This is a genomic window from Actinomycetota bacterium (genome assembly GCA_019347675.1).
Lineage (GTDB): Bacteria > Actinomycetota > Nitriliruptoria > Nitriliruptorales > JAHWKO01 > JAHWKW01.
The window spans coordinates 1-57671 of record JAHWKW010000006.1 but is presented as its reverse complement, the minus strand read 5'-3'; the positions used below and the strand labels follow the sequence as shown (position 1 = coordinate 57671).

At 70.2% G+C, this 57671-nt stretch carries 57 protein-coding genes and 2 pseudogenes (1 of these 59 running past the window's edge); 33 read left to right on the top strand and 26 right to left on the bottom strand.

The features are described 5' to 3' along the window. The 3 genes in view from KY462_05260 to KY462_05250 are tightly spaced (each overlapping or abutting the next) and all read left to right on the top strand, a layout consistent with a single transcriptional unit that may run on beyond the window. Positions 1-615, top strand: partial view of a response regulator gene (locus KY462_05260; GenBank protein MBW3577138.1) — the 3' portion only. The gene continues 699 nt to the left of window position 1, outside the view; only the last 615 of its 1314 coding nucleotides appear in the window; the start codon falls outside the window, past its left edge; it ends in the stop codon at positions 613-615. Beyond that, on the top strand, positions 612-2849 hold the full coding sequence (locus KY462_05255) for a GAF domain-containing sensor histidine kinase (GenBank protein MBW3577137.1): 2238 nt from the start codon (positions 612-614) through the stop codon (positions 2847-2849). The genes KY462_05260 and KY462_05255 overlap by 4 nt, the downstream gene beginning before the upstream one ends. Continuing rightward, positions 2846-4174, top strand: a complete 1329-nt coding sequence (locus KY462_05250) for a sensor histidine kinase (protein MBW3577136.1) — start codon at positions 2846-2848, stop codon at positions 4172-4174. The genes KY462_05255 and KY462_05250 overlap by 4 nt, the downstream gene beginning before the upstream one ends. On the opposite strand, the gene KY462_05245 is transcribed toward KY462_05250, so the two are convergent. From KY462_05245 to KY462_05225, 5 genes are all read right to left on the bottom strand, one after another. Continuing rightward, positions 4140-4520, bottom strand: a complete 381-nt coding sequence (locus KY462_05245; protein ID MBW3577135.1) for a response regulator transcription factor — start codon at positions 4518-4520, stop codon at positions 4140-4142. The two genes, KY462_05250 and KY462_05245, sit on opposite strands and share 35 nt — an antisense overlap. 94 nt (positions 4521-4614) lie before the next feature. Then, complete coding sequence (locus tag KY462_05240) at positions 4615-5283, bottom strand: response regulator transcription factor (protein ID MBW3577134.1); 669 nt, start codon at positions 5281-5283, stop codon at positions 4615-4617. Positions 5284-5383: 100 nt separating this feature from the next. After that, positions 5384-7474 carry a cation:proton antiporter gene (locus KY462_05235; GenBank protein ID MBW3577133.1) on the bottom strand — a complete coding sequence of 697 codons (2091 nt, stop codon included), beginning with the start codon at positions 7472-7474 and terminating at the stop codon, positions 5384-5386. Positions 7475-7649: 175 nt separating this feature from the next. Beyond that, on the bottom strand, positions 7650-8687 hold the full coding sequence (locus KY462_05230) for an NAD(P)-dependent oxidoreductase (protein ID MBW3577132.1): 1038 nt from the start codon (positions 8685-8687) through the stop codon (positions 7650-7652). A 50-nt stretch (positions 8688-8737) separates the two neighbouring features. Continuing rightward, positions 8738-9505: an HAD-IA family hydrolase gene (locus KY462_05225; protein ID MBW3577131.1), complete on the bottom strand. Its 768-nt coding sequence runs from the start codon at positions 9503-9505 to the stop codon at positions 8738-8740. 152 nt (positions 9506-9657) lie between these two features. Between KY462_05225 and KY462_05220 the strand changes: the two genes are divergently transcribed. Further along, entirely contained in the window at positions 9658-11415 is a 1758-nt protein-coding gene (locus KY462_05220) for a Rieske 2Fe-2S domain-containing protein (GenBank protein MBW3577130.1), read from the top strand. 7 nt (positions 11416-11422) lie between these two features. Here KY462_05220 and KY462_05215 read toward each other — a convergent pair whose 3' ends face one another. Continuing rightward, positions 11423-11953, bottom strand: a complete 531-nt coding sequence (locus tag KY462_05215; GenBank protein MBW3577129.1) for a hypothetical protein — start codon at positions 11951-11953, stop codon at positions 11423-11425. A gap of 77 nt (positions 11954-12030) precedes the next feature. Here KY462_05215 and KY462_05210 point away from each other — a divergent pair, with 77 nt between their 5' ends. The 6 genes from KY462_05210 to KY462_05185 all read left to right on the top strand — a co-directional run bounded on the left by KY462_05210 (position 12031) and on the right by KY462_05185 (position 16860). Further along, entirely contained in the window at positions 12031-13005 is a 975-nt protein-coding gene (locus tag KY462_05210) for a 1,4-dihydroxy-2-naphthoyl-CoA synthase (GenBank protein ID MBW3577128.1), read from the top strand. Positions 13006-13092: 87 nt separating this feature from the next. Continuing rightward, positions 13093-14118 carry a nucleoside hydrolase gene (locus KY462_05205; protein ID MBW3577127.1) on the top strand — a complete coding sequence of 342 codons (1026 nt, stop codon included), beginning with the start codon at positions 13093-13095 and terminating at the stop codon, positions 14116-14118. Beyond that, the gene (locus KY462_05200) at positions 14111-15013 is read left to right on the top strand and encodes a ribokinase (GenBank protein ID MBW3577126.1); all 903 of its coding nucleotides are present in this window, start codon (positions 14111-14113) and stop codon (positions 15011-15013) included. Before KY462_05205 ends, KY462_05200 begins: the two co-directional genes overlap by 8 nt. A gap of 469 nt (positions 15014-15482) precedes the next feature. Beyond that, positions 15483-15803, top strand: coding sequence for a GYD domain-containing protein (locus KY462_05195; protein ID MBW3577125.1), 321 nt, complete (start codon positions 15483-15485; stop codon positions 15801-15803). A 208-nt stretch (positions 15804-16011) separates the two neighbouring features. Then, positions 16012-16578 carry a (2Fe-2S)-binding protein gene (locus tag KY462_05190; protein ID MBW3577124.1) on the top strand — a complete coding sequence of 189 codons (567 nt, stop codon included), beginning with the start codon at positions 16012-16014 and terminating at the stop codon, positions 16576-16578. A gap of 96 nt (positions 16579-16674) precedes the next feature. After that, entirely contained in the window at positions 16675-16860 is a 186-nt protein-coding gene (locus KY462_05185; GenBank protein ID MBW3577123.1) for a transposase family protein, read from the top strand. A 295-nt stretch (positions 16861-17155) separates the two neighbouring features. On the opposite strand, the gene KY462_05180 is transcribed toward KY462_05185, so the two are convergent. Further along, positions 17156-18145 (bottom strand): SDR family oxidoreductase, encoded by a 990-nt coding sequence (locus KY462_05180; GenBank protein ID MBW3577122.1) that lies wholly within the window; start codon positions 18143-18145, stop codon positions 17156-17158. 400 nt (positions 18146-18545) lie between these two features. Between KY462_05180 and KY462_05175 the strand changes: the two genes are divergently transcribed. Continuing rightward, entirely contained in the window at positions 18546-19487 is a 942-nt protein-coding gene (locus KY462_05175) for a hypothetical protein (protein ID MBW3577121.1), read from the top strand. Continuing rightward, the gene (locus KY462_05170) at positions 19417-20718 is read left to right on the top strand and encodes a hypothetical protein (protein MBW3577120.1); all 1302 of its coding nucleotides are present in this window, start codon (positions 19417-19419) and stop codon (positions 20716-20718) included. The genes KY462_05175 and KY462_05170 overlap by 71 nt, the downstream gene beginning before the upstream one ends. Before the next feature lie 6 nt (positions 20719-20724). On the opposite strand, the gene KY462_05165 is transcribed toward KY462_05170, so the two are convergent. Further along, complete coding sequence (locus KY462_05165) at positions 20725-20919, bottom strand: hypothetical protein (GenBank protein ID MBW3577119.1); 195 nt, start codon at positions 20917-20919, stop codon at positions 20725-20727. Positions 20920-21342: 423 nt separating this feature from the next. Further along, positions 21343-22089 carry a VOC family protein gene (locus KY462_05160; protein MBW3577118.1) on the bottom strand — a complete coding sequence of 249 codons (747 nt, stop codon included), beginning with the start codon at positions 22087-22089 and terminating at the stop codon, positions 21343-21345. A 198-nt stretch (positions 22090-22287) separates the two neighbouring features. On the opposite strand from KY462_05160, the gene KY462_05155 reads away from it, so the two are divergent. Further along, positions 22288-22722, top strand: a complete 435-nt coding sequence (locus KY462_05155; GenBank protein ID MBW3577117.1) for an STAS domain-containing protein — start codon at positions 22288-22290, stop codon at positions 22720-22722. On the opposite strand, the gene KY462_05150 is transcribed toward KY462_05155, so the two are convergent. Then, positions 22633-23703 carry a sigma-70 family RNA polymerase sigma factor gene (locus KY462_05150; GenBank protein MBW3577116.1) on the bottom strand — a complete coding sequence of 357 codons (1071 nt, stop codon included), beginning with the start codon at positions 23701-23703 and terminating at the stop codon, positions 22633-22635. The genes KY462_05155 and KY462_05150 overlap by 90 nt on opposite strands. A 714-nt stretch (positions 23704-24417) precedes the next feature. On the opposite strand from KY462_05150, the gene KY462_05145 reads away from it, so the two are divergent. Continuing rightward, a complete protein-coding gene (locus KY462_05145) occupies positions 24418-24819 on the top strand; it encodes an HIT domain-containing protein (GenBank protein ID MBW3577115.1) in 402 nt (133 codons plus the stop codon). A gap of 601 nt (positions 24820-25420) precedes the next feature. Here the strand turns inward: KY462_05145 and KY462_05140 are convergent. Both KY462_05140 and KY462_05135 read right to left on the bottom strand, forming a co-directional pair. Next, positions 25421-25534, bottom strand: a pseudogene (locus tag KY462_05140) (VOC family protein). 137 nt (positions 25535-25671) lie between these two features. Next, positions 25672-26343 (bottom strand): metalloregulator ArsR/SmtB family transcription factor, encoded by a 672-nt coding sequence (locus tag KY462_05135; GenBank protein MBW3577114.1) that lies wholly within the window; start codon positions 26341-26343, stop codon positions 25672-25674. A gap of 116 nt (positions 26344-26459) precedes the next feature. Between KY462_05135 and KY462_05130 the strand changes: the two genes are divergently transcribed. The 5 genes from KY462_05130 to KY462_05110 all read left to right on the top strand — a co-directional run bounded on the left by KY462_05130 (position 26460) and on the right by KY462_05110 (position 31354). Further along, entirely contained in the window at positions 26460-27287 is an 828-nt protein-coding gene (locus tag KY462_05130) for a methyltransferase domain-containing protein (protein MBW3577113.1), read from the top strand. Then, positions 27284-28687 carry an MBL fold metallo-hydrolase gene (locus KY462_05125; protein MBW3577112.1) on the top strand — a complete coding sequence of 468 codons (1404 nt, stop codon included), beginning with the start codon at positions 27284-27286 and terminating at the stop codon, positions 28685-28687. Before KY462_05130 ends, KY462_05125 begins: the two co-directional genes overlap by 4 nt. A 62-nt stretch (positions 28688-28749) precedes the next feature. Next, on the top strand, positions 28750-29967 hold the full coding sequence (locus KY462_05120; protein MBW3577111.1) for an MFS transporter: 1218 nt from the start codon (positions 28750-28752) through the stop codon (positions 29965-29967). 608 nt (positions 29968-30575) lie between these two features. Beyond that, entirely contained in the window at positions 30576-30851 is a 276-nt protein-coding gene (locus KY462_05115) for a helix-turn-helix domain-containing protein (GenBank protein MBW3577110.1), read from the top strand. Between the two features lie 317 nt (positions 30852-31168). Beyond that, positions 31169-31354, top strand: a complete 186-nt coding sequence (locus KY462_05110; GenBank protein MBW3577109.1) for an integrase core domain-containing protein — start codon at positions 31169-31171, stop codon at positions 31352-31354. A gap of 167 nt (positions 31355-31521) precedes the next feature. Here the strand turns inward: KY462_05110 and KY462_05105 are convergent, their stop codons facing one another. Next, positions 31522-31911, bottom strand: a complete 390-nt coding sequence (locus KY462_05105; GenBank protein ID MBW3577108.1) for an ACT domain-containing protein — start codon at positions 31909-31911, stop codon at positions 31522-31524. A gap of 1065 nt (positions 31912-32976) precedes the next feature. Here KY462_05105 and KY462_05100 point away from each other — a divergent pair. From KY462_05100 to KY462_05090, 3 genes are all read left to right on the top strand, one after another. Beyond that, on the top strand, positions 32977-33120 hold the full coding sequence (locus tag KY462_05100; GenBank protein ID MBW3577107.1) for a hypothetical protein: 144 nt from the start codon (positions 32977-32979) through the stop codon (positions 33118-33120). Continuing rightward, positions 33071-33298, top strand: a complete 228-nt coding sequence (locus KY462_05095; GenBank protein ID MBW3577106.1) for an antibiotic biosynthesis monooxygenase — start codon at positions 33071-33073, stop codon at positions 33296-33298. The genes KY462_05100 and KY462_05095 overlap by 50 nt, the downstream gene beginning before the upstream one ends. 1263 nt (positions 33299-34561) lie before the next feature. Next, entirely contained in the window at positions 34562-35377 is an 816-nt protein-coding gene (locus tag KY462_05090; protein MBW3577105.1) for a formate/nitrite transporter family protein, read from the top strand. Between the two features lie 22 nt (positions 35378-35399). Here KY462_05090 and KY462_05085 read toward each other — a convergent pair whose 3' ends face one another. Both KY462_05085 and KY462_05080 read right to left on the bottom strand, forming a co-directional pair. Continuing rightward, entirely contained in the window at positions 35400-35921 is a 522-nt protein-coding gene (locus KY462_05085) for a DUF421 domain-containing protein (GenBank protein ID MBW3577104.1), read from the bottom strand. A gap of 551 nt (positions 35922-36472) precedes the next feature. Beyond that, a complete protein-coding gene (locus KY462_05080) occupies positions 36473-37102 on the bottom strand; it encodes a hypothetical protein (protein MBW3577103.1) in 630 nt (209 codons plus the stop codon). 123 nt (positions 37103-37225) lie between these two features. On the opposite strand from KY462_05080, the gene KY462_05075 reads away from it, so the two are divergent. The 4 genes from KY462_05075 to KY462_05060 all read left to right on the top strand — a co-directional run bounded on the left by KY462_05075 (position 37226) and on the right by KY462_05060 (position 39693). Further along, positions 37226-37510 carry a type II toxin-antitoxin system Phd/YefM family antitoxin gene (locus KY462_05075; protein MBW3577102.1) on the top strand — a complete coding sequence of 95 codons (285 nt, stop codon included), beginning with the start codon at positions 37226-37228 and terminating at the stop codon, positions 37508-37510. A gap of 25 nt (positions 37511-37535) precedes the next feature. Continuing rightward, complete coding sequence (locus KY462_05070) at positions 37536-37814, top strand: putative toxin-antitoxin system toxin component, PIN family (GenBank protein ID MBW3577101.1); 279 nt, start codon at positions 37536-37538, stop codon at positions 37812-37814. Between the two features lie 282 nt (positions 37815-38096). Beyond that, positions 38097-38318 (top strand): hypothetical protein, encoded by a 222-nt coding sequence (locus KY462_05065; GenBank protein MBW3577100.1) that lies wholly within the window; start codon positions 38097-38099, stop codon positions 38316-38318. Between the two features lie 67 nt (positions 38319-38385). After that, on the top strand, positions 38386-39693 hold the full coding sequence (locus KY462_05060; GenBank protein MBW3577099.1) for a DUF3754 domain-containing protein: 1308 nt from the start codon (positions 38386-38388) through the stop codon (positions 39691-39693). Positions 39694-39927: 234 nt separating this feature from the next. Here KY462_05060 and KY462_05055 read toward each other — a convergent pair whose 3' ends face one another. From KY462_05055 to KY462_05045, 3 genes and pseudogenes are all read right to left on the bottom strand, one after another. Further along, on the bottom strand, positions 39928-40071 hold the full coding sequence (locus KY462_05055) for a DUF3096 domain-containing protein (GenBank protein ID MBW3577098.1): 144 nt from the start codon (positions 40069-40071) through the stop codon (positions 39928-39930). A 460-nt stretch (positions 40072-40531) separates the two neighbouring features. Beyond that, positions 40532-40725, bottom strand: a pseudogene (locus tag KY462_05050) (DUF433 domain-containing protein). 202 nt (positions 40726-40927) lie between these two features. Next, on the bottom strand, positions 40928-41107 hold the full coding sequence (locus KY462_05045; GenBank protein ID MBW3577097.1) for a hypothetical protein: 180 nt from the start codon (positions 41105-41107) through the stop codon (positions 40928-40930). A 216-nt stretch (positions 41108-41323) separates the two neighbouring features. On the opposite strand from KY462_05045, the gene KY462_05040 reads away from it, so the two are divergent. The 5 genes from KY462_05040 (at position 41324) to KY462_05020 (ending at position 43243) form a co-directional block, all read left to right on the top strand. After that, positions 41324-41578 (top strand): AbrB/MazE/SpoVT family DNA-binding domain-containing protein, encoded by a 255-nt coding sequence (locus KY462_05040; GenBank protein MBW3577096.1) that lies wholly within the window; start codon positions 41324-41326, stop codon positions 41576-41578. Continuing rightward, entirely contained in the window at positions 41575-41985 is a 411-nt protein-coding gene (locus KY462_05035; protein ID MBW3577095.1) for a PIN domain-containing protein, read from the top strand. Before KY462_05040 ends, KY462_05035 begins: the two co-directional genes overlap by 4 nt. A gap of 125 nt (positions 41986-42110) precedes the next feature. Beyond that, on the top strand, positions 42111-42251 hold the full coding sequence (locus KY462_05030; protein MBW3577094.1) for a hypothetical protein: 141 nt from the start codon (positions 42111-42113) through the stop codon (positions 42249-42251). An 18-nt stretch (positions 42252-42269) separates the two neighbouring features. Continuing rightward, complete coding sequence (locus KY462_05025) at positions 42270-42629, top strand: type II toxin-antitoxin system VapC family toxin (protein MBW3577093.1); 360 nt, start codon at positions 42270-42272, stop codon at positions 42627-42629. Further along, positions 42581-43243, top strand: coding sequence for an SDR family oxidoreductase (locus KY462_05020; protein ID MBW3577092.1), 663 nt, complete (start codon positions 42581-42583; stop codon positions 43241-43243). Before KY462_05025 ends, KY462_05020 begins: the two co-directional genes overlap by 49 nt. A 113-nt stretch (positions 43244-43356) precedes the next feature. Here the strand turns inward: KY462_05020 and KY462_05015 are convergent, their stop codons facing one another. The 4 genes from KY462_05015 to KY462_05000 are packed head-to-tail and all read right to left on the bottom strand — an operon-like array spanning position 43357 to position 50852. Next, positions 43357-44271, bottom strand: a complete 915-nt coding sequence (locus KY462_05015; protein ID MBW3577091.1) for a hypothetical protein — start codon at positions 44269-44271, stop codon at positions 43357-43359. Between the two features lie 8 nt (positions 44272-44279). Beyond that, a complete protein-coding gene (locus KY462_05010) occupies positions 44280-47723 on the bottom strand; it encodes a TM0106 family RecB-like putative nuclease (protein ID MBW3577090.1) in 3444 nt (1147 codons plus the stop codon). A gap of 1 nt (position 47724) precedes the next feature. Then, positions 47725-49752: an AAA family ATPase gene (locus tag KY462_05005; GenBank protein MBW3577089.1), complete on the bottom strand. Its 2028-nt coding sequence runs from the start codon at positions 49750-49752 to the stop codon at positions 47725-47727. Beyond that, complete coding sequence (locus KY462_05000) at positions 49752-50852, bottom strand: metallophosphoesterase (GenBank protein ID MBW3577088.1); 1101 nt, start codon at positions 50850-50852, stop codon at positions 49752-49754. The genes KY462_05005 and KY462_05000 overlap by 1 nt, the downstream gene beginning before the upstream one ends. 585 nt (positions 50853-51437) lie before the next feature. On the opposite strand from KY462_05000, the gene KY462_04995 reads away from it, so the two are divergent. Next, the gene (locus tag KY462_04995) at positions 51438-52214 is read left to right on the top strand and encodes a hypothetical protein (GenBank protein ID MBW3577087.1); all 777 of its coding nucleotides are present in this window, start codon (positions 51438-51440) and stop codon (positions 52212-52214) included. Between the two features lie 8 nt (positions 52215-52222). On the opposite strand, the gene KY462_04990 is transcribed toward KY462_04995, so the two are convergent. From KY462_04990 to KY462_04975, 4 genes are all read right to left on the bottom strand, one after another. Beyond that, entirely contained in the window at positions 52223-53581 is a 1359-nt protein-coding gene (locus KY462_04990) for an MBL fold metallo-hydrolase (GenBank protein MBW3577086.1), read from the bottom strand. Continuing rightward, positions 53490-54485, bottom strand: a complete 996-nt coding sequence (locus tag KY462_04985) for an ADP-ribosylglycohydrolase family protein (GenBank protein ID MBW3577085.1) — start codon at positions 54483-54485, stop codon at positions 53490-53492. The genes KY462_04990 and KY462_04985 overlap by 92 nt, the downstream gene beginning before the upstream one ends. Positions 54486-54666: 181 nt before the next feature. Continuing rightward, positions 54667-55758 (bottom strand): hypothetical protein, encoded by a 1092-nt coding sequence (locus tag KY462_04980; GenBank protein MBW3577084.1) that lies wholly within the window; start codon positions 55756-55758, stop codon positions 54667-54669. 315 nt (positions 55759-56073) lie between these two features. Further along, positions 56074-56772, bottom strand: coding sequence for an integrase core domain-containing protein (locus KY462_04975; protein MBW3577083.1), 699 nt, complete (start codon positions 56770-56772; stop codon positions 56074-56076). A gap of 203 nt (positions 56773-56975) precedes the next feature. Between KY462_04975 and KY462_04970 the strand changes: the two genes are divergently transcribed. Further along, positions 56976-57554 (top strand): helix-turn-helix domain-containing protein, encoded by a 579-nt coding sequence (locus KY462_04970; GenBank protein MBW3577082.1) that lies wholly within the window; start codon positions 56976-56978, stop codon positions 57552-57554. The last annotated feature ends 117 nt before the right edge of the window (positions 57555-57671 follow it).

Here is a 57671-nt window from a genome sequence, read left to right as displayed (position 1 = left end):
ACCGGGATCGCAGACAAGCTCCGCGAGGAGGGTCGCCGGATCGGCCACACCGAGAAGCTCGAGGTCACGGTCCTGATGTCCGACATCCGCGGGTACTCGTCGATCGCCGAGCGCGCCGACCCCAGCGTGTTGGCCCGCCAGCTCAACGAGCACCGTGCCGAGATGAACCACGCGATCCTGGGCCACGGCGGCACCGTCATGCAGTTCGTCGGCGACGCGGTGATGGCGGTGTTCGGGGCGCCGGTGCCGCAGAGTGACCACGCCGACCGGGCGCTGTCCGCGGCCACCGCGATGCACCGGGCGCAGCAGACGGTGAACGACCGGTGGACCGGCCAAGGTCTGGAGCCGTTCGGACTGGGCATCGGGCTGTCGAGCGGCGAGGTCGCCGCGGCGCTGCTGGGCTCCGAGGAGCGGATGGAGTACTCGGTCGTCGGTGACACCGTCAACCTCACCCAGCGGATCCAGGAGTGGGCCAGCGCCGGTCAGACGGTCCTGACCGAGGCGTCCTACAGAGCGCTGTCGGATGGGGTCGACGCGGAGCCGCTGCCACCGGCCCTGGTCAAGGGTCGCACCAGCCCCGTGGTGGCGTTCCGGCTCGGTGGAAACGTCGCGTGACGCCGACCGTGCGGCGGCGGCTGGACCGTGCTTTCTACATCGCTTTCGCGGCGTTCGCGGGCAGCGCCGTGGTGTTCCTCGTGGCTGGCGCCACGCCGTTCGCCGCCCGCGTGTCGCCGTCGGTCGCCGCAGCGCTGTCTGGCTGGGCGGCGGGCGACGGGCCCTTGGCACGCACAGCCGGCCGGGCCGTCGAGGCCATCGGCTGGTCGCGTCGCGGCGTCGTGCCACCCAACGTGCTGGTCGCGCTCGAGTTCACGTTCAGTGCGCTGAACATCGGCTTGGCGATCCTCCTGGTGCGGCTCCGTCCGCGGCTGCTCACCGCACGGTTGCTCGCGTTGGGCATGGTGGGGACCGGTGCCGTCTTCAACGCGCAGGCGCACTCCGCCCGGGTCGTCCTTCCCGACTTCGGGACCTTCACCCACGACAGCTTCCACTACCTCGGTGGCCTGACCTACCTCTACGCGATCGCGTTGTTCCCCGACGGGCGACTCAAGCCGCCGTGGCGGGAACTTCCGCGGTGGCGCTGGCCACTGCGCGTGGCGTACCTGGGGGCGCTGCCCATCGCGGGCGTGTTCGTCGCCGACCAGATCCACGGCGGTGATCCCGCCGCGATGATCCTGCTGTTCGGGATCATGATCCCGGCGGTCGGCTTGTCGGCACAGGTCGGCCGCTACCGGCGCGCGGAGACCGCAGAGGAGCGCCGGCAGTCGCGGCTGCTGATCACCACGCTGACCAGCGCGGTCGGCGGGGCGACCACGTTCGGGATCCTCGCCGGGCTGCTGTCGGGTCAGGGCGACACGGCCGAGCTCGGGCAGTTGGTGTTCCGCGTGTTCCCGGCTCTGTTCGCCGCGATCCCGGTGAGCCTGTGCTTCATCCTGATCCGCTTCCGGCTCTGGGATTTCGACCGGCTGCTGAACCGGACGTTCGTGTTCGGGGCGCTGGCCAGCTTCATCGGCGTCGTGTACGTCGGCGTCGTCGTCAGCGGAAGCCACCTCCTGGCAGGGCGGGGCGGCGACCGCGCCCTGGCCCTGGCGGTCGTGGCAACGGCGATCATCGCGGTCGCCTTCGACCCGCTCCGGACCCGGCTGACCTCCCTCGCCAACCGGCTGGTCTACGGCCGGCGTGAGACTCCCTACCAGGTGCTGTCGGGCTTCTCGGACCGTGTCGGCGAGACGTACGCGGTCGACGACGTGCTGCCACGCATGGCACGGCTCCTGGCCGAGGGAACCGCCGCCCGCCGCGCCGACGTCTGGCTGGCGGTCCGTGGCGAGCTGGTCCGCGCGGCGTCGTGGCCACAGACGACAGAACGGGTCGACGTGCGCGTGCCACTCGACGGTCGTGACCGTTCGCCCCGGCGGGGCGGCCTGCCGCCGCTCCCGGACGTCGACCGGACGGTGGCGGTGACCCGCCACGGCGAGCTCCTCGGCGCTTTGACCGTCGCAGAGCGTGAGGGCGAGCCGCTGACCCCGACCGAGGAGCAGCTGCTGGGTGACCTCGCCGCCCAGGCCGGCCTCGTGCTCGGCAACGTGCAACTGACGGAAGAGCTCCGCGACCAGGTCGAGGTGCTGTCGCGGCAGACGGCGGATCTGCGCGCCTCGCGCCAGCGGATCGTCGCCGCGCAGGACGCCGAACGTCGACGCATGGAGCGCGACATCCACGACGGCTCCCAGCAGCACCTGGTGGCTCTGGCGGTGAAGTTGCGCCTGGCACGGTCGCTGATCGACCGCAGCCCCCAGCGCGTCGGTCCGCTGGTGGAGGAGCTGCGGCGCGAAGCCGCCGAGGCACTGGAACTGCTGCGCAACCTCGCCCGCGGCATCTACCCGGCCGTCCTGGCGGAGCAGGGTCTGGTCGAGGCGCTCCGCAGCCAGGCGGTGCGCGCCCCGGTCCCCACCCACATCGAAGCCGATCACGTCCGCCGCTACGCACAGGCGGTGGAAACGGCGGTGTACTTCTGCTGCCTGGAGGCCCTCCAGAACGCCGTCAAGCACGCCCACGCCTCGGCGGTCACGATCCACCTCGGCGAGGACCGCGGTGTCCTGTCGTTCACGGTCGCCGACGACGGGACCGGTTTCGACGGGCAGCGGGTCACCCCTGGCCACGGGCTGCAGAACCTGGCCGACCGCCTCGCGTCGCTCGGCGGGACGGTGGAGCTACGCAGCCGTCCCGGCACCGGGACGACGTTGACCGGGCACGTCCCGGTGACGCGCGCATCGGTCCCGGAGCCGGTCACGTGAGACGCCGGTCGAGCAGCCAGGGACGCACCGTCGAACGGGTCGTGCACCGCGGGTTGGTGTTCGCCCTGCTGGCGGCCTTCGTCACCGCCGTGTACCTGGGCATCGTGACGGGCGTCGGGGTCCTCGCGGGTGGCCAACCGCTGCAACCGAACGCCGCCCTGTCGATGGTCGCCACCGCGGTCGTCGCGGTGGGGTTCCGCCCCGCCCGTGAGCGTGCCCGCGGCGCAGCCGACCGGATCGTGTACGGCGACCGCGCGACACCCTACGAGGTGCTGCGCGACTTCACCGCGCGGGTGTCCGACGCGTTCTCGCTCGAGGAGGTCCTGCCACGCATGGCCGAGGCCACCGCGCAGGGCGTGGCTGCCCAGCGCGTCCAGGTCACGCTCACCCTCCCCGACGGCGGCCACCACACCGCGGTGTGGCCCCCTTCGGCCACGGCCACCGACGCTTGGGACCGCAGCGTCACGGTGACCCACCACGGTGAGGTCGTCGGCGAGATCGCGATCGCCCTGTCGGCCGGTGACCGCTTGCGAGGCGACCAGGCCCGGCTGCTCGACGACCTCGCGGCCCAGGCGGGGCTCGCGCTGCGCAACGTCCGGCTGACCGCGGAGCTGCGGACGAAGGTCGAGGCCGTGACGGGCCAGGCCGCGGAGCTGCAGGCCTCGCGGCAGCGGCTGGTGGCCGCCCAGGACGCCGAGCGCAGGCGCATGGAGCGTGAGATCCACGACGGGGCGCAGCAGCAACTGGTCAGCATCGCGCTCAAGCTCGGCGTCGTCGGCCAGCTGCTGGAGCGCGACCCGGCGGCAGCCGCCGAGGCGTTGGATCAGCTCGGCACCGACGCCGACACGGCCTTGAACGACCTGCGTGATCTGGCGCGGGGGATCTTCCCGCCGTTGCTGACCCAGGAGGGGGTGCTGGCTGCGCTCGACGCGCACATCCGCAAGCACGAGCTGCGTGCCACGATCGTGGCCGCTCCGGAGGTGATCACCGGCCGCTTCCCCGCCGAGGTGGAGGTCGCCGCCTACTTCTGCTGCCTTGAAGCGATCCAGAATGCCAGCAAGCATGCAGCCGGCGTGGCGGTAACGGTCCGCCTGGGGGCAGAGGCGGGTTGGTTGACGTTCTCGGTGACCGACGATGGGCCCGGCTTCGACCCGTCGACGTGCCCGCCGGGCACGGGGCTCCAGAACATGGTCGACCGCGTCGAGGCCCTCGGCGGCATCCTCACGATCTGGACGGAACCCGGCCGGGGATGTCACGTCACCGGGCAGCTGCCGGTCGCAGGCGGCCCGGTCACGCCGCGGTCGCAGCCTCCCATGCCTCGGTGAGCGTGTCCGGACCGAACGTGGATTTGGGGATGTAGGCGATCGCCCCGGCCTCCACGGCCCGTGGCGCGTACTCCTGGGGCTCGTACGTCGACAGCATCAGGACCCGTGTTCCGCCCTGCAGGGCGAGGATGCGTCGGGTGGCTTCCAACCCGTCGATCCCGGGGAGGTTGACGTCCATGAGGACGAGGTCCGGGGCGAGCTCACCGGCCAGGGCGACCGAATCCTCGCCGGTCTCGGCCTCGCCCACGACCTCGAACCCGTCGGTCAGCTCGACGACCATCCGTGCCGCCTGGCGGAACGGCTCCTGGTCATCGACGATCAGTACGCGCACGGTCGGCTCTCCCATCACACCCCATCTTGCCTGTACGGGCGGTGGGGCGACAGCCGGCTGGTACGTGAACGTGTGGTGTGGCCAGCACCCCCCCCCCCCCCCGAAAAGGTCAGCGCTGATGCTCGGCGAGGAACAGGAGCACCGCCCGGACGCGCCGGTGGGTGTTGGGCTCCTCGGTCAGGCCCAGCTTGGAGAAGATCGAGTTGATGTGCTTCTCGACCGCACGCTCGGTCAGGAACAGCGACGCGGCGATCGCGGCGTTGTTCTTGCCCTGCGCGATCTCGGCCAGGACCTCCTTCTCACGGGGGGTGAGCCGCTCCAGGAGCCTGCCGCCGCTGCGGGTGCGAGCCGCCACGAGCTCCTCGACGACCTTGGGGTCGATCACCGACCCGCCGGACGCCACCTCACGGACGGCGTGGAGGAGCTGCTCGACGTCCGAGACGCGCTCCTTGAGCAGGTAGGCGCGCCCCGCCGAACCGCGCTCGAACAGTGCCAGGGCGTAGCTGGGCTCGGCGTACTGGCTCAACACCACGACCCCCACGTCGGGGTGCGAGGTGCGCAGCTCCTCGGCGGCGCGGATGCCCTCGTCGGTCCCCGTCGGCGGCATGCGGATGTCGGTCAGGACGACGTCGGGCTGGTGTTCGGCGACGGCGGTCATGAGCGAGTCGAGGTCCTCGCAGGCCTCCACGAGCTCGAGGTCGGGTTGCTGCTCCATGAGCAGGCGGACGCCCTCACGGACCAAGTAGCTGTCCTCGGCGAGGACGACACTGATCGTCATGACCGCAAGGATACGGCGAGGACCTGCGCCGTGGCCCGCCACACCGTCACGGTGACGCGGCCGGCGGTGTCGCCCCGCTGTCGCCGGCGCGAGCAAGCCGCTACCACGTCTCGGGGAACACCACCACGATCAGGGTCTGATCGGCGTGCTCGAGCAGGTACTCGGTGCCGTGTCCGAGGAAAGCCTGGTCCTCCAGCGCCCGGGCGCTGGCCCCCAGGACGATCGTGTCGACGCCCCGCTCGGCCGCCGTGGTCAGGAGCGTCTCGGCGGTGGCTGCACCCAACCGTGTGAAGCCGGTCGCCGACCGCCCGAACGTGGCCGCCAGCTCCAGCGATCGGGCCAGCAACCCGTCCCGTTCGAGCTGGAAGGCTGGCTGCCCTTGCCACGCCGCCAGTGCCATCCGGTCGGCTCGGCTGATCACGTGCACGACGTCCACCTCGGCACCGGTGCGGGCGGCCAGGGTGTAGGCGACCTCCTCGGCCCCACGACCGATCCGGGTCCCGGTGGCGGGCACCAACAGGCGCCCCAACCGGGCGCCTCCGCGACCGGCCCGGACCAGCAAGACCGGGACCGGACTTCCGGCGAGGATCGCGTGGATCACCGGCGACAGACGGTGGGTGGTCCGCAGGTCTTCGGTGGCACCGACCGCGACCAGGCCGTAGGCGAACCCGGCCTCCTTCAGGATCGCAGCGCCCGCGTCGACCGCGGGCCGGCGGCGGCGTTCGATCGGCCGCCCCGCCAGTTGCCGGGCGATCCGAGCGGCCGCGTCCGAGGCCGGCCCCGCCGTGACCACGCCGGTGTCCACGGTCATGACTGTGACCGACGCATCCGGCTTCAAGACCAGGTCCAGGACCCGGGCGGCGAGCTCGGAGTTGCGGCCGCCGCGGGTGGGAAGCAGTGCGCTGTCGACGCCCGCCACGACGCTCTCGCTCAGCAACGCCTCGCGCTGCAGGCGTTGCGCTTCCTCAGGTCCGGTCGAGATCCGGTTGAGCATCCGCCGCAGCAGGGGCGGGACCATCATCGACGTGACCAGCGCCATCAGCACCGTGACGGTGTAGCTGCGCTGGTTGAACACCCCGATGCTGAGCGCCACCGTCGCCAGGATGATCCCCAGCGCCCCCCGGGCGTTGAGCGCGATCCCCATCGCCGCGCCAGCCATGGGGGCGGCGCCCCCGGCACGGGCGCCGAGGTAGGTGCCGACCAGCTTCGACCCGGTCGCGATGACGAAGACCACGGCGGTCCACACCGCGGTGACCGGTTCCCCCAACGTGCCGAGGTCGACGTACAGCCCGGCGGTGGCGAAGAACAGCGGGGCGAACACGGCGGTGCTCATCAGCTCCACCGCCTGGAGCACCTCCGCCTTGCGGTAGCGTGAGCGGCCCAGGACGATGCCGGCGAGGAACGCGCCGACCACCGCTTCGACGCCGGCCGCCTGCGTGATCGCCGCCGCGGCCAGCACCACCAGCACGGTCACGGTCAGGGCTCCGGCGATGCCGTCGGTGAGTCGCAGCGACAAGCGGAGCGCCGCGTCGGTGAGCCGCTGCCCGAGCGTGAACAGGAACGCCACGAAGACCAGCAGGACCACGACCGTCGTGGCCAGCGCGCCGGGAGCGAAGCCGCGTCCGACCACGGCCCCGGTCAGCACACCGAGTGCGAGCCATCCGACGATGTCGTCGGCCATGGCCGCGAAGATGGTCACCTGCCCCACGTCGCGACGGAGCAGTCCCATGTCCTTCAGGATCCGGGCGACGACCGGGAGCGCCGACATCGACAGCGCCAGTCCCATGAACGCTGCGAACACGGTCCGGTCGGCACGCTCCCCGAAGAACGCCACGGGCATGACCGCGCCGGCCGCGACCCCGACAGCCAGCGGCAGGACGAGGCTGCCGATCGGGACCAACGCGGCCGTGCGGGCCAGCCGGCGGACCAGTCCCAGGTCGGTCTCGAAGCCGGTGGTGACCAGCAGCAGGATCGCTCCGAACCAGGCCAGCGCCAGGATCAGCCCGCTCTGGAGTTCACTGGCCGGGAACAGCCACGCGGCGACATCCGGGGCGAGGCGCCCGAGGATGGACGGGCCCAACACCAGACCCGCCCCGAGCTCGCCGACCACGGCCGGCTGGTCCAGGAGCCGCATGAGGTAGCCGAGTCCCCGTGCGACGGTCAGCAGGACGACGAACTGAACCCACAGCACCAGGAGCTCATGGCCCCCGAGCGGCGTGAGACCAGGCACGGCCGACCCCCGGCTGGCTGGGAGCTCACCGGCTGGCTCCGGCCTGCCGGGCGCCGCAGCCTAGTCCTAGTCTCGCGGCTGGCCGCAGGACGCAGCGGCCCACCCGGCCGCGGTCGACGGTGAGCGTCGCGCCCTCTCAGATGATCCAGCGCACGTCGCGGTACCAGCGGACGGTGGAGGCGACCGACCCGGGGACGTCGGTCACGTGCGGCTCGAACCCGGTGGCCGCCAGCGCTTCCAGGCTCAACCGGTTGTTGGGGTTCGACTTCTTCAGGAAACGGACCCGCTTCTCCTTGAGCATGATCCCGTCGACCATGCCGCGCTCCAGCATGCGCTCGCGCACCGCGGCGCGCTTCTCGTAGGCCAGCCCCCGTTCGGGATCGTCGGTCCCGTCCAGCTTCATCCCCAGCTCCTCGGCGATCACCTCACCGACCTGGTGGTTGGTCGGGTAGCTGCCGGACAGGTTGTAGGCCCCGGTTGCTGCCGTCGGGTGCTCGGCGAGGTGCAGGCAGGCGCCGACCAGGTCGTCGACGTGGACCATGCGCAGCTCGATCTCGTCGCTGTCGACCGCGAACGTGTCCAGCCCGGCGAAACGTTCAACAGCCGCGTCGAGGATGGTGCTGGCCAGGAGCTTCACCGCACCGGGCCCGTACACGGTGGTGGGGCGCAACACCGCGACCGGCAGCCCCCGATCCTCGGCGATCGCGAACGCGATCTTCTCGGCCTCCCACTTGCTCTGGCCGTACCCGGGGCTGGGGTGCTTGTCGGCATCCTCGGGGACAGGCAGAGGCAGCTGAACACTGCTTCCGTACACCGACGAGGTACTCACGTGCACCACCCGCTCGACGTCCTCCCCCGCAGCGGCGTCCAGCAGCTGGCGCGTGCCGTCCACGTTGGTGCGGCGCATCTCCTCCTCGGTCGCAATCGAGCTGGACAGCCCGGCCAGGTGGAACACGTGCGTGACGTCGCGGACCACCCGGTCCAGCGGGGCGTCACTGCCGAGTTCCGCGCAGACGTACTCAGCCGCGCTCGGCACGCCCGGGGGCCTGGTTCGCCGACCGCAGGTCCGCACGCGCCATCCGCGCGCCAGCAGCTCGGCGACCAGGTGGCTACCGAGGAAGCCGGTACCACCCGTCACCAGCGCCCTCCGGTCGTCTCGGGGGGTCGTCGTCACGTCGTGTCCTTCCTCGTGCGTGGCTGCCATCAGGCCCCGCGTCGGCCGTCTCACCGGTTGCCGTGGCTCGCGGCCACCGCCCGCAGCGTGCGCAGCGTCACGGCTCCGTCTTCCAGGAGGTCCTGCGGTCCCGCCAGGACCTCGCACCGCCCCGGTGCGCCGAAGCGGTCGACGACGAGTGCGGCGCCCTCGAAGTCCTGCTCCCGGGTGTAGTCGTTGACGATCACCACGCAGGGCAAGCCAGCAGCGCGGGCCGCGACGACCCCGTTCTCGGAGTCCTCCACCGCCACGCTGCGCTCCGGCGGCACATCCAGCGCCGAGACCGTCTCGACGAAGACCTTCGGGTCCGGCTTGCGGTCCTCGACCTCCGTACCGGTCCGGATCACCGCGAAGCGTTCCAGACCGAACAGCTTGTCCAGCAACGGCTCCACCCACGCTCGTGTCCCGGTGGTGGCCACGGCGACCGGGATCCCCGCATCGGCGAGCTCGTCCAACAGGCGGGTCGCGCCCGGGCGCTCGGGGATCTCACCGCCGTCGGCCAGCTCGCGGAACCGGCGCGTCTTGATCTCGTGCAGCTGGCTGGCGAGCTCGGCGGCGTGGTCGTCCGCGTGGCCCTGTTCCTCCAGGTAGTGGCGTAGCCGCCGTTCGCCACCCGACACCTCCAGCAACCGCCCGTAGGTCTCCTCGTCCCACCGGTCGGGCATGTCGAGCTCGTCGAACGCACTGTTGAACGCCACGCGGTGGCCGTGACGCTCGCTCTCGACGAGCGTGCCGTCCACGTCGAAGACCACGGCAGCAAGGTCGTTGTCGGAACTCATGGGACCATGGTTTCAGACAACGACGGGGATGGCATCCCGTGCGACCCGGCCGGCCGGCGGCGAGGCGTCGGCCCCGTCGCGCGGTCTCCGCTCGGAGGATGCGTCACATCACCACGCGTGGTGGGATGATGCAGCGCCGGACGGGAGCCTCGATGGACGCTGCCAGGCCCGCCACCATGGACGCTGCCCGACCCGCCACCACGGTCGACGTCGGCGGCGTCGAGGAGCTGCACGCCAACGGCCACCTCGTGGCGACCGCCGGCCGCTACCGGGTCCTGGTCGTGGCCGACGCGGGACGGGTCGTCGCGCTCGACAACCGCTGCCCGCACATGGGATTCCCACTCGATCGAGGCACCGTCGCCGACGGGACCTTGACCTGCCACTGGCACCATGCACGCTTCGACCTGGCCAGCGGCTGCACGTTCGACCCGTGGGCCGACGATGCGCTGTCCTTCCCGGTTGAGGTCCGCGACGGGCGCGTCCTGGTGGGCACCGAACCACTGGATCGCGACTGGCGCGCGTACCGGCTGCGCAAGCTGCGCGAGGGACTCCAGCACAACATCCGCCTGGTGCTCGCCAAAAGCGTGATCGGTCTCGCCGAAGAGGGTGCGACCGACGAGGCCGTCCGCGACGCGGCCCTGTTCGGCGTCCGCAACCGCGACCGGGGGTGGAGTGCGGGCCTGTCGATCCTGACCTGCATGGCCAACGTGGTGCCGGCTCTGGACCCCGCGGATCGGGCCTGCGCCGCCTACCACGGTGTGCTGCGGGTCGCCCGCAGCACCGCTGCAGAGCCACCCAGCTTCGACCTGGAGGCGCTCGCGACCAGCGACGTGAGCCCGCAACGCCTCACCGACTGGTTCCGCCGGTTCATCGAGCTGCGCTCGGCCAGCGCCGCGGAGCGGACGCTGAAGACCGCGATCCGTGCCGGACTGCCTGCGGCCACGGTCGCGCACATGATCTTCGCTGCCTGCACCGATCACCGCTTCCTCGATGTCGGCCACACCCTCGACTTCGCCAACAAGGCTTTCGAGCTGCTGGACCACATCGGGTGGGAGCACGCCCACGAGATCCTGCCTGCGCTGGTCCCGGCCCTGGTCGGGGCGACCCGCATGGAGGAGACCGCCGCGTGGCGTCACCCGGTTGACGTCCCCGCACTTCTGGAGGGTGTGTACGAGGAGCTCGACGGGCTCGTCGAGGCGCCACCGCAGCAGCGTGAGCACTGGGACGGTCACCGTGAGCTGGCGGAGGTCATCCTCGATGATGCACCCGCCGAGATCCTCGACGCCATGCGGGACCTGCTGCGCGCTGACGTTCCGCTCCAGGAGCTGGCCGCCGCCGTGGCCTACTCGGCTGCACGCAGGCCGGTGCACTTCCCGACCTCCAACGAACACGGGGACTGGGACACCGTCCACCACACGTTCACCTACGCCAACGCCGTCGACGCGGCCATGGCCCGGGCACCGTCCCCGCTCCTGGCCCGGGGGATCTTCGACGCAGCGATGGCGGTGCACCTCGAACGGTTCCTCAACGTCCCCAAGCGGCCGATCCCCCAGCCGTCGGGCGTCCACCGCGACGCGGGCGACCTGCTCGAGCTGTTCGACACACACGGTGCGGTCAACGAGGCCGGGCAGGTGGTCGCGGACGTGGTGGCGGCCGGCCGTTCCCAGGAGCTGATCCGTGTGCTGGGGCGCGCGCTGCTCCGCGAAGACGCCGGCTTCCACGACTACCAGATGTTCGAGGCCGGCGTGCGCCAGCACCACCGGTTCGCGGGCCGCCCCGAGGCCGGACACGTCCTGATCGGCGTGGCCCGGTTCCTCGCGGCGCAGTGGCCGACGGTGCGCTCGACCAGGCAGACCTACGACATCGCGCTGCGGCTGCACCGCGGGGAGGCCGTCCACGAGGGGGTCTGAGCCCACCTCACCCGCGGTGTGCCGCACGCGCGACACGCGACCGATCAGCCGACCGCAGCAGGAAGTAGCCGAGCACGGGCCGGCGCCCGACCAGTTCAAGCGTCGCGCGGCCGATCAGTCGCCCGTCGCGGGTCGCGCGGAGCTCGTCGCGCAGCCGGCGCAGCGGCCAGCGGTTGAACGCCACGTCGTAGTCCAGCAGCCAGGCGTCACCGGCCCCCCGGGTCGTTGGTCCGCGGCGGATCTCGAACGGTGCCGCCTCGGTCTGCGCACCGCGGGTGCGGACATGGTCGGTGATCGCCCACAGCAGCGGACCCGCACGGGACGCGACGATGTTCGCCCCGCGGCCGTCGAGGAAGCGCTTGCCGCGCCACATGCCGGTGCCGCGGATTGCGGCGGACACCACCGCGTCCGCGGTCGGCGGCAGCGTCGTTGCCAGCCAGCGCCCCGCGTATGCGCCAAACGGTTGCTGTTCCGGCGTCTCGGCGGTGTCGAAGGTGCGCTCCAGGCGGCGCAGCAGGTGGTCATCCGGTGCGTTCAACTGCATCCTCGTCCGGTGGCGCCATCGAACCGAACGCCGCCGTCGAACGCGTCACGGCGTGCGGTGTCCGGTCCAGCATGGCCGGTGGTGGCTGGCGGAGCGCGCACCCCGCGCGGCTCCCTACGCTCGGGCGTCACCGGCGGGAGGAGCAGGTGGTGGTCTCCGAGATCTTCGACGCCCACGCTTGGGACGAGATCGACGGCTTCGCGTTCACCGACATCACCTACCACCGAGCGCGCGACGTCGGCGCGGTCCGCATCGCTGTCGACCGGCCGGAGGTCCGCAACGCCTTCCGCCCGCACACGGTCGATGAGCTGTACACGGCGCTTGACCACGCCCGGCAGTGGTCGGAGGTGGGCTGCGTGCTGTTGACCGGGAACGGACCATCGCCGCGCGACGGCGGGTGGGCGTTCTGCTCCGGTGGTGACCAGCGCATCCGCGGACGGGACGGCTACCGCTATGCAGCAGGTGAGACCGCCGACACGGTCGACACCGCTCGGACCGGCCGCCTGCACATCCTGGAGGTGCAGCGCCTGATCCGGTTCATGCCCAAGGTCGTGATCTGCCTCGTTGCCGGCTGGGCGGCCGGCGGAGGCCACAGCCTCCACGTCGTGTGTGACCTCACGATCGCGAGCCACGACGCCCGCTTCAAACAGACCGACCTCGACGTCGCGAGCGTCGACGGCGGCTTCGGGTCCGCCTACCTGGCCCGCCAGGTCGGGCAGAAGTTCGCCCGCGAGATCTTCTTCCTCGGTGACGAGTACTCCGCGCACGACGCCCACCGCATGGGGATGGTCAACACCGTCGTACCGCGCGGCGACCTCGAGCGCGTCGGCCTCACCTGGGCCCGTAAGGTCTGTGCGAAGTCGCCGACCGCCACGCGGATGCTGAAGTTCGCGCTCAACCTCGTCGACGACGGCTTCGTCGGCCAGCAGCTGTTCGCCGGGGAAGCGACGCGGCTGCTGTACATGACCGAGGAGGCGCAGGAGGGGCGCGACGCGTTCCTCGAGAAGCGCCCGCCCGACTGGAGCCCGTTCCCCTACCACTACTGACACGGCCAGGTCGCGGTCCGCGGTCGCGCCGCCGGCGACCCCCGTAAGCTTGCCACCCGGAGGTGGCGATCGGTCGGGAGCCAGGCGATGAGTCGACGGCCAGCCATCGTCCTCGACTGCGACCCTGGCCAGGACGACGCCATGGCGATCCTGCTGGCCGCCCGCCACCTCGATGTGGTCGGCATCACGACGGTGCACGGCAACCAGTCGTTGGAGAAGGTGACCCGCAACGCGCTGAAGATCCTCACGCTGGCGGGCCTGGAGCACATCCCGGTGCACCCGGGCGCGGCCCGTCCCTTCGTCGGCGAAGCCCGTCATGCACCCGAGGTCCATGGGGAGACGGGCCTGGACGGGGCCCAGTTACCTGAGCCGGTCATCGAACCTCAGCCGCGACACGCCGTCGACTTCCTCCGCGAGGCCGCCGTCGAGCATGAGCCGCTCACGCTCGTGGCGACCGGGCCGCTGACCAACGTCGCCGCCGCCCTGCAGCTCGAGCCGGCCCTCGCGGGGCGCCTGGAGCAGATCACCCTGATGGGCGGGGCGGTCACGGGCGGCAACGTGACCCCGGCCGCCGAGTTCAACATCTGGGCCGACCCGGAGGCGGCGCGGCTGGTTCTTCACAGCGGCGTCCCCATCCGGATGGCTGGGCTCGACCTCACCCACCAGGCCATCGTGGGGCCCGAACAACTCGACCGCCTGCGCGCCACGGGGACGCGGGTGGGCGAGGTCTGCGTCGACCTGCTGAGCTTCTACAGCGCCAGATCCAGCGCCCGGACGGGACTGGCAGGAGCACCCCTCCACGACCCGTGCGCGGTCGCCTGGGTGATCGACCCAGGCTTGCTCGAAGCCCGGCGGATGCACGTCGACGTGGAGCTGCGCGGTGAGCTGACGCGCGGCATGACCGTGTGCGACACGCGACCGGTTGCGGATGGGGCCGAGGGAACGCGTCGTCAGCCGGTTCAGGCCGCCGACACCGCCGAGGCGACCAGCAGGCTCCCCGATGCGGGGGTCGGGCCGGGGAGGTATCCGCCGCCGAACGCGGAGGTCGGCCTCCGACTCGACGTCGCCCGGTTCTTCGACCTGTTCGTCGAGACGGTGCGCAGCTATGGGTAGCGTCGTCGTCGTCGGCTCGATCAACGTCGACTTCGTCGTGGTCACCCAACACCTTCCGCGGCCCGGTGAGACCGTCGCGGGCGGCCGCTTCGCGCGCCACTGGGGTGGCAAGGGCGCCAACCAGGCCGTGGCCGCGGCGCGCTACGGGGCGGACGTGCACCTGTTGGGAGCCGTCGGTGACGACGACCTCGGTGAGGGTGCCGTCGCGGCACTCGCCGCCGACGGGGTCTCGACGCAGCGGGTGGCCCGGCTCCCGGACGCCACCACCGGCGTCGCGCTGGTGATGGTGGACCGCGAGGGCGACAACCAGATCGCGGTCGCATCCGGCGCGAACCTGCGGGTCGAGGCCAGCGACCTCGACGACCTGCTGGAAGCGCTGCCCGCGCCCGGCGTGATCCTCACGGTGTTCGAGGTCCCCGATGCCGCCGTCGTGCGGACGCTGCAAGCGGGCCGATCCGCGGGCTGGCAGGTCATGGTCAACCCCGCTCCCGGCCGACAACTGGCGGACGCCTTCCGCGGGTCCGGGGCCATCGTGACCCCGAACCGCGGTGAGCTCGGAGTGATCGCCGGTGAAGGCGAACCGCAGGCCGCGGCGCGGCGACTGGCGCAGGAGGTGACGGGCGCCCCGGTCGTCGTGACGTTGGGCGCGGACGGGGCGCTGGTCGTGGCCGAGGACGAGGTCACGACGATCAGCCCACCCGATGTGGTGGCGCGCGACACGACCGGGGCGGGTGACACCTTCAACGGGGTGTTCGCCGCCGCCCTGGCTGAGCAGCGGCCACTGCTCGAGGCTGTCCGGCTCGGCGTCGGGGCGGCCGCCTTGTCCGTGGAGGTCGAGGGCGCGCGGGACGGCATGCTCACCGGCGACCAGCTACGGCAGCGCCTGAGCGGCTGACGCGCTGGAGCCAGCGCACGTGCCCCTTCGGTCGTCGACGGGTTCGGTGGGCACGGTCCCATCGGATGCCAAGGGCCTCGGTCAGCGAGAACCCAGACGGTTGCCGGAAGTGTCCACACGAACGGCTTGCTCCGATCCTGTCGGAGATCGTCTTGCCGTCGGCGGCCTCGTCCGCCGTCCAGGGAGTTCGACACGTTTTACCGGGTGGGCCGCTGGGAGATCCCGCACGGACCTTCTCGTCGACCGCGGATGGGGCCTTCAGAAAATATTTTGCTGCCGTCGACGCGACATTCGCTGGAAGAACGATGCGATGTCCCTAAGCGTCGCTCGGCGACCATGGCTGTTCGACGGCGCCTGGTCGCGCGTGCCAGGTGTTCATCGCCGACGCGGGGCTGGACAGCATGTCCGACCGCGGCGTATCGTCCGGCGAGCCGGCACTTGCGCGAGGTGCCCGGCCGAAGGAATCGCGATGCCTCGGTACCTGTGGCGGGGTTCGTACACGACCGAAGGTCTGAAGGGACTCCTCGAGGAAGGTGGAACCGCGCGCAAAGCTGCGGTCGAACAGCTCGTGGAGGCGTTGAACGGGAAGCTCGAGGCCTTCTACTACGCCTTCGGTGAGGACGACCTCTACGTCGTCTTCGAGGCCCCCGACAACATCTCTGCTGCGGCGGGAGCCCTTCTGTCGGCGGCGTCCGGCGCCGTGCGGGGCGCGACCATCGTCCTGCTGACCCCGGAAGAGGTCGACGAGGCCGCCAAGAAGTCTCCGACCTACAGGCCTCCAGGCGCCTGACGTCGTCATCGGGGCCCGCGACGGGTGCGTTCGCCCGCGGTCCGGTCGCGGAACGGACCTGCCCTGCGACGTAGGGAGCCCGGTTGGGGTCGGACCAACACCAGCAGATGATGGGGGTTCTTCACCGCGGCAAGTGCTCGGGCGGCCGCCAGGCGCCGGATCGGGCAGACAAACTGTAAGGCTGGAGAAGCCCGAACAGGGGGCGCACTTGCGGTCGACTGAGAACCCGCTGCCAGCCCCGGTGCTGATCGGCCAGCGGATGCTCCGCCAGGCGGCCGACGCGCCAGGTCTGGACCCCCTCGCCGAAGCCACCACGGCCGCGGTCGCGCCCCTCACCCGCTCGCGACCGATCAGTGCGGGTCTGCGCGGAGGGTGGCTCGGCCACGCGCTGCACCCGCTCCTCACGGACTTCACGAACGGTCCGTGGATGGCCGCGTCGTTCCTCGACCTGTTGGGACCGCCTGGATCGTCGCCTGCAGCGCGCCGGCTCGTGGGCTTGGGCCTGCTCGCCGCGGCGCCAACGCTGCTGTCCGGGTTCGTCGAGTGGCAGGGCACCGACGGGGCGGCGCGCCGGGTGGGCGTCGTCCACGCCGCCACAAGCTCGCTGGCGACGATCCTCTACGGCGCCTCGTATGTCGCGCGGCGCAGGGGCAACCAGCGCCGCGGGGTCGTGTTTGCAGCGCTCGGCGGCGTGGTGGCGTTCCTCGACGGGTACGTGGGAGGGGAGCTGTCGCTGGTCGCCAAGGTCGGAACCGGGCGACGAACAAGCGTCTGAGGCCAGGCGAAGAACGAGGACGACCGTCGCGGGGGGATCGACCCAGATCCCTGGACCGCGAAGGACACGAAGGCGGGGGCGGCGGCACTGCGGGCGATGCCGTGGGCGCGTCACGGCGCCGGGCACACCCGCGAACTCGACGACACGGCGGAGTGGTTGGCGCTGCAGTGCCCCAAGACCGCGGTGACCGAGCTATTGCGTCGCGACATGGGATCGTGCCCGAGCCCGAGCAGCGGAAACCAGCTCGACGGGGTCGCGGGCAACGTTCGACGTCGTCCTTGACGGCGTGGTGGTCGCACCGGGCCAGCCCGGGCGCCGAGGTTGGGTGCCCACGAGGTCGTAGGCCTCCAGGACGTCCATTGCTCTCCGGCAGACTCGATGTCGATTCCTGCCGGACGTCAGCGAGGAGTTCCGATGCCCGCCTGAACACAACCATGGTCGCGCACATCAGATCCGTCTTCAAGCGGGGGTCTGGCCATCACGTCCGGTTGCTACCGCAACGGCCTGCGGCATGAAAGTATCCGCGGTCTCGCAGAGCCCTCAACGGAATCGACACCTGCGAGCCCGTGCAACCAGCTCATGTGTCGTGGTCGGCGCGGCCGGCGACGACGACTGCTGCGGCACCGAGGACAGCCACGGCTCCGGCGGCGATCTTCCCGCGGTTGCGCGAGACGATGTCGAACGCGCTGTGTTCGTGGGCCTTGTCGTCGAACGGCCCGTGAGATCCACGGTCGATGTCCTGGTCCTGCGGCTGGAACAGGTTGTCCTGTGGTCGGGCAGAGGCGGGCTGGTCCGTCTTCTGCTTTTTGATGCCGGACTTGGCGAGGTTGCGGGCGACGAGTCCGCGGAAGAAGCGGTTGCCCCAGATGGTCGCGGGCGTCGAAGCGCCCACCCAGGTCGTGCGGCGACCGTTGTCGGCAGCCCAGACGATCCCTCTCGCGGCGACCTCGGGCTGGTACATGGGAGGTACGGGCTGGGGGGCCTTGTCGGTCTTGTTGCGACCCCAGATGAACTGGGTCGTGTTGAGCCCCGGTAGGTGCACCTCGCAGAAGCGGACGTTGCTGCCTTCGTTCAGCAGTTCGGTGTACAGCGATTCGCCGAAGTTCTCGAGTGCCGCTTTGGACGCGCAGTACGGGGCTTGCAGGGGGATGCCACGGAAGGCGAGTGCGGAACCGACGTTGAGGATGGTGCCGCGGTCGCGGGGCCGCATCCGCTTCAGGGCGGCGAGGGTGCCGTGCACGGCGCCGAGGTAGTTCACCTCCGTCACGCGCCGGAACTCCTCCGGTGTCACGTCCCACGTCTTCGCGAGCACGGTGACCATGGCGACGTTGATCCACACGTCGATCCAGCCGAACTCCTCCTCGGTCCGTGCGGCTGCGCCCTCGACCTGGTCCGCGTCCGAGACGTCGGTGGGGATGGCGAGAGCCCGCCCGCCCCGCTCGGTCACCTCGTTGCTGGCGACCTCGAGACCGGCCTCGCCTCGGGCGAGGAGGGCCACGTTGGCCCCGCGATCGGCGTACAGGCGCGCCACGGCACGTCCCACGCCGCCGCTGGCTCCGGTGATCACCACGGTCTTTGCCATCACGGAACCTCCTGTCCTGGGCGCCGGTGCCGGCGCAGCGTGCCTCTGTCACCTCCCAACCTGGGCCACCACCGGGTCCGCAGGTCGGAAGGTGGCCGTCCGAAGGGACAGCAACGGGGGCACGAGTGGGTGCTGGTGCCGCTGCTGCGAATCGATGCGGTTGCGACCGGCGGGCACGGTCGAGCGGCGACTCGTGTTCCGCCGGCCCGCCGAGCTCGTGGGGTCGGTCGTTGCCACGACTGTCCGGACGTCCCCGTCGTCGGTGGGCGCGATCGGACGGGCGGGGACACGGTGATATCCGACGGGCCGGTCCCTCAGCAAGAGATTCCCATGGGCGTGACCATGGACGGGACACGTCGGTCGGCGGTTGGGTCGAGGAGGAAGCATGCAGTTGCAGGCGCGTCCGGGGCACCGGATGTTGCGGTGTGGTCGTCTGGTCCTGGTCGTCGACCTGCACGGCCAGGTCGACGGGAAGGCGACCGAGGGGCTGTTCGTCAACAACACCCGGATGTTGTCACGGTTGCAGCTGCGCGCAGACGGACAGAGGCTGGCGACGTTCGCGATGTCACCGACGGCAGCCAACGAGCTGGTCGGCCACTATCAGGTCCCGGCCAGCGACACGGTCCCGGAAGGATCGGTGTTCGTGCAGCTTCGGCATCGGCTGACCGACCGACTTTCAACGGTGGCTGCGGTCAGCAGCTACCACCGGTCTCCGGTGTCCCTCGAGCTGGCGTTCGCGGTCGACAGCGACTTCGCCGACAGCGAGGAAGCCGAGAAGGGCAAACGTGAGCAGCACGGCGACGTCAGCGTCTCCTACGACGAGGCGGAGCAGACCCTCGAGTTCGTGTACGGCCATCCATCTGGACCGACGGGCCGTGGTCCGCATCGTCGACGCCCCGTGGCCCGTCGTCTTCGACGGAGGGATGTTGCGGTTGCCGGTCCGCCTCGACGGCAAGACGACGGCGCGGCTGCGTCTCGAGACCCGTGCCGTGTTCGACGGCGCAACGGCGCCGCCCAGCGACGGGCCGGGCGCCTCGGTGCGGAACGTCGCATCGGTCCAGGAACAGCTGCTGAGCCGGGCCCCGCAGCTGGTCACGACGAACCCAGCCGTCACGCGTGCCTGGCGGACCGCCGTGTCCGACCTGGCGTCGCTGCCCCTGGGCATGCCGTCCGGGCCGGCCGCTCCGGGGGCGGGCCTGCCCGTCTACCAGTTCCTGTTCGCCAGGCACGTGTTGACGACCGGTTGGCAGGCGGCGATGGCCTTGCCGGACATGGCCGCCGATGCACTGTCGGTCAGCGCCGCGTGGCGGGGCAGCACCATCGATGACTGGCGCGACGAGGAGCCCGGCAAGCTCATCCACCAGGCGCGGGACGGGCCGACGTCCGCGGTCGGGATCAACCCGTTCACGGCCTACTTCGGGGACTACGCGGCTCCGTGCGACTTCCTGATCCTGCTCGGCCAACACCTCGCATGGACGGGCGACGTCGCGACCACCCGAGCCCTGGCCCCGGCAGCCGAGGAGGTGTTGCGCTGGTTGGACCGCTACGCCGACGTCGACGGGGACGGGTTCATCGACTACGTGATGCGCTCGGAACACGGAGTCCTCCAGCAGGGCTGGAAGGACTCACCGGACGCCATCGTCGACGAGCACGGTGAGGTGATGGATCCGCCCATCGCCACGTGCGAGCTCCAGGGCTACTGGTACATCGGGCTGAGGCAGGCGACGTTCGCCTTCATGTTCGCGGGCGAGAGGATCCTCGCCCTGCGGCTGCTGGCGCGAGCGAAGGCGCTGCGGGAGCGGTTCAACGAACGGTTCTGGATCAAGGATCAGCGCTTCTACTCGCTGGCTCTTGGCCCCGACGACCGGCTGCTGCGGTCCATCACCTCGAACCCGGGACACCTGCTGGCCACCGGCATCGTCCCGGTCGACCGCGCATCCGACGTCATCGACCGTCTGCTGGCCGACGACCTGTTCAGTGGATGGGGAGTCCGGACCCTGTCGACCCTGCATCCTTCCTACAACCCGTTCAGCTACCACCTGGGAAGCGTCTGGCCGGTCGAGAACGCCACCTTCATCCTCGGTTGCGTCCGCTACGGACGTTGGGACGCGGCCCACCGCATCGCCGAAGGGCTGTTCGCCGCCAGCGACCTGTTCGTCGACAACCGACTCCCCGAATCGCTCGGCGGCCTGCCCCGCAACGACCACCATCCACACCCCGGCATCTACCCGTCGTCGAACGAACCGCAGGCGTGGTCGGCCAGCGCCATCATCCTCGCCGTCCAGGCACTGCTCGGCATGCGGCCGATCGCCCCGGCCAACCTCCTGCTGGTGGACCCCCACCTCCCCGAGTGGCTGCCCTACCTCGAACTCAATGGTCTCCACGTCGGGCAGGCGACAGCGGACCTCGTGTTCACACGACGCGATGACGCCACGACCGACGCCCACGTCCGCAACGTCGACGGCACGCTGCGGGTGCGACGCCAAAGGCCGCCTCAGACGAAACCCCGGGGGCCGATCGCCACCCCCGTCAACCTGGCCGAACGCATCTTCTCGTGAAGGGCGTCATCGGCCAGCCTCCCGGGCGTCCTTGAGTTTCGCCAGCGTGTGTTCCGTCTCGCGCCTCCGTCGCTCGAGATATCGGCCGGCCTCGGTCATGCTCGTACGTTCGAGCGTGACCGGTGCGCTGTCTGACTCGTGGGGTCTCACACCCGCTGCGTGGAGCACGGGTGCGAGGTGGATGACCACGTCGTCGAGCATGCTCTCTCCAGGCACTGCTTGGGGATGCTGGCACCCAAGACCAGGACGTGCGCCCATGGGCGGCGTCGCATGCGACGTCGACGGCTTGGGCGAACCGCCCGAGACGGACGTGACTGCCGGATGGTGTTCGCCCGTGGCCGCGCGGCGGGTTGGCAGGACAACCGGACCGGTCCAGTCGCCACCGTCGATGCCGTCGACCCCGTTCAACCGTTCGGTGCGATGTCGTACCAGCGACGACCAGCCAGGATCGCACCAGTGGAGGTGACGACCTCCTCGGCGAGAGCGCTGGGCGGCGACCGTCGAAGGCCGCCGTGGTCTCCCAGCTCGCGGCGGCCCAGTCCAGGTCGTCGTCGGGGCCGGCGATGAAGCCGTCCAGCGACATGGTGACGTGCCAGATCAGCCTGCTCATGGCGCCCGGCCCGGTCACGGTTGCTGGAGCACGGACAGGATGTTGCCGGCAGGGTCGGTGAACCAGGCGATCAGCGGACCTCGATCTCCGCGTGCGATGCCGCGTTCGTCCTGGTCGAACCCGTCGTAGCGTTCGAACCGAACGCCACGGGCAGTCAGTTCGTCGACCGTCCGGTCGATGGCGACCACGGGGAAGTTGAGGATGGTGAACGACGCTGGGACGTGGTCGTCCTTCGGGTAGGCCAGGACGTCGCGGCCGCCGGGCAGGCGCAGGGTCAGCAGACCGCCGTCCTGGGTGACGTCCAGCCCGAGCGTGTGACCGTAGAACTCCTCGGCGGCGTCGAGGTCGTCGACCGAGAACCCACTGAACGCCACCGAGCCGGCCAGCACACCGCCTGCGTCACCCGCGGGCATCTGGGCACGGTCGCGCGGGTCGAGCTGGATGACCTGGACGTAGTTGCCGTCGGGGTCGATCGCGGTGGCGAACAGGCTGCCGTCGCGATCCTCGAGCTCCGCGAGCCAGCGCACTCCCATGTCGTCGAGGCGTGCCACCACCGTGTTCGCGTCCGCGACATCGAAGTTGAGGATCATCCGGCCCGGTTCCGGGTTGGTGTCGCCGATGTCCTCGCGTTGGTCGATGAGCAGGTGGAACTTCCCGAACCGCATGATCCGGTACCCGTCCATGTCGGTGTCGGTGGCCGGTTGGAACGCGGTCGCGTACCAGGCCGCGAGCCGTTCGGGGTCGGTGCTGGCCAGCAGCATGCTGTCGAGAGCGGGTCGTCGCACGGTCGCATCCTTCGGTCGTGGTCCGGGCACGCCTGTGGACGACCGCGCGACGAAGGACTCATCGGTCCGTCCGCAGCCATCCCCCGGCCCGTTCCCGGTCAGCGTGAGGCCGACCGATGAGCGGCGGACCCGCCGACCGTCGAAGAAGACGTGATCGGGCGGCGATGGAGACCGATGCGGTTCCCACGGCGGTGGCGGTGGCGGTCGGCGGGTCCGGTCCGTTGGACCCTGACGGCGGCGGACACCGCGATCGTGGTCATCGACGGTCGGTTGGCGCCGTCACAGGCGGCGCCGGTGTGCGCCGCACTTCACGCCGCACTGTCGGGCTCGGCTGCGAGGGCGGTGGTCTGCCGCGGTGAAGGCCTGGCACATCCCGACCTCACAACGGTCGATGTGCTCGCACGCCTCGTGGCGACCGCACGCCGTTCGGGATGCGCCGTACGGATCGAGAATCCCTCCGAGCGGCTTCGGGAACTGATCCGGTTCGCCGGCCTCGAACTGCGTTTCGCGTCCTGCTGGTCAGGCGTCCAACCGTGGGGGCAGCCCGAACAGCGGGAACAGCCGGGCCGTGTCGAGGAAAGCGTTGAGCCCGACGATCATCCCGTCTGAGATCTCGACGATCTGCAGCGACCACGGCTCGTGGCCACCGGCCGGTGCCGGTCGGTACTGACCGAACGCGGGCGCCCCGTTGGCCACGGTCGGCACCAGTCGCGACCCGCGGCAGCCGATGCCGGCTCCCAGGTACCAGCCGCGGATGTCGGCGTGACCGCGCAGCCACAGCCCGTACGGCGGCATCGACTGGACGACCTCCTCGTGTAGCAACGCGGTGAGCGCGTCGAGGTCGTAGCGTTCGAACGCGTCGACGTAGCGGGCCAGCAGCGCCTGCTGTTCCTCGTCGAGCGGCCGGAACGTGTCGGTGTCGGCGAGGTCCAGACCGGCCAGGGTCGCGCGGGCACGTTGCAGCGCGCTGTTGACCGACGCGACGGTGGACTCCAGCAGCCCGGCGACCTCGGCCGCCGGCCAGCGCAGGACCTCCCGCAGGATGAGCACCGCACGTTGGCGGGCAGGCAGGTGCTGCAACGCCGCAACGAACGCGAGTCGGACGCTGTCGCGTTGGGCCGCCACGTCCGCGGGGTCGCCGCTGGATGTGATGATCCGGGCGTCGGGGACCGGCTCGAGCCAGACCGTTTCCGGCAGCGGGGCCGGCAGCGCCGCGGACGCCGGCGACGCCGGTCCAAGGTCCATCGGGCGCGCCCGCCGCGGGCGACTCCGCAAGGCGTCGATGCAGACGTTGGTCGCGATCCGGTACAGCCAGGTCCGAAGCGACGAGCGTCCCTGGAACCGGTCAGCTGCCCGCCACGCCCGAAGCAGCGTCTCCTGCACGGCGTCCTCGGCTTCGAACGGCGAGCCCAGCATGCGGTAGCAGTAGCCGGTCAGCTCCCCCCGGTAGACCTCCAGATCCACAGCGGACTGGCCCAGATCGACCGTGCCCACACCGGTGTCGTCCGCTTCGACTTCCGCCACGTCGCTCACGCCGTACACCTTGGTCAGCCGCGATCCGCCGTCTCGGTACCCGGTTCGGTGGATCATACGCCGCCGGTGCGACATCCCGCCCGGGACCTCGCAGGTCACGCTCACGTGTCGACCGGAGCTGCACGACGGGCGTCCCGAGCAGCTCGCCGCCAGCCGGTGCCATTTCCGTCCGCGGTGCCTGCGCACCGGTCGCGCCTGGTGCGGCGGCCCGCAGCGCCAGCGTGTCCGTGCCGCCTCCGCGGCCCGCTCGCGTCGTCCGGCGGCAGCCCACTCGAGACCGGTCGACCGCGGTGCCGATGGAGCCCAGGATCGCGATGCCGAGCGGCTGAACCCGCCTGTGGCGGCGACATCCCAGGACCAGTGGAGGGACTGCGCCACGAACAGGGAGTACGCGAACGCCTGAACATCCCCAGCACGTTGGTCACCATCGACGCGTGGAGGGGGTGGGCGACATGGTGACGTTCGTAGGTTGAAGAGGTCGTCGCAGTCTCCGTTCGACGATGGAGGCGAGGAATCGGGGCACAGGCGCAGCAATCCACAGCGTCGGTTCACCGGGACCTGGGGTGAGTGGTGGGGATCCGCACCTCGATGTCGAGGTCGGCCCCGGCGAGGTCTTCGATCTTTGTCTTCACGGACGCAGCCGGCTGACAACGATCGTGCCATTGCTTGACATTGTGGGGCGGACCCGGTTGTGATCCTGGTCGGCGGTATACCTGTGGGGTGCCCATAGAGTTGCCTCGGCTGGATCCGTGCCCGTACTGCGAGGCGTTCGTGGGCAGGCTGGTCTATCCGGCTGCGGCCAGGACGGCCGACACGGCCGTGTTGGTGACTGCGGAGAAGCGCGGCGATCCCCACGTGCTGGTGGTGCCCACTCGTCACGTGCCCACGATCCTAGAGCTGTACGAGCGTGAGGCGGCTGTGCTGTTCGCGACCGTGACGCGGGTCGCCCGGGCGGTCGCACTCTGCTACGACGTGGAAGGCATCGCGGTCTGGCAGAACAATGGGGTTTCCACCTACCAATCCGTCCCGCACGTGCACGTCCACGTCGCCGCCACCGTGCCACCTCGCGGGACACGCTCTGGTCCGGTGGACTCCACCGGGCTCGAGCAGCGCCAACGCATCGCAGACCGTCTTGCTGGGGCACTGTCCGAAGCCGACCGTCGCGGTGGCTGATGCGGCGGGCGTACGCCCGGTGCAGTCAGGCGACGATTTGTGCTCGGAGCGCAAACCCGCTCCGGCAGAGGGTCCCCGAGCAGGCGGGTCAACAGGTCTTGTTGCGGCACGAAGGAAGTGGCAGCGAGACGGGCGGTCGGCCCTATCGACGCACACAGTTGGGCCAGGAACGGCGTCCGGGAATCTGTCGAGCTCCCGCTGAGAGGTACGAGGCAACAGCGAACCCGCCGACCGTCGTTGCAGGGAGCCACACCGATCGGTGCCATTCCCGACGACGACCGTCGTGCCTCTACAGGCTGCAGTGACGAATGGTGCTCAAAATCCCCGGCAGCGAAGCGCTGCTGGTCTGGTGCGGCGGCAGACACGAATTCCAAAGCCCCCGCCGGGCATGCCGTGAACGCATCGACCGCCAGCTGACCCTGCGAACCCGGCAGCACGTCCGAGGCGATGCTATCCGGCGGTCCATACGTCTCTAGCGACGAAGACCGCATCCTGTCCGTCACCCACTACCCCGAGACACAGGGCCCGCGAGAGGCCGGCACGGTCATCACCGTGCCTCACCGTGTCGGACTCGCATGAGATCCATGGACGGGAGTGCGTTTCAGGTCTCCGTCTCCCACGCAGGGTTCCATGCGATCTCCCGGAGGTGGCCGTCGGGGTCCTGCAAGTAGCCGGAGTAGCCGCCCCGGAACCGGTCGTGCGCCGGGTCGGTGACTGGGCGGTACACCTCCCCGGCACCTGGCGCGCGACGGACCACGGCATCGGGCATGTCGGGATGATGTGATATCCACGGGATGATGTGGATGAGGCGCTCCGGTACCCGGGGACGCCGAACCGTGGGGGATCGCTCGGTCAGGTGGATTCGATCGGGTGGCCGGCGTGGCGCCATTCGGGCAGGCCATCTTGGAGACGTATCGCTCGCTGTCCTCGTTCGCGGAGCCGTCGGACGGCGTCGTCGGCGTAGACGCAGTACGGCCCGCGGCAGTAGGCGACGACGTCCCGGTCGGCCGGTAGGTCATCGAGCAGGTCGTCGAGGCGGTCTGGGGGGATCGAGATCGCCTCTGGGATGTGGCCGGCGGAGTATTCCGGTGCGGGGCGGACGTCGACGACCACGACCTCGCCGCGGTCGATTCGTTCCCGTAGCTGCCCGCGGGTGATGGTCTCGATCTCGTCGCGGTCGCCGAGGTAGGCGCGGGCGAGCTGGTCGACGTCGTCGAGTTGGCTGGCGGCTAGACGCCGGAGCGCCCACCAGGCTTCGGCGACCTGATCTGAGACGAGCCGGTAGTGCACGTAGGTGCCGCTGCGGCGGGTGGCCACCAGGCCGGCACGAGCCAGGGTGCGCAGGTGGTGCGAGGTGTTGGCCACGCTCTGACCGACCTCGTCGGCGATCTCTTCGACCGTGCGCTCGCCCTGCGCCAGCAGCTCGATGATCTCGGCCCGCCGTCCGGAGGCCAGGGCCCGGGCGATGCGGGCGAGCCCGTCGAACAGCGCGTCCTTGGCGGCCCGCCGTTGCTGGTGCGCCATCGGCAGCTCCTCGCCGGTCACGCCGGGCAATCGATTTCAAATATCTACTTGACTATACGCGTGGCGTACAGCATGATGCCAGTACACAAACACTCATTTGAACAAAGGGCCAGCCGATGATACTGACGGACGATGTCATACGGGTCGCGCCGCGGGCCGTGCAGGAGCTGGATCCCTACGAGTTGATGGCGCTGCTGGGCAAGCGGTACGTGCACCCCGGTGGCCGTCGGGCCACCGAGCAACTGTTGGCGTGGGCGGACATCGGGGCGGGGCAGCAGGTCCTGGACATCGGTTGCGGTTCGGGGACGACCGCGGTGCGCATCGCACGGAGCCACGGCGCCCAGGTGACCGCCGCGGACATCTCGCAGCTGATGCTGGGCCTCGCCCGACGTGCCGTGGACCGCGCCGGTGTGAGTGGTCTCGTCGGCGTGGAGTGGGCCGACATCACCGCGCTGCCCTACCCGGATGGCGCGTTCGACCGCGTGATCGCCGAGGCGGTCACGATGTTCGTCCGCCGTCGCGTCGCCGCCCGGGAGCTCGTCCGGGTGTGCCGCCCCGGCGGCCGGGTCCTAGCGACGGAGTTCTTCTGGCGCCGACCCCCGACGGACGAGGCCCGACGGATCTTCCTGGGCGAGGTCTGTCCCGGCCTGCGGTTCGACAGCGTCCAGGACTGGGTGGAAGTGTACGAGGATGCCGGGCTGAGCGACGTGCGCACCACAGTCGGACCGTTCGAGATGCTGACCGTTCCAGGTTTCCTCGATGACGAGGGGGTTCGCGGGATGCTCGCCTTCGCTGCCCGCAGCATGAGCCGGAAGGTCTACCTGCGGCGCCTCGCCTGGCTGATGCCGCGGATGGCGCGGGCGGTGCCCTACCTGGGCTACATCGCGGTCGTGGGGACCCGCCCGGCGGAATCCGGGGACGGCGCTGGCGATCCCGGACGCTGACGCGCACTCGCCCGAGGTGGCGTCGCCGCACGACCGTTCGGAGGACTGGCGTGGACGTGACCGCGCTCGTGGACGAGGGTCTGGGCAACAGCGCCTACGTGGTGGATCTCGGCGACGGCGGCGCCCTGGTCGTCGACCCCCAACGAGATCCGCGCCCGTACCTGGCCACCCTCGAGCGCCGGGGCCTAGTGGCGCGGTTCGTCGTCGAGACACATCTGCATGCGGACTTCGTCTCCGGCGGCCGCGAGCTGTCGGCGCTCGGCGCGCAACTGATGGTCCCCGTCGGCAGCGAGCTGGCCTTCCCCCACCGTCGGCTGAGCGACCGCGACGAGGTCGACCTCGGCGGGCTGACCTTGCAGGCGATCGCCACGCCCGGCCACACTCCTGAGCATGTGGCCTACCTGCTGCTCGACGCGTCCCGGCCGCTGGGCTTGTTCTCCGGTGGCACGCTGATCGCGGGTGGGGTTGCCCGTACCGACCTGCTCGCACCCGATCAGACCGAGCCGCTCGCCCGCGACGCGTACCGGTCGATCCACCAGCGGCTGCTTGCCCTGCCCGACGACCTGCCGGTGTACCCCACCCACGGCGGCGGGTCGTTCTGCGCCACGACGCCCGGCGGGGAGCGCACCACCACGATCGGGCGGGAGCGGGCCTCAAACCCGCTGCTGGCCGACGACCCCGACCAGGACACGTTCGTCGCCCGCCTGCTGGACGGCTACGGGTCCTACCCGCCGTACTTCCACCAGCTGCGCGATGTGAACCGTGCCGGCCCAACCGTCCACGGCCCGACGCCGCCGCGACTGGCGCAGCTGTCGGTCGGCGAGGTCGACGCCGCCGTGGCCGGCGGGGCGGAACTGGTCGACGTCCGCCCGATCGACGCGTTCGCTGCCGGCCACATTCACGGCGCGCTGTCGATCGCGTGGCGGGCCCAGTTCGCGACCTGGCTCGGCTGGCTACTCCCTCGCGACCGTCCGGTCGTGTTCGTCACCGGCGACGCCGTCGAGCGCACCGAGCTGGTCTGGGCAGCCCTGACGATCGGGTTCGAGCGTCTCGCCGGGGAACTCGCCGGGGGGATGGACGCCTGGCGGGCCGCCGGCCGAGACGTGTCCCGCACGCCGCTGGTCGACGCCGCCGCCGCGGACGGCCGCACGGTCCTCGACATCCGTCAGTCCTCGGAGTTCGCCGCCGGGCACCTGCCGGGCGCGGTCCACGTGGAGCTCGGCACGCTCGGCGACGACACCGGACCCATCCCGGCCGGCCCGCTTCTCGTCCATTGCGCCCACGGCGAGCGGGCGATGTCCGCAGCCAGCGTGCTCGAACAGTCCGGCCACCGCGATGTCGCCGTGCTCGCCGGCAGCCCCGAGCAGCTGGGGCCGCTCATCGGCAGCGGTGACGCGTGACCCAAACCGCCACATACCGCCCGGCCGTCCGTCTGGGGCTGGGCGCCAACCTGCCGCAGTTCATGCTGCTGGTCGCCGTCAACGCGCTCGTCGGCGGCATGGTGGGCCAGGAACGCACCGTCGTGCCGCTGCTCGCCCAGCGGGAGTTCGCCATCGCCGCGTACAGCGCGATGCTGTCCTTCATCGCCGCGTTCGGGTTGACCAAGGCCGCCGTCAACTACTTCGCCGGGAGGCTGGCCGACCGGTTCGGCCGCAAGCCCGTGCTGGTGGCCGGCTGGCTGGCTGCGCTCCCCGTGCCACTGTTGCTCATCTGGGCGCCGTCATGGGGATGGGTGATCGCGGCCAACGTTTTGCTCGGCGTCAACCAGGGCCTGGCGTGGTCGGTCACGGTGATCATGAAGATCGACCTCGTCGGACCGATGCGGCGCGGCACCGCGATGGGGTTCAACGAGGCCGCCGGCTACGGCGCGGTCGCGGTGGCCGCGTGGGCGACCGGCGCGATCGCTGAGACCGCCGGCCTGCGCCCCGGCCCGTTCCTGCTGGGCCTGGCGTTCGCCGCGGTCGGCCTGGGCCTGTCGGCAGTGTTCGTGCGCGAGACCACCGGCCACGTCGCCCACGAGGTCGCCAACCACGGCGCCGGCCCCGACGGCCACGACGGTGAGCTGACCGCCCGGCAGGTGTTCGCGTTGGCGACCTGGCGCGACCGGTCGCTGTCGGCGGCCAGCCAGGCCGGCCTGGTCAACAACCTCAACGAAGGCATGGCCTGGGGGCTGTTCCCCGTCTTCTTCGCCGCGGGCGACCTCGACCTGTCCAGGGTGGGGCTGCTGACCGCCATCGCGCCGGCCGTCTGGGGCATCGGACAGCTGGCCACCGGCGCGCTGTCCGACCGGATCGGTCGCAAGTGGCTCATCGCCGCCGGCCAGCTCACCGAAGCCGCCGGCCTGCTGTCCATCGCCGCTGGCGACACGTTCGCCGCCTGGGCCGCCGGTAGCGTCCTGTTCGGTGCCGGTACCGCGATGGCCTACCCGACCCTGATCGCAGCCGTCGGTGACGTCGCCCACCCCAGCTGGCGCGGCGCGGCCGTCGGGGTCTACCGGCTGTGGCGCGACATCGGGTTCACCGTCGGCGCCGTCCTGGCCGGCGCGCTGGCCGACCTGTACTCGATCGCCGCCGCGATCGTCGTTGTCGCCCTCGTCACAGCGTTCAGCGGCGTCGACGTCGCCCTACGGATGCGCGAGACGCTCCGCCGGCCCCCGCTCATCGCCTGGCGACAACTCTGAGTCGGCAGCGGTGCGGCATCCAGACGGTCACACGCTGCTGGGTGATACCGCCACGTCGTCAGCAGGACCCGGCGACGCGTCGGCAAAGCGCCCATATCCAAGGTCGCGCGGTCGGGGGACGCCGTGGAGGCGGCACATAAACCCGCAGGAGGTCGGGGCCGAAACGACGGGCAGAAGGCGGCTACAAGCCGCTAGGGCCGAAGCCCTCCTTTCACAGCATGGCGATTAAGGTGGAGAGGATCGGCAACCGGTACTCGGCGACCGTCGCGCGGCCCACTGCGAGTCGTAGCGGCCCTCGTGGTCGAGACTGCACGCCTCGCTCACGAACCGGCTTCGGTACCTGCCTGATGATCGTCCGTCCCATGACTCCATCTTCTCACGGATGGGAGCCTGCGCAGGACCTGGGGGCGGTTCAAAAAAGCTCGGAGCTGCCGTTGCATCCCCCGCGAGGCACTCGACGAGTTCGCGGCGAGGAAGCGGTGTCGGCAACGGCTGAATACTGACCCTCTGACAACGGTCGAATCCTGACCCTGCGGAGGTTCCGCTGCTTCGAGCGGCTGGACCCCGAGCCTGACCCGAGCTGTAGGGCTCGAGGTCAGGAGGAGGAGTTGATCACGTTGGACGAGTGGGCAGAGATCAGGCGACTGCACTTCGCCGAGGGCATGGGCATCAAGGCCATCGCCCGGCGGTTGGGTGTGGCGCGCAACACGGTGCGGACGGCGGTGCGCTCGAGCGCGCCGCCACGCTACGAGCGGGTGCCAGCGGGCTCGGCGGTGGACGCGGTGGGAGGAGATCCATCGTCTGCTGCACAAGACGCCGGACATGCCGGCGACGGTGATCGCCGAGCGGATCGGGTGGACGCGCGGGATGACGATCCTGCGTGAGCGGGTGTGTGAGATCCGCCCGGACTACCTGATCCCGCAGGGGTACGGGCGCATGACCTACGAGCCGGGTGAGCTGGCGCAGTGGGACCTGTGGGAGCCCCCGGTGGACATCCCGGTGGGCTACGGGCAGGTGGCGCGGCTGCCGGTGATCGCGGGGGTGTCGGGGTTCTCGCGGTGGATCGTGGCCCGCATGATCGCTTCCAAGCAGACCCACGACGTGCTCGGCGGGCACCGCTGGTGCCTGCAGGAGCTGGGCGGGGTGCCCCGCAAGGGCGTACGACGGCGAACCGGCGATCTCCACACGGCGTGGCGGGCAGGTGTACTTCACCCAGGAGTTCCTGGCGTTCAAGGGCGTGCTGGGGATGGGCGCGATCGTGCTGTCGCCCGGACACCCGGAACGCAACGCCGTCGCGGAGAGCTTCTTCGCGTCCCTGAAGGCCGAACTCGTCAACCGCCGCCGTTACCGCACCCGAGCCCAAGCACGTTCCGCGATCTTCCGATGAATCGCCCGCTACAACCACCGGCGACTGCACTCCACCATCGGGTTCATCCCGCCCGTCGAGTGGGAGAACCGCAAGGCACAGCACAACGAACGGCTACCGTCACCGATGGCCGCCTAACCACTGCGACTGCGCGCGGCGGGAACAACGAAAGATGAGCATGGCAGTCATCAGGCTTCCAGGAAATGGACCTGATGCCCGGCACCACCTAGCGCCTCAACAGCGTGGTCAATGTCGTCTGCGCGCACCAACAGCCAATCGGTGTCGAAGGTCGACACGACGAAGATCGGGATCCCCGCGTCCGCCAGTGGCGCCGACAATCCGGCCACAACACCCGTGAGCGAGAACTCCAACGGACCACGGACCGACATCCCCAGCCAGGACCCCTCATAGCGCACCGAGCGCGGCACGGCGTGTTCGGGGATCACGACCGACAGCTCGTCACTCGTTCGGGTCACGGACACCAATGGACCTGCCGCTCCCGTGGCCCAAGCCGGGATAGCCCGGGAAGGGTCCAGTCGACAGATCGCCAGCACGGTCGGATGAACGTCCAGCTCCATGGCACCATCTCATCGAATCGCGATCTCGTGGACGCCCGTGCGACGCTCGGCGCCGATGAACTTGCATAATCTTCTACCGGCGCGCTATGGCCCATGATGAACTTCCTCAACGCGCGCGACAACCACGGCTTTCTGGTGCGACACGAGGTCGCACATGTCGAGTGAGTGCACAGATTGGAGGTCGACGCCAATGTCGGATGTGTAGCTCTGGGCCAGTGTTCCGTGGACCCGTCCCTGCCCTGACGTGCGCCGCCGGTAACGGCGGGGTGCGAAGCTCAGGTGTAAGCCCAAGGGTCCCCGTTCCATCCGGGGGCCACAGGCGAGGGGAAGACCGGACGGGCGAACGCAAGTGAACCCCTGGTGATGCCTCGTTACGTGGAGCCTCGCGGATGGGATGGTCCAGCGGGGTGGTAACAACCGTGCCGTTGCAAGGCGGCAGGCGGCGACCGGGAGACGGGATCTCGGTCGTAGGAACACCGCCGTTGTCGGGGTAAAGGGGGCGCCCTCGCCGGTCGCATCTCGTGTGTGTGAACGTGGCAACCCCGTTGAGATCCGGCCCGCCGTCGGTGGTGCCGGTAAGCCGACCGTAAGGAAAGCCCAATCCCTCAGCGGGCCGAGGATGACCCAGAAGCGAACGCCGGCAGCCGAAAGGCGGCAGGAAACCGGGCACAGCCAGGCGTCGGCCTCCACCGGCGGGTGCTCGGACAACTGGCCGGATACGGGCCTGGTGCCCGACCCGAAAGGGTGCTGACAGGGTCAGGTGAGCCCGACGACGAGGCCGACGAAGCGTCAGAACCCGAGGACAAGTTGGACACCGCTCCGGCGGTGAACGGACCGAGGGCCGTCGCAAGGTGAGACGGATGACGACGAGCCGGCTGACCCTGACAGGCTTGCTTGAGCCCGGTGCGGTGCAAGCCGCACGCCGGGTTCTGAGGGGGCCGGGGCGCAGCGACCCCGGCTACCCGACCGCGGACTGATCAGGCACCGCCGGGCCGCATCCCTGCCCGTGGACGTTGCAGTATCGGGACGGGCAGGATGAACGTCGAACCGATTAGGAGTTCAGTCGTGGCACAGCTCTACACGCTCGGAGAGTGGACGGCGAAGGACAGAAGACAAGACGAGTTCATGGCCGCTTGGCGCGAGTTCGCGGAGTGGACCGCTGCCAACGTCCCGGGGGCCACGTGGGCCAAGCTCCTTTCAGGATCGTGACGCTCCCGAGCGCTTCATCAGTTTCGGGCCATGGCAAAGTGAGGAGGCTGTGACCGAGTGGCGCCAACGTCCTGGATTCCAAGAGCGGGTCGCGAAAGTTCAAGAGCTCGTGGAGGCCTTCAGTCCCCACACCATGGATGTCGCTGCTCAGGTGGGGCCAGCAACGCGCGACCCCTGATCGAGCTCCGTGCCGAGTCGTCCGTACGGCACTCGTTATGGACGCGGGGACCCACGATCCGCCCGAGCAGAACCACGGCGATGCGCGCCGTCGAGCGCATCGTCCTCGCCAATTTCGGAGGGCAACTCGCTATGGCAGGGAAACCCAGAAGAACCGACGCCGCGGGAAATCCGCACGAGGGTCGCCACCGCCGGGCACCTTCGGATTGATGCGAAGCTTCCCGGCGTTGAGCTCCTCGTGGGCCCTCCCGATCGCTTGCGTAGCGAGGTCACCGAACCTTCGAAGGTTGACTTCCGTGTGGCGCTCCCCCTCCCTCGCGAGCGGTAGGTGATGGCGCCAGTCTTCCCCGTTACGAGCGCTGACGCGGATGCGACAATCCGCGCGAAGCTGGCAGAGCCCAGGAAGCGGTAAGTGACGGCTGGGGACTCGTTCCCGCTCGGGTGACGCCCACTCCAGTCTGCCGGCCTCACCCCGTAACGACGGTCGAGTATGTCAGGGTGGGAATGCCCGAACAAGAGATAGGGGTCGCCGCGGTCGAGGCCATAGCGTATGCGCTCGTGGTCGGGCCCCGACGAGCAGCAGCTTGTGGATCCGGATCGAGCGGGTCGTGGTTGTCGCTGATTTCGACTAGCGGTCTACGCCGACTGTCCGTTCGGAACCGGGCGCCCACGGCAGTAGCGGCGATCCCCGTTGGCCATCGGCTGCTACGGGCAGGTTGCTATGCATGGCGACGGATCCGCAGGGCGCCGACTCGACGTCGCGCATAGCCACGGATGCCGCGCGTCGGATCTGGTCAAGATTCCCCGCTCTGCGCGGGTCGGGGTGCTTCTCCGGGAGCCGATCCCCGCGCATAGTTGCTTCCTGGCGACGACGCGTCGCCGGTTCTCCATACCCGCCCGGCACCCCCGTTGCGCGGTGCTGTCGGCGGCTCGGCCGTATCGCAACTGCGCGCTGAGCTTTCCGGAGACGTCTCACGGGACGGTGTTGCGCGTCTGCGGCATCCAGCCACGGCCGAGAGGTTCCAATCGGAATCGGGACGACGCTGTCCTCGAGGTGGCCGTGGCGTCGGGGCGCAAGCCCCGCGCGAAGGGCGGGTACATGACCAGACCGTTGCTGAACGCTCGAGCTAGGGGGAAGTTCGTGCAGACTTCCGAGCTAGCGACTGGTCTCGCTCGTAACCTCGTGCTCCCGGCGGCGCTCAGGGATGTGACCGTGCGGATCACGGTCAAGTCTGGGATGCAGTCGGTCGTTGGGAGTGGACCCATGGGTAACGGCAGCGGGCGCGAACGCTCCGGCGGGCTCGATCACCGTCAGATCCTGCTCCGTCAGTCCGAGGCGGCGCTCGACGAGCTGGAACGCGACGTGCGCGCCGTGGCGTTGTCGGCGTTCACGGCTGGGCTGAACCTGTCGTTCGGCGCCTTGCTGATGCTGATGGCGCTGAGCATGCACGACTTCGGATCCGACCTCACGAGGCAGCTCACGCTCGCCGGTCTGTCGAGCATCGGGTTCATCATCGTGATGACCGGGCAGACGGAGCTGTTCACCGCCCACACGACCATGAGCGTGCTCCCGCTGTTCGAAGGCGATACGACGGTGCGGCGGGTGGCCGGACGGTGGACGGTGATGCTCTTGGCGAACCTGCTGGGCACGGCCGGGTTCGCGGCACTGGTGGCGGTGCTCGGACCACGTCTCGATATCGTGTCGCGCGGTGCCATCGCCTCGCTGGCCGGCTCCCTCACGGGGTCCCCGTGGCCGGTGGTGTTCGGCTCCGCGGTGCTCGCGGGTTGGCTGATGGGACTCGCGACGTGGCTGTCCAAGGCCGCGCGTGACACAGCGGGGCAGCTCCTCGCCATCGTCCTGGTCACCGGCACGATCGGAGTGGGGCCGTTCCACCACGTCGTGTTCGCTTCGACCGAGCTGCTCACCGCGCTGTTCGCTGGGGCGGGGACCTCCTGGTCCCAGTACCTGTACGTGATCATCTGGGCGGCGATAGGTAACGCGGTGGGCGGCGCCATCTTCGTCGGGTTGCTCAACTACGGCCAGACCATCGGCGAAGAAGCGCCCGACCCGTCCGGGTGAATCGGCGGTCTCACCCGCCCGCTCAGGGCGCGCCATCGTCCCCGACGACGTTCTCCATCAGCTCGGGGTCGATCGTCCCGTTCCGTGGGAGGACGCTCAGCTCGCCGTTCCGTTCGATGATGACGGCCGCGACCTCGTCGAGCGTCGTCGTACCGTTGAGTCGCAGCGCTTCGTAGACATCGTTCCGGGTGATCTTCGCCTTCCGGAGGTTGCCGGGCTGGAACCGTCCCTCCACGAACAGCAGGAGGGGGCTGTTGTCCACCAGCCGGGTGAGGCCGTGACGTCGCGCGACGGCGACCGTGCCGCGGAACGTGAACAGCGAAGCCAACGCCAGCAGTCCCGCAGGCAGCCCCACCGCCCCGGCCGCCGTCGAGCCCACGATGGCACCCAGCGCCACGGTGACCGCGAAGTCGAACGCCGTCATCTGCGAGAACGCCCGCGGTCCGATCACCCTGCTGAATGCGATCAGCAGCACGTAGATCGCGAGCGCAGATGCGACCGTCCACGCGGCGAACGACCAGCTGATCAACCAGGATGACGGCACGGCTTTTCCTCGGGCGACGGTTGCCACAAGGGTGCCGCGAGACCATGGCGACTGGCCTGAGCGCTACCAACCTCCGACCCTCGGGACGGGCTCCGGCATTGGAACGCTGCCTGCGACCGCGCCGCGCCCGGGCTCCTCGACGAAGTCATGGCCGGGCTCCCCGAAGGTGCCGTTGCAGGGTGGGCGAGGGCGCTCCGCCGCCCGACCCCGGCCGACGTTCCCACGCCCCGACATCGCCCCAGTCGTTCACAGAACGGCCTAGGCGGACGGACACGGCATCACCGAGACAACACACCCTGCTCGCGAAACCACTGCGATGCTGACAGCGGCTGCTCGTCCTGCCAGGGTCAGCCCCGAGATGTCCGCCGCCGGTCTGACTCGCGTCACCACTGACCGCGCGTCTGGGAACCGATCCGTCGTCCGGTGGGCGGCATCTCGCAGGCACAGCGAGTGCGGCGAGATCGGCTGGGTGATCCCTGCTCGTTTCGCGAGTCGACGCACGATCCGTCCCGCAGCGTGCCGGTCCAGGCGGCTGCCGTCGGGCCTGGCCATCAGCGGCCCGTCGGTGCGCTCGCCGACTGCGGTGTCGATGGCCCGAGCGGTACGTGTGCGAGCGGGATCAGCGCGGGCTGGCTGCCCTTGCCCACGATCCGCAGCGTGCGGTGTCCGTTGGCGACCGCCAGGTCGTCGAGGTCGGCACCGCAGGCTTCCGAGACCCGCAGGGCGTTGAGCCCGAGCAGACACGCCAGCACGTGGTCGTTGCCGCCCGACAGACCGGCCTGGACCAAGAACGCGCCGAGCTCATTGCGGTCCAGGCCGATCCGGGTCGACTCCTGGGAGACCTTTGGACGGCGGACGTGCACAGCGGGCGAGGCTCGAGTAGCTGGTCTTCGACGCAGTGGCGGTAGAAGCCGGTGAGCACGACCAGCTTCAACGCGACCGTCGCGGTGGCCAGCCCCCGGCCTTTCGAGCTCACGGGCGTACAGCTCGACATGCGGACGACGGATGTCGCCGAGCGGGTCAAGGTGATGAGCGGCGCACCAACCCAACCACAGCCGCGGCTGGGTGGTGTAGGTGCGTCGGGTCGCCTCGGACGAGTAGCTGGCGATGAACGCGACCGCGGCCCAGCTGGCCGTGTCGCGCTGTTGGGTGGTAGGCAGTTCCAGAGTGAACGTGGACATGATCGACCTCCTCGACGGCGCTACCGGTCACGCCGCCGAGTCAGCGTCCGCCTGGCGTGGAAGCCAGTCCACTCAAGCGCCATCCTGGTATCCTTAAGCTTAACCGTAAGGTTCGGAGCCGCGATGGCGGAACGGTTCGTCGGCGTGGAACAGGCACGTGGCCAGCTGGGTCGACTCGTCGAAGAGGTCGCCGAGGGGGCCGACCCGATCGGGCTGACCAAGCGCGGCCAGCCGCTGGCCGTCCTAGTCAGCCGCGACGAGTGGGAGGCGCTCCACAAACTGGTCCGAGCCGAAGCCCGCGACGAACTACGACGGCGGCTCAAGCAGGTCCGCCAACGGGTTGCCTCTGCAGGTCTGGATCCCACCGCGGTCGATGAGGCGAGCGAGGCAGCCCGGAAGGTGTCGTGACCCGGGCGGTACTCGACACCAACACGTGGGTGTCCGGGCTTGGGTGGGCGGCCCGCCCGGCGAGGTCGTCGAGGCAGCGCTGACCGGAAGGTTCGATATCATGACCAGCCCCGCACTGCTGGAAGAACTCCGACGAGTGCTGGCCTACCCCAAGCTCGCGAAGATGTTCGGCGATATCGACGAGGTCGTCGAGCTCATCACCGTCGCCTCGCACGTGGTCCGCCCCACCGTGACCCTCGACCTGGTTCGAGACCCTGACGACAACCGCTCCTGGAAGCCGCCATCACCGGCAGCGCTGACGTGATCGTCACGGGCGACGCCGACCTCCTGGACCTCCATGTCCTGGAAGGGGTCCGCATCGTCACCCCGGCAGACTTCATCGGCGGACTCGGGCCGTAGCCGATGGCAGAAGCCTGAGCCGTTCCGGGCGCGGCTACGCGCGTCCCAAGGACGAACGGGACGCGCGCGAGAACCACGGCTGCGGATGGCGGTACTTCGCCGTAACCACCCGGTTCGCGCGCCAGGAAGAGGCGCGCGGGAGCTACCGAGTTTCAGCACGGACCGTCTCCAGTGGACAGACAGCCTCATGAACAGCCCGTGGTGGCGCGGTTCCGTCGGAATCTCGCTCTTCGGGGTAGAGCTCGGTGAAACGGATTTCAATGGTAGAACGCGTGGGCCGCATGCTCGGACGACCAAGCTCGACAATCTCGACGACGTGATCGCGGTGACCGACATCGAGATGGAGCCTGACGACCTCGACTACCTGGCCGAGACCTACCGTCCCCGACCCGTCCTCGGGCGCGGGTAGGCGCGCATCGGTCGATGCCACCATGACGGCGTCGGTACGGTCCTTCTGAGAGCGGAGGCGACGTTCGGTGGCAACGGAAGCGACGGGCGAGAAGCAGGCGGGCGGCGATGGGATGGCCGCCGGCCAGCGCTTCATCCCCGTCCGCCAGAGCGACCTCGTCGACCTCCTGGCGGACAACGGGCGCCTGCCGCCCGGCGACCAGGACGCGTTCCGCCCCCTCGCGGACCTCCTCGACGCCACCGTCCACTTCGAGTTCCGGACGCGGCTGGAGGCGCTGAAGGACGCGTACGCGCCGTTCCGTCACGATCCCGACACCCGCATCATCCACGACTACGACCAGGCCCAGCTCGCCGACGCGCGACGCCAACTCGTCAACGGGCTCGTGGAACTGCTCGAGGACGCGAACTTCGAGCGCATCGAGATCGACGAGATCCACCAGGCGTTCGAGGAAGAGTCGCTGCTGTCGGTCCGGGTCGAGGTCGACTTCGACGACCTCGACGAGGTGCTGATCTACCGCCGCGGCGAGAACGTGCGTGAGCAGCAGGTCGAGTCCTGGGGCGGTCTGCGCAAGCGGACGGTCACGTTCACGAACTACGAGAAGGTGCTCGTCTTCGTGACCTTCAAGGACGCTGCGCACTTCGGTCACCGCGAGACCGACGCCGATGCATTGCCCTTCGATCCGGGCTCGACCGTGATCAAGCTCTTCCAGGACGTCCCCCGAGCCGACATCGAGATGCTCTTGCCCAACACGGAGGTGAAGATGCGGCGGGTCGACAAGTTCATGATCGGCGTGCCGGCGGTCGTCAGTGGGATCGTCATCGCCGCCACGCGCCTCGCGACCACGGTCGGTCTCATCCTTCTGATGGTCGGGTTCTGGCTCGGCTTCCGCGACGAACCAGTCGAGCTCGACCAGTCCACGCTGCTCGCGCTGGGAGCCGGACTCGGGACGCTCGGCAGCTACCTGATCCGCCAGTTCACGAAGTACAAGGCCCGGCAGATGGAGTTCATGAAGACGCTGTCCGACAATCTGTACTTCCGCAACCTCGACAATGACGCCGGTGTGTTCTTCAACCTCCTCGACGCAGCCGAGGAGGAGGAGGTGAAGGAGGCGTTGCTCGGCTGGTACTTCCTCCGTACGGCCGACGGACCACGGTCCCGGGAAGAGCTCGACCAAGCCGTCGAAGCCTGGTTCGCCGACGAGCTCGGCATCCGGTTCGACTTCGAGGTGCGTGACGGCGTCGGGGAGCTGCATCGACTTGGCCTGCTCGAGGGCGACGACGACGCACTCACGGCGGTCGCTGCAACGGAGGCGCTGCGGCGCCTCGACGCACGCTGGGACCAGCTCTTCGAGCACAGCTCGAGGACGTCCCGCTGATACGTGCCGACGCGGCTCGGACCGGCGGGACGTCCGCGGTGGCGGACTGCGCCATACTGCGGCCATGCTGGACCCGAACCGGTCCTGAGGACGGATGAGGATCCGGCACAACGTCGTCACCGGCGCATCCGTCACCGTGCGCTACGTCTACCGGACCAGGCGGGATGGTGCCGCCCCGGCGACATAGCCCCGCAGGCCATCAAAGCCGCCTCGGAAGCTGACGTTCGCGCTACGTCACAGGCTCACGTCGAAGATCATGATCAGGCCGACGATGATGAGGTAACCGGCCACGATGTAGTTGAGGAGCCTCGGCACGATCAGGATGACAATGCCGGCGAGCAGTGCGATGATCCCGGGCAGCGTGAGGTTCAGGGTCACATCCCCGTTCTGCTGCGCGAGTTGCTGGATTGCGACGAGCGTGCTCATGTCGGTGTCCTCCCATCGATATGTCATGCAGTCGACCACCCAAGCGCTGTCGCGGGCTTGCTACGGCCCCGGCACGAAGTTCGGTGCCGTCCTCAGCCGCCTTCGCAGGTCAGGAGCAGGCCCGTTCCCGCGTGTCACAGATCGCATCCCAGAACTTGGTCTCTAGCGTCCGGTTGTCCGGAGTTGGCATCGGCACGCCGCCTCTCGCGGCGAACGTTCCGCGCGCTGTCCAGCAATTCGCCAGATAGCGTCCGGTCGGTAGTTCCCCCGAACTACCATGATCGTTATGGGCGGCGGCGGTCACCGAGACGAGCGCGCAGAACCACTGCGATGCTGACAACGGCTGCTGCCCGTGCCAGGTGAGCGCCCGGGATGCCGACGTCGATGTGGTTCTCACCCCTGTCCCGTCCCGCTACGGGCGGCGGGCAAGCTCCGCGCCGTACGCCACGGCCGCGCGGATGCCCTCGACCGTGAGGGTCGGGTCTCGGCGATGATCTCGTCCTCGGTCATCCCGTCTGCGAGCGAATCGAGGACCACACTGACCATGATCCGTGTGCCGCGCACGACTGCTTGAGCGCCGCAGACATTCGGATCACGGACGATCATCTCGCGTTGCCAGGGTCTCACGACCGTTGCGAGCCCCAATCCCGCCAATGTGCCAGTTCAGATCCTCGCGGAGGAACTCGTCGGAAACTTGGCTGCCGCGGCGGGCTGGGCCCGTCAACGTGAGGGCGACCCGGACGTGGCAGCCGATGTGGTGACCGGCGCAACGCACAGTGGCCCGTCGACGCCCTCGGGGACTGACCGGCTAGAAGTCGTCGAAGTGGAAGTCGTCCTCGGCTTCGATTGGGTCATCGAGCAGGGCCGACAGGTCGAACTCGACGTGTGGGTCGCCGCGGGGTCCGAGCACGGCGACCTCCACGGTCGTTGGGCCGGTCACACGGATGACGTTCTGGTGGTGCGACAGGTGCGCGAGCCGCGGGGACATCGGTGTGGCGCCACGCGCGACTTCGCGTGGTTCCGGGCACGACTCGACATCCGGTCGAGTCGTACCCGTGCGGCGTCGTCGTCAGTGGTTTCCCCGTCAGGGAACGCCGCAGCGACGGACCGAGTGGTCGCCATGAGTGTCATCTGAGCACACCACCGTAACACCACCGAACTGGTGGTACAATGGTGGTGAACTTCCATTGAAGGAGATGGCCCGATGCCCGAGACGTTGAAGGTGGACCGACAGGGGCGGGTGGTGATCCCGCAGCGTGAGCGCGAACGGCTCGGCGTGCGGGACGGAGGCACCCTCGAGCTGGTTCCGACACCCGAGGGCCTTCTACTCGAACGGCGCCGCCGCGCCGAGGTCAGGGTCGCCGATGACGGCCTGCCGGTGGCGTCGGTCGAGGACCTCCAAGAGGTATCCAACGACGAGACGATTGACGCCATCCACCGCCAGCGCGACCGAACGTGATCGACACATCGGTCATGGTCGCCGGGCTGGTGGACAACCATGAGTTCCACGACCTCGCCCGGCCACACGTCGCACAGGCGGCGCAAGGGACGGTGCCCGGCATCGTCGCCGCTGAAACCTGGGCGGCTCTGCGTCGTGGCCCGTGGAACCTGGGACCAGAATTGGTCGAGCAGCTCCTGGCACCGTGGGCATCATCCGATCGGGTCGCGGTCACGCCGGCCGATGCGTACGAGTACGCACTCCGCAACGGACGGACGCTGAACCTTGGCGGCAGCGTTCACGATCTGCTGATCGCGCTGACATGCGCCGAACACGATCTGCCGCTTGTCACGCTCGACCGCAGACAGGCCACCCTCGCCCGCACGCTGCCGGACCTGGCCGTCACCCTGCTCCTGCCAGATGGTTGACCCGAGCCGCCGCTCCTCGATGATCGGTTATCTGATGTCCGTAGGAGCGATAATCGGGCGGGTCGGCGATTAGGGGCCGTCGACCTCCGGGAGTGGTCGAGTCGACGTAGCGGGGGTCGCTGGCTTTGGTTTCCTGCGTCGCGGCGTACCTGCTCCGCACCTCCGACGCAGCGGCGGTGTCGGTCGCCGTCGAGGACCCGGAAGCGGACCTCCATGCCCCGGAGATGCTCGACGTCGAGATCGCGTCGACGGTCCGCGGGTTGTGACTGGCGCACGAGCTGGACGTGGAGAGGGCGGAGGACGCGCTCACCGACCTCCGAGACCTCCCCGTGACCCGGCACACCCACCGGTGCCTCACGGGCGCCATCTTCGGTGGGGGGGAGAACTTCTCCGCGTCCGACGCCGCGTACGTCGCGCTCGCCGGTGCGCTGGGCGCCACGCTCGTCACGCTCGATCGACCCCTCCAACGGATGGCGACCGCGGTCGCGGCATCGCGGTCGAACCGACCGCCGAGGAGCCTGGCGAGACGTGAGGTCGCCCGGATCCGGACCGCGGCGACGTCTACGGTCGCCGACGACCGTTCGGAGGAGCACGTGTGGACGTCGCGATCGCGGGTGGCCACGGACAGAGCGCCCGCCGTCTGACACGGATCCTCGCTGACCGAGGCGACCGCGTCCGCGGGATCATCCGCAAGGAGGACCAGGCCGACGACCTCCGCGCCGATGGGGCCGAGCCGGTCGTCGTCGACCTCCAGGAGGCGTCGGCGGACGACCTCGCCGGCACCATCGCCGGCGCCGACGCGGTCGTGTTCGCCGCCGGCGCCGGTCCGGGCAGCGGCGCCGCCCGCAAGGAGACGGTCGACTACGGCGCAGCGGCGAAGCTCATCGACGCCTGCCGCCGGGCGGGCGTCGACCGCTACGTCATGATCAGCGCCATGGGCGCCGCGGATCCGCCCGACGGCGAGGGCGTCTTCGAGGTCTACCTCCGCGCGAAGGCGCGCGCCGACGAGGAGCTGCGCGCGAGCGGCCTGCGCTGGACGATCATGCGCCCCGGCCGCCTCACCGACGATCCCGGCACGGGCCGCGTGAGGCTGGCCGAGCACGTCCAGCGTGGTGAGGTCCCACGCGACGACGTCGCCGCGGTGCTCGCCGCGACCCTCGGAGACGACCGCACCGTCGGGCACACCCTCGAGCTCGTCGCTGGGGACACACCGATCGACGAGGCGATCACCGCCGCTGTCGACGGACCATCAGTCTGAACTGCCGCTGAGCTGCTTGCACCAGAGGCCGTGCGGGCGGCCGGCGTGCTCGAGCGTCCCCACCTCGGTCACCCGGATGCGACGCGCGACCCGCTGCGACGCCGGGTTGTCCGTCACGTGGCGCCGAGGATCCACCCCTCCTCGGTGACGACCGCGTCGAGGTCGCCGGGTGCGAGGTCGTCGGGGGCGGTGAACAGATCGTGCAGGCGCCCGGCGTCGTGGTGCCGCCTCAACCAGCCGACGACGGCGCGGACCTGGGCCCGATCGAGGACGGTGTCGGGCTCGTAGGAGTCCTCGACGAGACGCGGCCACATCTCCGCGTGCACGACGAGGGGACCGTCCTCCGGGATGTCGTCGGCGAAGCCGGTCTCGAACGGCCACACGACGCTGACCTCCGCGAGTCCGGGTGCGTGGCGCAGGGAACGCAGGCGTGGGATGCCGGTGAGCGCCTGGCCGCCGACCGGCCGGAACGCGAGCTGCCAGACCGACATCGGTCGCCACCCACGTGCGCACAGCCGCTGCACAACGAGGCGCCACTCGCCGATGCCGGCGACCGGGTAGTCGACCACCCCCTTCTTCGTCCGCGGCAACGCGGCCGGTCGCGGGACCGCGGACGACTGGTGACCCCAGAACGGACCGGCGACGCCCGGCGCGATGCGCGCGTTGAGCTGGGCGGCGACGTCCGAACGGTCGTTGCGGTTGTCGTGGCCGTCGTCGAGGAGGTCGTCGACCAGCCGCCACATCTGCTGCCACGCCAGATCGCCGAGTCCGAGCGCCGCGGCGGTCCCGGACGGGTAGCCGTGCGGGAAGTCGGTGGCGACCACGACACGTCGGCCGGCGGCGACCGCATCCACCAGGAACCCGTGCAGCTCACGTGTGGCGCGCGCACGCGTCGGCGGGTTCTCCGACGGCGGAAAGGACGGCTGCCAACCGTCGACGCTCATCCAGGCGATCCAGATGCTGTCCCGTCCCCGCGTGGGCGCGCTGGCCGCGCTCCAGTCGACCGCGACGAAGGTGTCGAACTCCACCTCGGCTCCTAGGCGTACCAGGAGCTGGACGTAGCAGAGGCGGGCGGCACCGAGTCGGCCATCTCGACGAAGCGGCACAGCGCGTTGGCGAGGCGGAGCTGGCTCGGCTTGCGGCAGCGGACGGTCAGCAGGTGGGGGCTCGCGACGACGATCGCCAGCGCCAGAGCGCGTGAGGTCGCGACGTTGAGACGGTTGAGGCTGTAGAGGAACTCCATGCCGCGGGGCATGTCCTCCGGCGTGGCGGTGGTCATCGAGTAGACGGCGACCGGTGCCTGCTGGCCCTGGAACTTGTCGACCGTTCCGACGCGCGCTCCGTCCGGCAGCACCTCTCTCAGGCGCGCCACCTGGAGGTTGTACGGCGCGACGACCACCACGTCGTCGACCGTGACCGGCGACGCCTGTCCGCGCTCGTCGATCCAGCACATGCCGATCAGCTCATCGACGAGCTGCCGGACGACGCGTGCCTCCTCGAGCGACTCGGTGCGGTCCCCCACGTGGTCGACCGGCACGAACCGCAGGCCGGTGACCGCGCGACCGGAACCGTCCTCCAGCCGCCGGCGCGCACAGACCGCGTGCGGCCGCAGCCGCCCCTCGTACGCGACCTCGGACGTGAACGCGCACACGTCCGGGTGCAGCCGGCGGGTCGTCGCGAGGAACAAGCCCCCGTCGGACGGCACGGTGGCGTGGCCGTCGAGGATGTGTTCGAGGGCCGACACGCCGGAGCCCGGCGGGTGGGCGCCCTTCGACGGCTGGGCGAGCTGCTGCGGGTCGCCGACGAGGATGATGCTGCGGGCGGCCGCGCCGACGGCAACGGCGTTCGCGAGCGGCAGCTGGCTCGCCTCGTCGACGATGAGCACGTCGAGCCGTTGGTCGAACGCCTCGCGCGAGAAGAGCCACGCCGTGCCCGCGACGATGTCGACCTGCCCGGCGTCCAGGCGGTCCTCGACGACCGTGTTGCTCGTCACGCACTCGACGAGGGCGTTCCCGCATCCGGTACCGCCCTTCGACACCTTCTGGATGATCCGTGGGGACGCGCCCGTCTCGGCGGCGCACGCGCAGATCTCGTCGAGCAGGTTCGTGATCGCCTTGTGGCTGAGCGCCGTGATCCCGACCCGCTTGCCCGAAGCGACGAGCGACAGCGCCACCTGCGCCGCGGTGTAGGTCTTGCCCGCTCCGGGCGGACCCTGGATCGGCAGGCAAGTGTCGTCGAGGAGGTGGGAGAGCCGCACGGCCGCGTCCGTTGGGTCGTCTGCGGGGTCGGCGAGCGGTTCGCCCGCCGGGACGCCGCCGATCCGCGGTGGCTGCCCGCGCAGGAGGTCACGCACCGCGCGGTACGGACCCGCCCCGTCGATGCCGTGCGCGATCACCGAGCGGGCGACCCGCTGGACCGCTTCGCGCAACGCCGAGTCGGGGACGATGTCGTAGGGCACGAGCGAGGTGGCCGGCGGATCGTCGGGGTCGCGGCCGGTCTTGAGGTCGATGGTCCCGTCGACGGCGTCGAGCGCGAGGACCTCGTAGCTCCCCTTCGCGCTGCCGGCCTTGTGCACCGTGTCGCCGACCGCGATCGTGAAGTCCTGTGTCGGGTCGAAGCGGTAGCGGTACGCGACCGACCTCTTCTCCGCTCCGAGGTGTGCGGCGAACTCGACGCCGCCGATCGCGTCGGCGTCCTCCGCGAGCTCCTCGTCGGTCATCGCCATGCGCGAGAAGTAGGTCCACCACGTGGACTTCGCCTCGCGCCGGTGCCAGCTCACCAGCTGGGCCAGCAACCAGCGGGCCTGCTCGTCCGCGGAGCGGGCTACGCGGTCGTCGGGCACGCGGTCGAGGAGCCGGCGTTCGAGCTCGGCGACGACCTCCTGAGCGGCGCCGACCTCCGCAGGCGGCTCGGCCTCCCGCGGTGCCGGCCGCGGCAACCCGCCTCCGAAGTCCGCGGCGGCCTGGGTCCGGCGCTCCTCCAGCCACCCGCCCAGCTTCCACGTCGAGATGCAGTCCTCGCGGTTGTAGTCCTCGATGCCCTGGAGCAGCGCCGGGTCGCCCTCCTCGAGCCACCGCTCGTAGGCGACGATGCTCGATGCGGCGTCCTTCACGTCGGCGTCGCGCGCCTGCATGTAGAGCGGCTCGAGCTGCTTGATGGAGTACGACTCGGCCGACACCCGCACGCCCTGGCGCACGACCCGGTACAGGTCGACGAGTACCCCACCGCGCAGCAACCGGTCGACCTCGTCCTCGCGGGTGCCGTGGCGCCCCATCAGCCGCTTGAACGCGGTCTCCTCGTACGGGGCGTAGTGGTAGACGTGCAGGTCGGGCCACCGCTCGAGCCGCGCGACGATGAGGTCGATCACCGCTTCGAACGCGGCCTTCTCCTCCGCGTCGTCGTGGCCCCAGAAGGGGTGGAACACCGGCGCGCCGCGCTCGTCGATCTCGACGACGCCGAAGAGGTACTCGAGCCCCTCGTCACCGACGAACGGGTCGCCCTCGAGGTCGAGGAACAGGTCGCCGGGGGACGGCTCGGGCAGGAGGCACAGCCCGCGGTCGGGCTCCGCCTCGAGCAGTTCGTAGATGCGCTGCCCGGTGCGACGCTCGACGACCTGGAGTCGCGCCTGCTCGCGGAGCCGCTCGGCCGTGGTCGTTCCCATGCGGCCCGGCCGGACGTCGGGCGGAGCGTCGGCGAGCTCCTCGACCGTCGTGATGCCGGCGTCGGCGAACTTGCGGGTCTGGTCGCGCCGCATCCACGCGACGAGGCTCAGGTGGTCGTCGTCGCGCCGGCGGCCGTCGCACACGTCCGCCCAGCGGCACAGCGCGCAGTGGCTGACCGGGTCGGGGTAGGTCTCGGTGTCCGCGGCGAGCGCCGCCTCGAACTGGGCCTTCACCGTGCGGTGGTAGGCGGCGAGCTCCCGCAGCGGGAAGGACCGTCGCTCCATGGTGCCGAGCCGCACGTGGATGTGGTCCGGTGGGTGTCCCTGGATCCGGGCGACGTGCTCGGCGTACGCGGCGAGCTGGAGCAGCGCCGCGGGCTTGACCTGCCGGGCGAGCTTCGTGTCCTCGACCTCGTAGCTCCACGCCCCGAGGTCGCTCGGTCGGTCGACCTTCACGAGGAAGTCCGCGAACCCCATCCACCGGCCATCGAAGAACGTGGCCTGGAAGATGACGTCGACACCGGCGTGCATCGCGTCGACGGTGCGCCGCTCGAGCTCGGTGAGCAGCGCAGCGCTGACCTTCTCGTCGCCGCGCTCGATCTCGACGACGTCGAGCCCCCGTCCCTTCAGGTCGGCGAGGTAGCGCAGCTCGTGCTCGGTGCCCCGGCGCGACAGCACGTCGAGTTCGGGATCGTCCCGCTGCGGGCGGTCGCGTTCGCCGCGGGCGGCCGAACGCTCCAGGACCGTCAGGTGCTCGCACGCCAGGAACCCGACGAGGTCCGTGGGGCTGAGGATGAGGGTCCCGCCGTCGTTCAGCACGTCACTTGCCCGTCGACAGTTCTACGAGGGTGTCCCGGCCGGGACGCAGGTTCGTACGCGCCCAGGCGAGGACGTCGTCCTCCTGGCTGAAGACGATGACCTGGCGGTCGGCGCTGAGTTCGTGCAGGAGGTCGAGCACCGCGGCGGCACGGGCGCTGTCGGTCTGGACGAGCGCGTCGTCGAGGATGAACGGGGCGCTCTCGCCGGTCGTCACGAGGTGCTCGGCCATCGCGAGCCGCAGCAGTAGGTAGATCTGCTCGGTCGTGCCGTGCGACAGCAGGGTCGCCTGGCGGAGCTTGCCGGAGGTGTTGTGCACGTGCACCTCGAGGGTGGCCGGGTCGACGATCGCGTCGACGTAGCGCCCTGCGGTGATGCCGGGCAGGCGACGGGTCACGGCGTCGGCGAGCACCGGCGCGATGTCGCGGTGGACGCGGTCTCGGGCGGCTTCGAGGAACCGCTGCGCGCGGGTGAGGTCGGCGTTGAGCCGGCGGACGCGCGCGAGTTCGCGTTCGGTGTCGGCGAGCGCCTCCTCGGCCTCGGCGACGCTGGGCAGCTGCCGCTCGCGGTCGGCGACCTGACCGGCGAGCAGGTCGGCCTGGTGGCGCAGGCCGCGCGCCTCCGCATCGAGGCGCTCGACCTGCGCATCGAGATCCTCCTCGAGGCGCACGTCGCGTCGGTGTTCCGCGCCGAGGCGAGCGTTCGCCGCAGCCACCGCGGCCTCCAGTTCGACCGTCCGACGCTGCCAGGCTGCCGCCACGGCTTGGGACGCTGCCGCCGCGTCGAAGTCGTACGCCACGCGCCGCAGTACCGACGGGTCACCATCCAGCCCCCACTCCGCGCACCGCCGTTCCGCCGCCTCGCGGCGGGCGGTCGCGTGCGCCACCACCTCACGCTGGAGTGCGAGGCGAGCCTCGAGCTGCGCGACGCGCCGCACCTCCGCCGCAGCGTCGGGGCGTCGGACGAACGCGACGCCGCCCAAGGCTGCCGCCGCGACGAGCGCGACGAGGGCGGCGGTGACCTGCCCCGCCGCGGCGAGCACCGCAGCGAGCGCCACGGTCCCGGCCGCCACGACCGCAGGACGTCGCCAGACGCCGGTGGCCGCGGACCCGCGGCCCGCGACCTCCTCGTCGAGCGCGGCGTCGACGGGCGATGCGGTGGCCTCCAGGTCGTCGGCGGCCTGGCGGAGCTCCGTTACCGTGGGGCCGTCGCCGTCGGCGACGTGACGGACGGTCGGCGCCTCGGCCAGGTGGTCGTCGAGCCGGTGGTGGGCGACGGCCGCCTCGACCGCGTCGAGCTGCTGCTCGGCCTGGCGGGCGTCGTGCTCGGCACGGTCGCGTCGCCGGACGAGTCCGAGGTAGTCGTCGTGGACGGCGACCGCGGCCAGCAGCGTGTCCTCGGCCGCAGCCTTCGCCTTCATCGCGGCGCGCAGGGGCTTCGTCGAGTTCGCCCGGTCGAGGCCGACGTGATCGCTCCGGTACTCGGCGATGCGGCGGATCGCCTCCTCGGCGTTCGCGTCGCGCCCGCCGGTGGCGGCGGCGCGCTGGAGCTGCTCCTGGAGGCCCTCGGCGCCGGACAGGACGCCCACGATGTCGGCCTGGCGCACGCACACGGTGCTGAGGAACGTGCGGCGGTCGAGGTCGAGCAGCCTCGACCCGTCGGGCGCGCCCTCGAAGATGAGGTCGGAGGCGAGGTCGCGGCCGGTCGTGCGGTCGGTGACGCGCGAGTCGACCTTGCCGTCGAGGTCCTGGTGGATCTCGAGGCACCGACCGTCGTCGAGCGCGACCTCCACGGTGACGCACCAGTCGCCGCCGTCCCAGGGGCGGTGGCGGGCGGTGAACTGCTTCACCTCCTTCTTGTTGCCGCTACCTCTGCCGCGTGGCAGCCCGCACAGCCCGGCGTAGAGGGCGGCGTGCCAGCTCGACTTGCCGGACTCGTTGGGGCCGTGGATGACCGTGAGCCCCGGCGCGAGCTCGAGCGCAGCTCCCTGGAGGGGCCCGAACGCCCCAGCGTGGACGCGCGCGATCCGCATCAGGCGACCTCGAGGTCGTCGCGGCCGTCGAGCGCGCGCAGCCCGACGACGATCGTGCGTTCGCGTTCGTCGTCGGTGAGGCCGTCGTCGGCGAGCACGTCGGCCACGAACTGGCCGCGGACGGTCGGCTCGGCGGCGATCGCGTCGAGGTCGTATGCGACGTGGAGCCGGCCGCGGCGCACGACGACCGCGTCGAGGTGGGGCGCCACGTGCGCGAGGTCGTCGAGGTCGAACTCGGCGTCGGGGGCGAGCTCGCCGCTGACGGTCAGCCGGACCGCTCCCTGCCGTCCGGCGAGCTCGGCGCGGGCCCGTTCGATGGCGTCGTGGGCGCTCGCGCAGCCGGTCACGTCGACCTCGATGTCCGCGACGTGCGACCGGGCCACGACCTGCCAGTCGCGGTCGACGGTGCCGTCGTCGTGGACGTCGACGACGACCGCGCCGCGGACGCCGTCCTCCCCGAAGGTCAGCGGGTCGGGGTTGCCGGGGTAGGTGTGGCGCTCGGCGGCCTTGGGCCGGTGGAAGTGGCCGAGGAACGCGTGGTCGATGCCGGCCGCCTCGAGCTGGGCGGCGTCGAAGGGGGCGTGGGGCTGCTTGCCGTCCTCCTCGAACGGCAGGCCCGACCGTTCGGAGCCGTGGAACAGCGCGAGCTGCACCCCGCCGCGCCCGACCTCGAACCCGCCGTCGAGGAAGCCGTCGGTGCCGGCGGGCTTGCGGTGGGCGGCGCCCCACAGCGTGAGCCCGTCCGCGAGGTCGAGCGGCGCGAGCCGGTCCTCGGAGAAGACCGTGACGTTGGCCGGCCAGTCGACGTGGACGTAGAGGCTGCCGGGCCCGAACCAGTCGTGGTTGCCGGGCGCGATGACGACCCGCCGGTCGGTGGCCCCGAAGGTCGCCTGGAGGAACGCGGCGGTGTCGGGCGTGAACCGCTCGTGCTCGTAGAGGTCGCCGCCGCACACGATCGCGTCGGCGTCGACCTCGTCAGCGAGCCCGACGATGCGCACGAGCGTGTCGCGCAGCGCCTGGCGTCGGCGGCGCGCAACGGCGCGCGGCGCCCACGCGAACGCGGCGTCGAGGTGGAGGTCGGAGAACAGCAGCAGTCGCAACTCAGCTCACCCGTCGGTCGATCGAGCTACCGACATGGTGCGGGAGGGGTGTGACACCACCCCGACCGGCCTCCAGGCCGTCGCTGTCACCGCCGCCGGACCGGTCGACACGAGCGAGGAGATCGCGAACGTCGTCATGGCCCCCCATCGGGACGTTCGTCACGGTCATCGACGCCCAGACGGGGGGACTTCACGGTCCGACGTGACCAGATCCGCCGGCTCGGGCGTCGACCCACCGCCACGGAGACCCGTCGACCAGCAACTCGGGATGCCCCGCTGGCGCTGATCCCGCGGAAGCACCGGCGCCGCCGCCAACCGACGACATCGAGGAACTCATCAGGCTGGTGGAGCGCTTCTCCCGCGACGACCGGGAGCGTGTGCTCGATCTCGCCCGCCGGCTGGCCGGCGGCTGACACGTGCCGCCGCTCAGTCGCGCCCCGCGGGTCCGGTGTGCAGATCCACCGCTAGGGACGTCGCGGCGGGAGGGCGTGTCCCTACACGCTCGATCCTTGGGAACTCAGCCGCGCGGGACGACGACGAGATGACCGTCAGCGGCACGAGTTCGACCATCGGCACGAGGGCGCGTTGCGTCGGACGGTCGCCGCGGCTCGCCAGTTCGAGAAGGACGAACGGTTCTGGGTCGTAGCGGCGCTCATGGGGATCTTCCACCCGGAGGACGGCCGCGTTGATCGACTAGCGCAACTGCTCGCTGTAGCGCTCGGCGAGCGACCGCCCGTCGGCGGCTTCACCACGTGGCAGGAGTGCCTGGCCGGCGGACTCCAGCTGTACTTCGAGGCGAACCTGCCCTCGCCGCCCGAGTACCGCGACTGGCTCGGTGACCACAGCTCAGAACGCACTCTCATCCCACATCTCATAGAGGCCGCCGCGGCGAGCGGGAAGTTCGAAGGCCAGACCCGCGTCGACGCTGTACTGATCAGCGAAGGCACCGGCTTCGCGGTGCTGTTCGAGGCGAAGGTGCTCTCCGACGCTGGCAACAAGACGTCGTACGACGTCATGCGCAACCAGATCGCGTGCAACATCGATGTCATGCTCAACGAGAACCCGAGGCTGCAGCCGCCGCTGCGTCATCGCAAGCCCGAGCTGTCGTGCTTCGTCCTCCTCACCCCGGAGATCTTCAAGCGCAAACGACACAGCCGCCTCTACGGGTGGCTGATAGATCCGTACAGGCGGGATCCCGCCTCGTTGGCTGAGGACCTACCGCACCGCGACGAGGCGACGTTGGAGCCGGTCTCTGAGCGCCTGGGCTGGCTGACGTTCGAGGATTGCCAGTGCATCGCTCCGGGCGCCTGCAGATGGCTCGAGCCGGATAGCGGTCCTCGATCGGTACCGCCAGACGGTTAGCACCGGCGTCAGACATCCCACCACTCGCCGTCTGAGCGCCGATCCACACGCTCGAAGAGCTCCTCGAACCGGTCGCCTGCCTCCGAGTGGATGGGAACGACGACCGCGGGTTCGAGCGTGTCGACGAGCCGTCGCAGGTCGGACACGGACGCGTGCCCGGACGTGTGGAGGTGCACCAGCGTCACGCCGTGCTCGTCGAGGGCTTCCCGCAACCGCACGCCGCTCGGCTCGGCGAGGTAGCCGTCCCACAGCGACCACACCGCGGTCCCTCGCGCGTCGAGTACACGGGCGCGCAGGAGTTCGTACCCCGTGGATGACGGCACGTGGAAGAGCCACCGTCCGGTATCGCTGGCGAGCTCTTCGGGGAACACCCGGTGTGGCCGGATGTCGCCGACACGCCAGAACTGCTCGCTCTCCTTGACGCGCACGCGCTGCCGCTGCGGCACGTACACCCGCAAACCCGCGAAGCCGGGTTGGGGGATCGTCTGTCGGGTGGCTGCGGCGACGGTCGCTCCGTACAGGTCGATGACGAGCGTGCGCCCCGAGCGCTTCGCCGCACGGAACACGGTGACGAGCCGGTCGAGGTTCTGCGCGGACCCGAACGCGACGACCGCGCCCTCGGTCCGGTGGCACAAGTCGACGAAGCGTTCCTCGAGCTGTGCTTCCGTCTCGAACGTCGCGTCGTCGTGTGAGGGATCGGCGCGGACGTGCGTGCCCTCCATGAGCAGCACATCGACGTCGCGTGGCGGGTCGCGCAGGAGCCGTTCGAACAGCGCGGCCTTGCGACCGTGTGCGCGCAGGTCGCCGGTGTAGAACAGACGGCGGTCGTCCGCCTCGATGAGCAGCGAGTACGCGTCGAACGCCGAGTGGTCGGCCAGGTAGGGGGTGATCGTGAACGGTCCCAGCTCGAAGGGCTCGCGGTCACGGAGGTGTCCGCCCGCATCCAACCGTCGCGAGATCGGCGAGAAGAACGCTGCGGCCTCGAGCAGCCGCGCCGCTTCCTCGCCGATGAACATGGGCACGTCGACCGGCAGGTCGACGGCGAGGCCGTAGTGATCGAGGTGCGGGTGCGAGATGACGACGCCGAGCAGCGACGGGTCGCGGCTCCTCAGACCCGGCACGTCCGGCAGTTCGATGTCCTCATCCGGACCCACCGATAGCGGTCGGCCGAGGTCCAGGACGATCCGTCGACCGTCGGACGCCGTCACCTCGACGCAGTTCCCGCCGATCTCATGGCTGCCGCGGTGGATCCGGACCTTCACGCGCGCGAGACCATCACAGCTCGTCGAGGTCGGCGGATCCGGGTGAGCTCGCGCCGTCGGGCCGTCCGCCTCGGACGGTGAGGTCGGCGAGCCGGACGAGATCATCCGCGCGGTAGCCGGGCCAGCCGTGCAGCATGTCACGCCAGCGCGACGGCACGGCGCTGGCCCCCCACCTGGCGCCGAGGAGCTGACCGGCGATCGCGGCGACGGTGTCGGTGTCCCCGCCGACCCGGACGGCGGTCATGAGGGCGTCCTCGAGGTGCCGTGGCGGGGCGTCGTCGGGGACCGGCGTCTCGCGGATCGACGCGTAGGCAGCCTGGAGCGCGGTGACGACGAAGCCGTTCCGCGAGAAGGACGCGGCTGGCTGCGACTCGGCCTCCGACAGACGTGGCGCCCAACGGTCACGCGATGACGCCGGCAGCAGGTCGAGAGCGTCACGCACACCGTCCAACCGCTCCTCGCGGACCCCGCGGTCGATCGCGACGCACCACAGCACGCAGCCCTCGCCGGCCAACGGGTCGCCGTGGGTCAGCATCGAGACCTCGGTCGCCGCCGCCGCGATGGCGTCGTCGTCGCCCAGGTGGGCCAGGGCGACCGGCGCGGTCCGCATGAGGCTGCCGTTGCCGGCAGCACCCCGTGGATGCCGTTCGTAGTAGCGGCGTGCAGCGTCCGGAAGTTCGGCCGGTGAGGACACGCTGGCCAGCACCGCGCGCGTCGAGATGCCGACGTCCGTCGGACCGCTGTGTAACCAGGCGAGGAACCGCTGACCGATGGCGTCGACGTCCACCACGCCGGTGGCGGTGACCTCGGCGACGCAGATCGCCATCTGCGTGTCGTCGGTCCACTCCCCCGGCGCCCAACCGAACGTGCCGCCACCGACGAGGTCCGCGACGGGTTCTGGCGACGAGGTGAACTCGTACGGCGCGCCGAGCGCGTCGCCCGCCACGAGGCCGAGCAGCGCGCCCGCAGCGCGGTCGAGCTGGATGCGGGTGAGCCGCGAGGCCGTCACCGTCCGCGCCTCATGACACCGTCATCACACATGGGTGGAACGACCTCGCTTCGGTCAGCGGTTAGAGGTCGCCCCACATCCAGGACCATCCGCTCGCCGTCGTGGTCGACCTCGACGCAGTTTCCCCCGATCTCGTGAGCGCCCCGATGGATGCGGATCCTCATCGCCGTCTCACCGCCGTTCAGACCACGTCACCGGGACGCTCGATCTCCTCGATGCGGCCCTGTCGGTCGAGGTACCACAGCTCGATCGGGTCGACGCCATCACCTAAGGCACGCGACGTAGACAGCGCAACCTTCCACAGTCGCTCACGCCCCGCCTTGGACGGACGCTTGGGGCCAATGGCCACAACCGGCACGACCTCACGCCGTCGCGTCAGGTAGAGCACACCGGGACGCGAAAGCCCCAGTGCCACCCGCTGCCGCAGCATCGCCTCCATGGCCTCGAGGGCATCATCGTCCTCTTCGAGGAGAGTACGGAACATCTTGGCGTAGAAACCCACCTGAAGCGGCACCTTCGCGATCATCCCGGTGGCGGAGTGGTGCTTCGCCTCGATGACCGCGAGCCGGCCACCGATGTCGACGGCGAGGAAGTCCGGACTTGCGCCGACCGTGACGTCCGTCGGCCACCAGGGTTCTGGGCTGGGCCCTCGCCGCAAGCTTTCGTCGAGAGGCTGCCACCAACTCGCCATCATGGCGTCCTTGGTCGCTTGGTCAGTAAAACCCGGCGAAACCTCCCGGTTGATGATCCTGTAGGCATCAGACGTGCCAGAGCTGATCGCCGCGTGAACAGCGCCCTCCTTACCGGTCCACCGCTCGTCGACGGTCGGCACGACCCGTCCGAGGTAGGCGAACACCTGCGGCCATGCATCGTCGAGCTTGGCTGGTTCCTGCCAGTCGCTCCACTCCTCCTGGAAACCTCCACGTGACCGGTGTGTCTTATGGGCAGAAAGGCGAACGCTGCCCTGCCGCTCCTCCAGATCGAGCACCGAGGTGAGCCCGTAGTAGAGCGACGCCCAGCTGACGGGGTTGCTCCCCCTCGTGTCCCGACGAAGCTGGAGGTCGAAGAGCGGCTCGCTCTCTTGTTCCGCGACGGCCAACTCCACAAGCTCACGAGCACCGCCCCCGGTCAAGATCGCCATCAGATCGTCTGACACGGTCCGGTTGAACCAGAGAGCCTTGGACATCACTACCCCACTCCGAGAGATGGCTTGGCCAAAGTAGGCGACCCCTGAGACACAGGCCTGACACCGATCCGACCCGATGCGTCGCACCGGCCCGTAGTGATCGTCCTTCTCGCGGTCATCAAGTCCGCAGGGAGGTGCGAGCGATGGACAGCGCGAATCCCGCCACACTTCGGGTGGTTCGACGAGGGCGCTCCAACCGACCTCGACGTCGAACTCCTGATTATCGAACGAGCCGTTGACTCGATGACATCCCGTGGCACGTGGCCGGCGCGCTCATCCGAGTGGAGGGAAGCCAACCCCGATGGGTGGACGGCTGGCTGTCGGGGCCCCTACGACTCTCGACGGGGACTGAGGTGCTTCTGAGTTAATGAGACATACCGGCGGAGAAATACCCGGCCACGGTCAGGTTCTCGTTTCGTGGTTGTGGCGACGATAGGTGATGCGCGCCGCGCGTGCGGCGATCATGCCCTCGCGTCGCTTCTTGCGGATCTGTGCTCCTCGTCCCTCGTGTTCGTCGTCGGGAGTGACGTAGCCGATGCCGGCGTGCAGCCGGACCCCGTTGTATTCGAGGCGACGACGTTCGAGCTCGGCTTCGAGCAGGCCTGGATCGTCGATCGCTTCGAGGTGGGGCCACTCGTTTTTGATGTGACCCCATAGCGACTCGATGTGCGCCTGGTCAGTTGGGGTGCCGGGACGCCCGACGTGCATCGCCAAAGAGTGCAGCGCCATCCACTCGCGGGTGGTGCCCGACACCATCTGGGGTCCGCCGTCGGAGACGGCGAGCAGGATCGGCAGCTGCTCGTCGGAGTTCGGCTCGACGACCTGCACCATCCGACGTTCGGCCTCGGCAAGCAGCCCTTCGTCTTCAAGCGCCAGGGTGTAGATGACCTTCACGTGGTCGGACTCGCCGCGCTGGTGGGCCACCAGCAGGGTTCGCAGCCACTTGCGTGAGACCAGGTCCATCACCGCCAACGCGTCACGGCCGGCGCGGGCGAACGCCGAGAAATCGTGTCCCCAAACCTGACCCGGCCGGTACTCCACCCAGTCCGGCCACGGCTTCTTCGGCCCCACCGGCTCACGCACCGGCCGCGCGGGGATCACCAGCCCTTCGGCTGTGAAACGACATTCAGGTTGAGGCTGCGGGGCGGATAGAGCGACAGGGTCGGTGAGATTGGCGGGGCGGCCTTCGGGTTGCCCCGTTCGTCGTTGCACGGGCAGGGTCCGCCGGTCGGTAGATGAGCGAGGGCCCTCCCGCTCGTGTCTGGCCAGACCACGGGAGGGCCCCTGTGCTGCGAGGTGCAGCGATGGTGACGGTAAGCCTTGACGTGTCCGTGGTCGAGTCGCAGTTGGCGGGCGGCGGGCTGGCGTGCCCGTCTTGTTCGGGGGTTTTGGGCCCGTGGGGGTGGGCGCGGGAACGGGTGGTGGGCCGGGCGTGGGCCGCACGGCGGGTGCGTCCACGGCGGTCGCGGTGCCGGAGCTGCGCGGCGACACATGTGCTGCTGCCTGCGCTGATGCTGCTGCGACGGGCGGATGGGGCCGAGGTGATCGGCCGCGGCCTGGAGCTGTGTGCACGCGGGTGGAGTCGTCGCCGGATCGTGCGGGAGCTGGGCTTGCCGCGGTCCACGGTGCGGGGCTGGCTGTCGCGCCTCGCTGAGGTTGCCGACACGATCCGGGCGCATTTCACGCGCTGGGCGCTGTGGCTGGATGCTGGCCTGTCACGGATCGAGCCGTCGGGCTCGCCGTTGTCCGACGCGGTGACCGCGATCGCCGTAGCGGCGCGCGCTGCAGGGTCGGGCTCGCCGTGGATGTTCGCGTCGGCGGCGACCGACGGCCAGTTGCTGTCCAACACGAGCTCGCCCTTCCCGGCGCCGTGGGCCAGGTGAACACTCCGCCTCCACCAGCGACCGACGAAGGACGAAGGTGGAGGACGAGCACCGCCGCGAGATCGGCCTGTTCCGCTACGCGCTGATCCGCCCCGCACTGGACGATCGAGATCGGAA

Coding starts and splice junctions, on each gene's coding strand:
- KY462_05195 (MBW3577125.1), top strand. CDS start 15,483: ATGCCTCGGTACCTGTGGCGGGGTTCGTACACGACCGAAGGTCTGAAG.
- KY462_05165 (MBW3577119.1), bottom strand. CDS start 20,919: ATGCTCGACGACGTGGTCATCCACCTCGCACCCGTGCTCCACGCAGCG.
- KY462_05205 (MBW3577127.1), top strand. CDS start 13,093: ATGAGTCGACGGCCAGCCATCGTCCTCGACTGCGACCCTGGCCAGGAC.
- KY462_05160 (MBW3577118.1), bottom strand. CDS start 22,089: ATGCTGCTGGCCAGCACCGACCCCGAACGGCTCGCGGCCTGGTACGCG.
- KY462_04970 (MBW3577082.1), top strand. CDS start 56,976: ATGGTGACGGTAAGCCTTGACGTGTCCGTGGTCGAGTCGCAGTTGGCG.
- KY462_05225 (MBW3577131.1), bottom strand. CDS start 9,505: ATGAGTTCCGACAACGACCTTGCTGCCGTGGTCTTCGACGTGGACGGC.
- KY462_05245 (MBW3577135.1), bottom strand. CDS start 4,520: ATGGGAGAGCCGACCGTGCGCGTACTGATCGTCGATGACCAGGAGCCG.
- KY462_05080 (MBW3577103.1), bottom strand. CDS start 37,102: ATGTCCACGTTCACTCTGGAACTGCCTACCACCCAACAGCGCGACACG.
- KY462_04990 (MBW3577086.1), bottom strand. CDS start 53,581: ATGATCTCGTCCGGCTCGCCGACCTCACCGTCCGAGGCGGACGGCCCG.
- KY462_05170 (MBW3577120.1), top strand. CDS start 19,417: ATGGCCTTGCCGGACATGGCCGCCGATGCACTGTCGGTCAGCGCCGCG.
- KY462_05185 (MBW3577123.1), top strand. CDS start 16,675: ATGCCGTGGGCGCGTCACGGCGCCGGGCACACCCGCGAACTCGACGAC.
- KY462_05120 (MBW3577111.1), top strand. CDS start 28,750: ATGCTGCTGGTCGCCGTCAACGCGCTCGTCGGCGGCATGGTGGGCCAG.
- KY462_05065 (MBW3577100.1), top strand. CDS start 38,097: ATGAACAGCCCGTGGTGGCGCGGTTCCGTCGGAATCTCGCTCTTCGGG.
- KY462_05210 (MBW3577128.1), top strand. CDS start 12,031: ATGGCCGGTGGTGGCTGGCGGAGCGCGCACCCCGCGCGGCTCCCTACG.
- KY462_05105 (MBW3577108.1), bottom strand. CDS start 31,911: ATGGAGCTGGACGTTCATCCGACCGTGCTGGCGATCTGTCGACTGGAC.
- KY462_05150 (MBW3577116.1), bottom strand. CDS start 23,703: ATGATCCACCGAACCGGGTACCGAGACGGCGGATCGCGGCTGACCAAG.
- KY462_05200 (MBW3577126.1), top strand. CDS start 14,111: ATGGGTAGCGTCGTCGTCGTCGGCTCGATCAACGTCGACTTCGTCGTG.
- KY462_05040 (MBW3577096.1), top strand. CDS start 41,324: ATGCCCGAGACGTTGAAGGTGGACCGACAGGGGCGGGTGGTGATCCCG.
- KY462_05005 (MBW3577089.1), bottom strand. CDS start 49,752: ATGCGGATCGCGCGCGTCCACGCTGGGGCGTTCGGGCCCCTCCAGGGA.
- KY462_05240 (MBW3577134.1), bottom strand. CDS start 5,283: ATGACGATCAGTGTCGTCCTCGCCGAGGACAGCTACTTGGTCCGTGAG.
- KY462_05175 (MBW3577121.1), top strand. CDS start 18,546: ATGCAGTTGCAGGCGCGTCCGGGGCACCGGATGTTGCGGTGTGGTCGT.
- KY462_05075 (MBW3577102.1), top strand. CDS start 37,226: ATGGCGGAACGGTTCGTCGGCGTGGAACAGGCACGTGGCCAGCTGGGT.
- KY462_05090 (MBW3577105.1), top strand. CDS start 34,562: ATGGGTAACGGCAGCGGGCGCGAACGCTCCGGCGGGCTCGATCACCGT.
- KY462_05045 (MBW3577097.1), bottom strand. CDS start 41,107: ATGTCCCCGCGGCTCGCGCACCTGTCGCACCACCAGAACGTCATCCGT.
- KY462_05130 (MBW3577113.1), top strand. CDS start 26,460: ATGATACTGACGGACGATGTCATACGGGTCGCGCCGCGGGCCGTGCAG.
- KY462_05135 (MBW3577114.1), bottom strand. CDS start 26,343: ATGGCGCACCAGCAACGGCGGGCCGCCAAGGACGCGCTGTTCGACGGG.
- KY462_05155 (MBW3577117.1), top strand. CDS start 22,288: ATGCGGTTCCCACGGCGGTGGCGGTGGCGGTCGGCGGGTCCGGTCCGT.
- KY462_05220 (MBW3577130.1), top strand. CDS start 9,658: ATGGACGCTGCCAGGCCCGCCACCATGGACGCTGCCCGACCCGCCACC.